At 40.3% G+C, this 57671-nt stretch carries 41 protein-coding genes (1 of these 41 running past the window's edge); 14 read left to right on the top strand and 27 right to left on the bottom strand.

The genetic code is table 11. The features are described 5' to 3' along the window. From BIZ38_RS14065 to BIZ38_RS14045, 5 genes are all read right to left on the bottom strand, one after another. A protein-coding gene (locus tag BIZ38_RS14065; protein ID WP_187490554.1) for a glycerophosphodiester phosphodiesterase family protein crosses the window boundary here: on the bottom strand, nt 1–464 show its beginning. Its footprint begins 766 nt before the window's first position; only the first 464 of its 1230 coding nucleotides appear in the window; its start codon is at nt 462–464; the stop codon falls past the left edge of the window. A gap of 35 nt (nt 465–499) precedes the next feature. Further along, entirely contained in the window at nt 500–1357 is an 858-nt protein-coding gene (locus tag BIZ38_RS14060; protein WP_054551798.1) for a carboxylate/amino acid/amine transporter, read from the bottom strand. Nucleotides 1358–1456: 99 nt separating this feature from the next. Beyond that, the gene (locus tag BIZ38_RS14055) at nt 1457–2884 is read right to left on the bottom strand and encodes an amidohydrolase family protein (protein WP_187490553.1); all 1428 of its coding nucleotides are present in this window, start codon (nt 2882–2884) and stop codon (nt 1457–1459) included. Nucleotides 2885–3031: 147 nt separating this feature from the next. Continuing rightward, nucleotides 3032–5170, bottom strand: coding sequence for a M3 family metallopeptidase (locus tag BIZ38_RS14050; RefSeq protein WP_054551797.1), 2139 nt, complete (start codon nt 5168–5170; stop codon nt 3032–3034). Between the two features lie 217 nt (nt 5171–5387). Continuing rightward, complete coding sequence (locus tag BIZ38_RS14045; RefSeq protein ID WP_138616917.1) at nt 5388–5597, bottom strand: hypothetical protein; 210 nt, start codon at nt 5595–5597, stop codon at nt 5388–5390. Nucleotides 5598–5795: 198 nt separating this feature from the next. Here BIZ38_RS14045 and BIZ38_RS14040 point away from each other — a divergent pair, with 198 nt between their 5' ends. Then, the gene (locus BIZ38_RS14040) at nt 5796–6668 is read left to right on the top strand and encodes a mechanosensitive ion channel family protein (protein WP_054551795.1); all 873 of its coding nucleotides are present in this window, start codon (nt 5796–5798) and stop codon (nt 6666–6668) included. 22 nt (nt 6669–6690) lie between these two features. On the opposite strand, the gene BIZ38_RS14035 is transcribed toward BIZ38_RS14040, so the two are convergent. After that, nucleotides 6691–7239 (bottom strand): HdeD family acid-resistance protein, encoded by a 549-nt coding sequence (locus BIZ38_RS14035; RefSeq protein WP_054551794.1) that lies wholly within the window; start codon nt 7237–7239, stop codon nt 6691–6693. Nucleotides 7240–7395: 156 nt separating this feature from the next. Here BIZ38_RS14035 and BIZ38_RS14030 point away from each other — a divergent pair, with 156 nt between their 5' ends. The 6 genes from BIZ38_RS14030 (at nt 7396) to yegD (ending at nt 15201) form a co-directional block, all read left to right on the top strand. Then, complete coding sequence (locus BIZ38_RS14030) at nt 7396–9090, top strand: mechanosensitive ion channel family protein (RefSeq protein ID WP_316247584.1); 1695 nt, start codon at nt 7396–7398, stop codon at nt 9088–9090. Nucleotides 9091–9458: 368 nt separating this feature from the next. Next, on the top strand, nt 9459–11720 hold the full coding sequence (locus BIZ38_RS14025) for a TonB-dependent receptor (RefSeq protein WP_054551792.1): 2262 nt from the start codon (nt 9459–9461) through the stop codon (nt 11718–11720). Nucleotides 11721–11829: 109 nt separating this feature from the next. After that, nucleotides 11830–12129 (top strand): hypothetical protein, encoded by a 300-nt coding sequence (locus tag BIZ38_RS14020; RefSeq protein ID WP_054561952.1) that lies wholly within the window; start codon nt 11830–11832, stop codon nt 12127–12129. A gap of 48 nt (nt 12130–12177) precedes the next feature. Beyond that, complete coding sequence (locus tag BIZ38_RS14015; RefSeq protein WP_187490552.1) at nt 12178–12834, top strand: HAD family hydrolase; 657 nt, start codon at nt 12178–12180, stop codon at nt 12832–12834. Between the two features lie 92 nt (nt 12835–12926). Next, nucleotides 12927–13766 (top strand): DNA ligase, encoded by an 840-nt coding sequence (locus BIZ38_RS14010; RefSeq protein ID WP_054551789.1) that lies wholly within the window; start codon nt 12927–12929, stop codon nt 13764–13766. A gap of 67 nt (nt 13767–13833) precedes the next feature. Further along, a complete protein-coding gene (yegD, locus tag BIZ38_RS14005) occupies nt 13834–15201 on the top strand; it encodes a molecular chaperone (RefSeq protein WP_187490551.1) in 1368 nt (455 codons plus the stop codon). Nucleotides 15202–15233: 32 nt separating this feature from the next. On the opposite strand, the gene BIZ38_RS14000 is transcribed toward yegD, so the two are convergent. The 4 genes from BIZ38_RS14000 to BIZ38_RS13985 form a co-directional block, all read right to left on the bottom strand. Then, nucleotides 15234–15698 carry a methylglyoxal synthase gene (locus tag BIZ38_RS14000; protein ID WP_063700272.1) on the bottom strand — a complete coding sequence of 155 codons (465 nt, stop codon included), beginning with the start codon at nt 15696–15698 and terminating at the stop codon, nt 15234–15236. Between the two features lie 8 nt (nt 15699–15706). Further along, nucleotides 15707–16339 (bottom strand): LysE family translocator, encoded by a 633-nt coding sequence (locus BIZ38_RS13995; RefSeq protein WP_187490550.1) that lies wholly within the window; start codon nt 16337–16339, stop codon nt 15707–15709. Nucleotides 16340–16436: 97 nt separating this feature from the next. Further along, the gene (locus BIZ38_RS13990; protein ID WP_187490549.1) at nt 16437–18278 is read right to left on the bottom strand and encodes a S8 family serine peptidase; all 1842 of its coding nucleotides are present in this window, start codon (nt 18276–18278) and stop codon (nt 16437–16439) included. A 224-nt stretch (nt 18279–18502) separates the two neighbouring features. Continuing rightward, entirely contained in the window at nt 18503–19675 is a 1173-nt protein-coding gene (locus BIZ38_RS13985) for a multidrug effflux MFS transporter (protein ID WP_187490548.1), read from the bottom strand. Between the two features lie 177 nt (nt 19676–19852). On the opposite strand from BIZ38_RS13985, the gene BIZ38_RS13980 reads away from it, so the two are divergent. After that, complete coding sequence (locus tag BIZ38_RS13980; RefSeq protein ID WP_187490547.1) at nt 19853–20329, top strand: hotdog fold domain-containing protein; 477 nt, start codon at nt 19853–19855, stop codon at nt 20327–20329. Here the strand turns inward: BIZ38_RS13980 and BIZ38_RS13975 are convergent. From BIZ38_RS13975 to BIZ38_RS13955, 5 genes are all read right to left on the bottom strand, one after another. Next, nucleotides 20326–20808, bottom strand: coding sequence for a polymer-forming cytoskeletal protein (locus tag BIZ38_RS13975; protein ID WP_138601455.1), 483 nt, complete (start codon nt 20806–20808; stop codon nt 20326–20328). The genes BIZ38_RS13980 and BIZ38_RS13975 overlap by 4 nt on opposite strands. Further along, a complete protein-coding gene (locus BIZ38_RS13970) occupies nt 20798–21949 on the bottom strand; it encodes a M23 family metallopeptidase (protein ID WP_054551782.1) in 1152 nt (383 codons plus the stop codon). Before BIZ38_RS13970 ends, BIZ38_RS13975 begins: the two co-directional genes overlap by 11 nt. A 150-nt stretch (nt 21950–22099) precedes the next feature. After that, a complete protein-coding gene (gene fahA, locus BIZ38_RS13965; RefSeq protein WP_054551781.1) occupies nt 22100–23413 on the bottom strand; it encodes a fumarylacetoacetase in 1314 nt (437 codons plus the stop codon). Between the two features lie 143 nt (nt 23414–23556). Then, nucleotides 23557–24603 (bottom strand): 4-hydroxyphenylpyruvate dioxygenase, encoded by a 1047-nt coding sequence (hppD, locus tag BIZ38_RS13960; RefSeq protein WP_187490546.1) that lies wholly within the window; start codon nt 24601–24603, stop codon nt 23557–23559. A 555-nt stretch (nt 24604–25158) separates the two neighbouring features. Then, nucleotides 25159–26589 carry a peptide MFS transporter gene (locus BIZ38_RS13955; protein ID WP_138616931.1) on the bottom strand — a complete coding sequence of 477 codons (1431 nt, stop codon included), beginning with the start codon at nt 26587–26589 and terminating at the stop codon, nt 25159–25161. Between the two features lie 501 nt (nt 26590–27090). On the opposite strand from BIZ38_RS13955, the gene tyrR reads away from it, so the two are divergent. Continuing rightward, nucleotides 27091–28647 (top strand): transcriptional regulator TyrR, encoded by a 1557-nt coding sequence (gene tyrR, locus BIZ38_RS13950; RefSeq protein ID WP_138601465.1) that lies wholly within the window; start codon nt 27091–27093, stop codon nt 28645–28647. Between the two features lie 63 nt (nt 28648–28710). On the opposite strand, the gene BIZ38_RS13945 is transcribed toward tyrR, so the two are convergent. Beyond that, nucleotides 28711–29199: a hypothetical protein gene (locus BIZ38_RS13945; RefSeq protein ID WP_187490545.1), complete on the bottom strand. Its 489-nt coding sequence runs from the start codon at nt 29197–29199 to the stop codon at nt 28711–28713. 110 nt (nt 29200–29309) lie between these two features. Between BIZ38_RS13945 and BIZ38_RS13940 the strand changes: the two genes are divergently transcribed. After that, nucleotides 29310–29840, top strand: a complete 531-nt coding sequence (locus tag BIZ38_RS13940) for a thioesterase family protein (RefSeq protein WP_187490569.1) — start codon at nt 29310–29312, stop codon at nt 29838–29840. Nucleotides 29841–29900: 60 nt separating this feature from the next. Here the strand turns inward: BIZ38_RS13940 and BIZ38_RS13935 are convergent, their stop codons facing one another. From BIZ38_RS13935 to BIZ38_RS13895, 9 genes are all read right to left on the bottom strand, one after another. Then, nucleotides 29901–31142 (bottom strand): DUF642 domain-containing protein, encoded by a 1242-nt coding sequence (locus BIZ38_RS13935; protein WP_187490544.1) that lies wholly within the window; start codon nt 31140–31142, stop codon nt 29901–29903. Nucleotides 31143–31384: 242 nt separating this feature from the next. Then, nucleotides 31385–35476, bottom strand: a complete 4092-nt coding sequence (locus BIZ38_RS13930; RefSeq protein ID WP_187490543.1) for a poly-gamma-glutamate synthase PgsB — start codon at nt 35474–35476, stop codon at nt 31385–31387. Then, nucleotides 35466–39743: a hypothetical protein gene (locus tag BIZ38_RS13925; protein WP_187490542.1), complete on the bottom strand. Its 4278-nt coding sequence runs from the start codon at nt 39741–39743 to the stop codon at nt 35466–35468. The genes BIZ38_RS13930 and BIZ38_RS13925 overlap by 11 nt, the downstream gene beginning before the upstream one ends. Beyond that, nucleotides 39728–40474 (bottom strand): hypothetical protein, encoded by a 747-nt coding sequence (locus BIZ38_RS13920; RefSeq protein WP_187490541.1) that lies wholly within the window; start codon nt 40472–40474, stop codon nt 39728–39730. Before BIZ38_RS13920 ends, BIZ38_RS13925 begins: the two co-directional genes overlap by 16 nt. Beyond that, the gene (locus BIZ38_RS13915; protein ID WP_187490540.1) at nt 40464–42728 is read right to left on the bottom strand and encodes a hypothetical protein; all 2265 of its coding nucleotides are present in this window, start codon (nt 42726–42728) and stop codon (nt 40464–40466) included. The genes BIZ38_RS13920 and BIZ38_RS13915 overlap by 11 nt, the downstream gene beginning before the upstream one ends. After that, nucleotides 42715–45828, bottom strand: coding sequence for a poly-gamma-glutamate biosynthesis protein PgsC/CapC (locus tag BIZ38_RS13910; RefSeq protein WP_187490539.1), 3114 nt, complete (start codon nt 45826–45828; stop codon nt 42715–42717). The genes BIZ38_RS13915 and BIZ38_RS13910 overlap by 14 nt, the downstream gene beginning before the upstream one ends. Then, nucleotides 45828–47738 (bottom strand): hypothetical protein, encoded by a 1911-nt coding sequence (locus tag BIZ38_RS13905; RefSeq protein ID WP_138601489.1) that lies wholly within the window; start codon nt 47736–47738, stop codon nt 45828–45830. The genes BIZ38_RS13910 and BIZ38_RS13905 overlap by 1 nt, the downstream gene beginning before the upstream one ends. Nucleotides 47739–47747: 9 nt before the next feature. Beyond that, nucleotides 47748–49961: a CapA family protein gene (locus BIZ38_RS13900; protein ID WP_138616943.1), complete on the bottom strand. Its 2214-nt coding sequence runs from the start codon at nt 49959–49961 to the stop codon at nt 47748–47750. A gap of 327 nt (nt 49962–50288) precedes the next feature. Then, nucleotides 50289–50942: an OmpW/AlkL family protein gene (locus tag BIZ38_RS13895; protein ID WP_054551769.1), complete on the bottom strand. Its 654-nt coding sequence runs from the start codon at nt 50940–50942 to the stop codon at nt 50289–50291. A gap of 233 nt (nt 50943–51175) precedes the next feature. On the opposite strand from BIZ38_RS13895, the gene BIZ38_RS13890 reads away from it, so the two are divergent. Continuing rightward, nucleotides 51176–52594 (top strand): MATE family efflux transporter, encoded by a 1419-nt coding sequence (locus tag BIZ38_RS13890; RefSeq protein WP_054551768.1) that lies wholly within the window; start codon nt 51176–51178, stop codon nt 52592–52594. A 70-nt stretch (nt 52595–52664) separates the two neighbouring features. Beyond that, nucleotides 52665–53843, top strand: coding sequence for a succinyl-diaminopimelate desuccinylase (gene dapE, locus BIZ38_RS13885; protein WP_054551767.1), 1179 nt, complete (start codon nt 52665–52667; stop codon nt 53841–53843). Between the two features lie 49 nt (nt 53844–53892). Here dapE and BIZ38_RS13880 read toward each other — a convergent pair whose 3' ends face one another. Next, complete coding sequence (locus tag BIZ38_RS13880; RefSeq protein ID WP_187490538.1) at nt 53893–55611, bottom strand: lysophospholipid acyltransferase family protein; 1719 nt, start codon at nt 55609–55611, stop codon at nt 53893–53895. A gap of 124 nt (nt 55612–55735) precedes the next feature. Here BIZ38_RS13880 and BIZ38_RS13875 point away from each other — a divergent pair, with 124 nt between their 5' ends. Further along, entirely contained in the window at nt 55736–56656 is a 921-nt protein-coding gene (locus BIZ38_RS13875; RefSeq protein ID WP_187490537.1) for a 2-hydroxyacid dehydrogenase, read from the top strand. 95 nt (nt 56657–56751) lie between these two features. Continuing rightward, complete coding sequence (locus tag BIZ38_RS21850) at nt 56752–56886, top strand: hypothetical protein (RefSeq protein WP_262387613.1); 135 nt, start codon at nt 56752–56754, stop codon at nt 56884–56886. Between the two features lie 61 nt (nt 56887–56947). Here the strand turns inward: BIZ38_RS21850 and smrA are convergent, their stop codons facing one another. After that, complete coding sequence (gene smrA / locus BIZ38_RS13870) at nt 56948–57529, bottom strand: DNA endonuclease SmrA (protein WP_054551764.1); 582 nt, start codon at nt 57527–57529, stop codon at nt 56948–56950. Between the last annotated feature and the right edge of the window lie 142 nt (nt 57530–57671).

Genomic DNA, 57671 nt, shown 5'->3' with positions numbered 1-57671 from the left:
AAAAACTCAGCTTGGGTGATATCGCTGGTACAGCATTTAGCCTGAGCTGGTTGGCCGCCTTTGGCCGGGGTAAAAGGTTGGCTGCATTTTGCAGCCAACTCAGGAATCGCTAAAATGTTGGTAGTGGTGTGTAAATCACACTGTGAATGGCGACACACGAGTTGTTTGTCTTTAGTAAAGGCGACGTCACATTCAAGTACGCCAGCGCCCATTCTTGCAGCGGCTAAATATGACTCTTTGCTGTGCTCAGGAAACTGCATGGGGGCACCGCGATGACCAATTACAAAATCAGTTTTATAGAAAGGGCCATTAGCGCATGTCGCAAGTTGCTGCTTTAAAGGTCCATCAGTCATCTTGTCGATTAAATAGTAAGGCCTAGCACCCACTTGCACTGCCTGCTCCTCAGGCAGATTCTTACAACCTTGAATAATTAAAACTAAACAACATAAAACCAGTGCGCGCATAACAGCATTCCTCTAATCTAATAGAGTTTAGCCTATCATTGCTCCATGGCAGTTTTATTAAGTTTCTGATTTATAATAAGTGCTAATAAGATAATCGCTGCGCCGATGGTAAGCTTGATGATATCGGCATCACGATTCCATATCACAATGTTAACGATGATCCCTGCTGGGATCAGTAGATTATTCATGACAGCCAAGGCACCTACATTGACGATGGTCGCGCCCTTATTCCAAGCAAAATAACCAAGCCCTGAAGCAATCGTGCCTAAGTAAATTAACACGCCCCATTGTGTCGTTGTGGTGGGTAGCTTACTGGTATCACCAAATAAACCGTAACAAATCAGCGCGACAATTAAAGCGCCAATAAAGAACCAAGCAAACACCCGAGAGTGGGGGAGCTGCTCATCTTGCATTAAACGTTTGTAGGTTACTTGCCCAGTGGCAAAGCAAATATTGGCAGCCTGCACCATTAACATACCAATAAGGTAGTTCTCATCGACGCCTTCATAGCGAATAGCAACGGCGCCTAAAATAGCCAGTAATGCGGCGAATAAAAACTTGGCATTAAAACGTTTTTCAAGCAAATCGTTTAACAAAGTGATGTAAAGTGGCGTCATTACCGTGAATAGCAGTACCTCGGGCACGCTAAGGTACAAAAACGAATGGTAATAGAAGCTGTACATCACACCAAGTTGTACTGCGCCAATTGCCATGAGCTTTAGGGCTAAGGCTTTAGGCGTTTTACGCCAGTGTAAAAAGGGCAAAAATACGCAAGTTGCCAAGCCAATACGCATTAATACACTAAACCATGCATCCACTTGGCCTGCTAAATAGACACCAATAAGACTAAACGAAAAGGCCCAAAGCAGGGTTACAGCAAATAAGTAGGTCATGTTATTCGAGTTATGTGCAAAAAGGGCAGTGTATATGAGATGGCTGAAAATTAAAATTGCCCATGACGGATAATACGCGGTCATGGGCAATGGGGGGGGTTAGGGTTGGCTGGCAACAAAGGCTTTGGCTTGTTGCTTTAAAAGCTCAAGTGCGTTGCTATCGTAAAACGTGCTGTGCGAGACAACACCCTTTAGCGTTTGTGTATTACTAATATCAATAAGCGGGTTTTTTGAAAGCAAAATGAGATCCGCTACTTTGCCTTCACTAAGGGCACCGTATTGCTGTTGTTTATTTAAAAATTTAGGCCCCGCAAGTGTCGCAGCTTGCAGCGTTTGCAGTGGTGTTAGGCCATATTCAGTAAAAATACTCAGTTCTTGGTGTAAAGAAAGCCCCGGATAAATATACGAATTTAAAAAGCCTGCATCTGTGCCTGCAATAATGCTCACACCTGCTTGTTGGGCGATAGGGAGTAACTGTGCGGTTTTAATAAAACGCTCTTTGCGCTGTTTGATTTGTGCAGGGGTGTCTTTGTTAGCTCTATCAACTCGCCATTGATAAGTCGCTTTTAAACCCTTACCTAAATAATCTAAATAGGCATCGTCCTGATGATTATCTTCATCAATGTAAGCCGTTATTTTGCCACCAATCAAGGTTGGCACCACGGCGGTGTCGTTGTTAGCAAGAACCGTAAACTTCTCAATGGCTGTTGGTTCATCAAACTGCGCGGTGATAATGGGCAGCGCAGTGCGATAGCTCAGCTCTTTTGAGGCAACCTTTGCAGAAATATCCGCTTCGTTTTTAGCCGCAGCTTTAAGCATATAGGTCATATGCTCAATAGCATCAAGCCCCGCCTTGGAGACATCAGTCACAGACAATGAAAATGGAATATGCCCCGAAATTTGGTAACCCCGTTTTTTAACCTCTTTTACTGCCTTTAGATAAAGCTCAGGCGTTAAAGCGCTGTCGGTAATTTTGATAAAATCAACGTCCATGCTGTCTAACAGATCCATTGCAGCATGCATTTCTTCAGTCGTTTCTACTTCTAAATCACCAGGCCAAATAGACCCTTTACCTTCTAATTTCGGGCCTGAGGTGAAAATAGTTGGCCCCACTAACTGACCTTGTTTTACTTGTTCTCGCCAGCTAAGTACAGATTCACTTAAATCAGCCGCAGCATCACGAACAGTCGTTACGCCGTAAGCTAAATACAGTGGCAAGAGCTGTTTATTCTCTTCAATAAGCTCATCACCACCGCCAAAATGAACATGCATATCCCATAGACCAGGCATGACATACTGACCTTTGGCATCAATCAATGTTGAGCTTTGATAGTGGCTACTTAAAGGTTTATCGCTACGTTTAATGATAATTCCATCGCGAATGGCAAGAGATTGCTGTGTTGCGATAGCCCCAGTTTGCATATCAATAATTTGGGCGTTTTCTATCACGATGTCAGCGCGCTCATCTGGGGGTGATGAACATGCAGCTAATGCTGAGCAAAGTCCTAAAAGTAAAGCGTTTTTCATGTGTGAGCTCGTGTTTTTCTTTGAGATTAGCAAAAACGAGTTAACTGACAACGACTTTGAGGTGAATAGGAATAAAAGCGGGGTGAAAATTTAATTGACACTTAAAAAGTATGAGGGTTACCCCTCATACTCTAAACAACAGTGTGATTATTCAACTAAACCACGACGCTTTAATAGTGCGTCTGTTGTTGGTTTTTGACCACGGAACTCAATGTAGCTTTGCATTAAGTCGCGGCTGTTACCTTTTGATAAAATCTCTTTACGGAAATTATCACCGTTTTCACGTGTTAAACCACCTTCTTCAGTCATGTGTGCAAACGCATCTGCTGCGAATACTTCAGTCCAAAGGTAAGCGTAATAACCCGCTGAGTAACCACCGGCAAAGGTGTGGCTGAAGTAGCAAGACTTATAACGTGGTGGTACTGGGTAGTAAGCAATACCGTGCTTGTCTAATGCATCATGTTCAAACTTTTGAACGTCTGTAACGTCAGCATCAACACCAAATGAGTGCCATTCCATATCAAGCAGTGCCGCAGCTAAATACTCAGTTGTATCAAAGCCTTGGTTGAATTTTTGTGACTCAAGTACTTTATTTAAAAGCGCTTTTGGAATTGGCTCACCTGTTTTGTAGTGCTTGGCATAGTTTGCCAGTACTGTTGGTTCAATATTCCAGTCTTCGTGTGCTTGTGAAGGGAATTCAACAAAGTCACGAGCAGTGGCTGTACCTGCTAAACTTGGGTATTTAACGTCAGAGAATAAACCGTGTGCAGCGTGACCAAACTCATGGAACATAGTCGTTACTTCAGAGAAAGTCATGAGTGTAGGTTGACCTTCAGCTGGCTTAGGAATGTTCTGTGCGTTGTAGATCACAGGCATAGTGTCTTTAAGACCGCTTTGGCTAACATAAGCACTCATCCAGGCACCACCACGTTTACCTTCACGTGCGTAAGGGTCCATGTAGAATAGGCCGATAGCGCTACCGTCTTCGTTAAATACTTCAAACACCATGACGTCTTCGTGATAAACCGGTAGGTCTTTACGCTCTTTAAAGGTAATACCGTAAAGTTTATTCATCGCAAAGAATAGACCGTCGTGGATCACTGACTGCATTTCAAAGTAAGGCTTAACTAAAGCTGGGTCTAAGTCGTACTTCTCTTGGCGAACTTTCTCCGCGTAAAACGCCCAGTCCCAAGGTTGAAGCGCAAACGTTTCACCTGACTTTTTGATTACTTGCTGGATTTGCTCTGCTTCTGCCTCTGCTTTAGCAACCGCTTTCGGTGCTAAGTCATCAAGGATGCCGTAAACATTTTCAGTTGTTTGCGCCATACGATTAGTCATTACATACGAAGCCCAATCTTTATAACCAAGTAATGCCGCTTTTTCTGCACGTAGCTTAGTTTCTTTGATGATGATAGGGCTGTTTGTTGCTTGTGCACGCGTTGAAGACGTTGTCCAAATCTTTTCACGAAGCTTGCGGTTTTCAAGGCTTTGTAAGATAGGTTGGCGAGTCGTGTTCACTAGCGTGATCATGTAACCTTCTTTACCTGCTTTTTTGGCAGCAGCTGCAAGGCTTGCAATTTCACCTTCAGATAAACCCGCTAATTCACTTTTATCTTTAACTAAAATCACATCTTCTTTGAATGACTTTAAGATGTTTTGTGAAAACTCAGTTGAAAGCTTGGCAAGCTCTGCGTTGATTTCACGCATTTTTGCTTTTTCAGCTTCAGTTAGTTTTGCACCTGCGTTAACGAACTTTTTGTAGTAGTAATCAACAAGACGTTGATCTTCAGCATTTAAAGACGCTTTGTTGTCGTAAATGCTTTGTACGCGAGCAAATAAAGCTTTGTTTAAGTAAATATCATCTGTGTGAGCTGACATAATCGGCGCCATTTTCGCGGCGATACGTTGGTACTCACTGTCAGAGATTAAACCCGATAGATTAAAAAATGCCGCAGACGTACGGTCTAATAGCTCACCAGAGTACTCCATAGCAACAAGGGTATTTTCAAATGTTGCTGGTTCTGGGTTGTTTGCAATCTTTGCAATTTCAGCTTTTTGCTGTGCGATGCCTGCTTCAAACGCTGGCTCGTAATCTTTGGTCGAAATTTTATCAAACTCAGGGGCCATGTATTGTAAAGGGCTTGGCTTGAAAAGAACGTTTTCAACATTAGCTGTTTGTGTTTCAGCGGCAGTTTCAACTTGAGTTTGAGTGTCGGCTTGTTGTGAACTACAAGCAGATAATAAAAGCACACTAGCAATCGTAGTTGCTACTAAGGTCTTACGCATGAGAGCTCCAAAAATGTGGATAAATCTTTTCTAACTTATCAAATTTTTGGCTAGAAACAATCAAGTTTGTCGTCTGAATGGGGAATTTGAACGCAAATAATGTGATGGAGGGGATAAATGTGCGTAAAAAGCCATCAATTGTGTATTAATGGCTCACTTAAGTAAAAAGTGGCACTAGCTGCCAGTTTAAATCTTGTTGGTAATAAATCACCATAGGTTAGTTGTAACCCAACACAAACTTTTTCTCTGAGCCAAAGCTTTCTGGCATAGCGTTGCCAAACTCTTTGTTAATTAAAGTCAGTGAGTGTTCTTGCTCAGCAAGTAAGTTTAAGATGCGGTTACGGTACTCTAAACTTGATTCAAATAAGTTTAGATCGACCAAGGGTTGTAAAGTGGCAAGTTTTTGTGTGAGCGTCATTTGTGACATTGTGTTCTCCTCGTGCTATTCAAAGCCTGTGAAACCTCAAGCTCTCTCTATGTATATAGCAGCTGTAGTCTAAAATAGTTAATAATTAGCGCATATTGCGCATAAAGAACTTAGTATTTACCAAGTTTTCACCTATTATGCCGTGCTAAACTTAGTCACAACTGAATCAAACTCATTTTTTACTAGGAATGTTAATTTATGACCCTTGCTGATCTGCAATCTGCACTATCGTTTGTCTTGTTCACCTACAACGATGTGCAAATTACTGTACTAAAAGTAATTCAAGTACCTTTGGTACTGTTTTTAATGTGGTTTGTGGTCACCTGGATTGGTCGATTAATTAAAAAAGCATTGCAGGCAAAAAACCTAGGCCCTGACACAGTTCACCTGTTCACGCGTATTTATCTTGTCGTTACTATTGCTGTGCTCGTGTTTACCTCGCTTGAGGTACTCAATATTCCTCTGACGGCGTTTGCATTTGTTTCTGGTGCCATTGCTATCGGTGTTGGTTTTGGTGCGCAAAACATTATTAATAACTTTATTAGTGGTTGGATATTAATGTGGGAGCGGCCAATTCGTATTGGTGACTTTTTAGAAGTAGGCACAGCAAAAGGGGTTGTCGAGACTATTAATACCCGTTCAACTCGTATCCGTCGTAACGATGGTGTGCATATGCTGGTACCTAATAGCCATTTATTAGAAAACACGGTAACTAACTGGACCTTAATTGACCGTAATGCTCGTTCGTTTGTAAATGTTGGCGTTGCTTATGGTTCAGATGTGGTATTGGTTGAAAAGCTGATGAAGCAAATTCTTAATGAGCATCCAGCCATTTTAAAAACACCTGCATCGTCAGTATTGTTTGATGACTTTGCTGATAGCTCTTTAACTTTTAGCGCTATTTTCTGGGTATGTGCTGAATCAGAAGCACCGCTTCGCCAAGTGCGCAGTGAGCTGCGTTTTAGCATCTATAAAGTATTTGCTGAAAACAACATTACTATCGCATTCCCGCAGCGCGATATTCATATTGATGGTGAAATTGCTTTAACAAGGCGTAACAGCCAAAAATAAAAAAAGCGGCTAAGCCGCTTTTTTATGCTTGTTCATTGAGTTTTTTCAGCTTCAAAGCAAGTAACACCATCATTATGCCAAACACGATTGCATAGCTTGCTACTAGCCACAGGAGGGTGATTATGCCTGCGCCTGGGTTAAATATTAGGTAGCCACCAAAGATTATTGAAATAATACCGCTACCAATTAGCAGCCACTCATTACTGATCTCTTTACGTAGTTTACTCGCAATCAATATTTCAATTACACCGATAGCAATGGCCCATGCGGCAATAAAGTAGAGCATTAAGATAGCCGTTACGTTGGGAGCAAACAGGGTTACAAGTGCAGCAGCAATTGAAATTAAACCACCCACTAATAGCATCCACCAAAGTGGGTTTTCATTTTTTGAAGCAATAGCTAACCAAGTCCTAATGGCACCATCGACAAAAAAGTAAGCGGCGAAAATAAACATCAGAATCGCTAGTGAAGCTTCTGGGGCAAACCAACCACATAAGCCAAAAACGATGGCAATGGCGCCATGGATCATCAATGACGACCAATGAGGAATGAGTGAACTTGAAATCTGCATTATCGTTTTCCTTTGCTTTAGTCTCTATATAACTAACATCTCAGCGCTTACTTGCAAAGATTTTTAATTATTTTTTGTACAGTTACACAAACCATGCTCTAATTTAATTAGCTGAATATTTCAGCGATTTAATGTTTATCGAACAAGGAATAAAGCGTGAGCCGTTGTAATACCCAGTTTTCATTACAATTTAGTAAATTATTAGTGTGTTTTTTACTGTTGTTTAACGCGCCATTATGGGCAACAACCACACCAGAAGTGACCGTTAAATCCTTAATTGATAAAGATAGCAAGGAAGAACAAGTCGAACAAAAGCCCGTCAAACAAGAATCAGAAACCAATAAACCTTCAACAGCTGAAAAAGCGCAGGAATCTCTCGAAGATGACTTGCCCTATGATGCCTTTGACCGGATAACGCCACGTAGTTCAATGCAGGGTTACTTAAAAGCGGCTCGCGCTCGCGATTTTGAACTGGCCAGCCATTATCTTGATTATCGTAATCTACCTAAAGACGTTGAAGCATTAGGAAAAATTCAACTTGCTGAAAATTTATCAGTGGTACTGGATCGTACCTTATGGGTTGATGTTGATAACTTGAGTAATAAGCCTGAAGGTAAACAAAAAGAAAGTGTGCCTAGCTATCGTGATTTGGTGGGGGAAATCAGTACATCACAAGGTAAGGTACAAATTTTATTACAACTAGTACCTGATGATAAAACAGATAATCGGATCTGGAAAATATCAAATGCAACGGTAAGTCAAATACCGTTACTCACCAAAGAGTATGGTTATAACAAAGTAGGTGAATGGCTATATGATAACCTGCCAGACATCGAATTTTTGGGGGTGATGCTTTGGCAATGGATTTATTTTGCCTTCTCATTTGTGTTGTTTTTGCTAGTCGCGATTATCATTACTCGCTTAATCACATTTATCCTAGCACATTTGAAAGTACCTGTAGAAAATGACGTTATTGGTTTTATTAATGGGCCAATTAGCCTGTTACTTGCTGTGTTTATGGCGCGTTCATTGAACGACCAATCAAATGTCACTATTGCTGTAATGGCGCTATTCCATGGCGCAACTGTGTTATTAATTGCGTGGGGTTGGATTTGTTTACGTGCTGTGGATCTTGCCAAACACAGATTAAGCCAGCGTTTTATTAAACAAGATAAGCCACAAGCGATTTTCTTATTACGACCTATAAGCAATGTAGCAAAAACTCTGATTGTCATTTCATTGCTATTTATGTGGTTTGAAAATTTAGGCTTTAATGCTACTACCTTGTTAGCTGGCTTAGGGATTGGTGGGCTTGCTATTGCCCTTGCAGCGCAAAAAACTGTTGAGAATATCATTGCTGCAATCACCCTTTATATTTCTGCGCCGGTAAAAATAGGTAATCTATGTAAATTTGGCAGTCAGTTGGGGACTGTGGAAGAAATAGGCTTAAGAGCCACGCGTATCCGAACCCTTGACCGCTCTGTCATTTATGTAGCAAATGCTAAGTTTGTTGATATGCAGCTTGAGAACGTCTCTGAACGAGAGCGAATTTCTTATCGACCTAAACTGATGCTCAGTGCCAACACCAAGCAACAAAATCTTATGTCGTTTATGCAGGCCCTAAGAGAGTTATTAGAACAACATAAGCATATCGCCTTTGAACCGTGTCGGGTTCGCTTTAAAGGCTTTACGCCTTGGGCTTTACAAGTGGATGTACTAAGCTACGTAGAGACCGTCGACTTTGCATTTTATATGGAAGTAATCGAAGAATTAAATTTAGCAGTGTTAGGCTTATTAAATGAGCATGAATGCGAATTAGCTAACCCAGAATTCGCACGAGTTACCGATTAGTTACTGAAAAAGGAGCAAATGAAAGTGGCTCTCATTTGTACATAATGTCTACACATTGTTGTAATTAGATGCACAGGACATATGTCCGCTTTATTGAAAAATAATTGCATAAAATCTTCTAAATGCGTCGATGTTGCCGCTAATTGTTGTAAAAAATTTGTATATTTCTAACTTTTAATGCAGTAAAAGTGTCATAAAGTGTTATAATCGTCAGCGTTCGTTCAGCCTCTTCACTTCGTTTTGCACTCTCGATTTAGAGGTCCGCGCAGCTTATTACAAGGCGCGAAAAATTGGCCGAGCCCGTCAAATGAATTGACGCAACATCATCACCGTTGAATAAGAGTGCATAAAAAAGGTTAAAACCCGACATGAAAGCAATGAAAAGATCTACGTTAGCAACACTTATCAATGCAACGTTGTTCTCTGCCGTAGCAGGTACTTCATTTTCAACTCTTGCTGCAGACGAAGCGCCAGCAGCAAAAAACAACCAACTAGAAGTTATTCAAATCACCGCACGTAAACGTGTAGAAAATGCTCAGGAAGTACCTGTTGCTGTATCTGCATTACAAGGTGACAACTTAGACGCTTACAGCTCAGCTGGTATGGATATTCGTTTTATGAACGCGAAGATCCCAAGCTTATCAATCGAATCTTCGTTTGGTCGTTCTTTCCCACGCTTTTATGTTCGTGGTCTAGGTAACACTGACTTTGACCTAAATGCTTCTCAACCAGTTTCGTTAGTTGTAGACGAAGTTGTTCAAGAGAACGCAATCTTAAAAGGTTTCCCTGTATTTGACGTAGCACGTGTAGAAGTTCTACGTGGCCCACAAGGTACTTTATTCGGTCGTAATACACCGGCTGGCCTTGTTAAATTTGATACAGTTAAACCATCACAAGAATTTGAAGGCTATGGTTCAGTATCTTACGGTAGCCGTGGCGCAGTTGACTTTGAAGGTGCTGTTGGCGGTGGCTTAACAGACCGTTTATCAACGCGTGTTTCCGTACTTTGGCAAGAAAAAGACGATTATATTGATAATCGTGCACCAGGTTTTGAACAAGATGACGTTTTAGGTGGTTACACTGAAAAAGCGGCACGTATTCAGTTTTTATACGAAGGTGACGATTTCACAGGTCTTTTCAACTACCACGTTCGTGATATGGACGGTAAGCCAATCGCATTCCGTGGTAACGCTATTAAAGCGGGTACAAATGACTTAGTAGATAATTTTGAGCACGATGTGGTTTACCACGATGCGGCTTCTCGTGCGACACAGCAAGTTGAATCTCAAGGCGCAAGCTTAAAGCTTGAGTGGGATATCAATGATTTAACTCTTACGTCAATCTCTGCATGGGAAAGTGCTGAAATCTATTCTCGCGCTGACATCGACGGCGGTTACGGTGCAAGCTACTTACCAGATATGGGCCCTGGTTTTATCCCATTCTACTCTGAAAGTGCTGACGGCATTCCAGATCAAGACCAATATACGCAAGAACTTCGTTTATCTAGCAACTATGCTGGCGACGTAAACTTCCAAGTAGGTGTATTCTACTTTGACGAAGCGTTAACAATCGAAAACTTCAGCTACGATACATACGGTTCAACACCGGGTGAGTTAAACGGCTATGTTATCCAGCAGCAAGATACTAAAGCATGGGCGGTATTCGGTTCATTAGATTACACAATCACAGATGATTTAAAAATCACTGCGGGCCTTCGTTACTCAGATGACGAAAAAGAATTCTCTGCAAACCGTACTTTAAGCCCAGCAGGTGGCGGTGCGTTATTCCTAACAGAAAACCCAAGTGACGACCACGTTAGCTGGGATTTATCTGCTAACTACAAGATCAACGATGACGTAAACTGGTACGCGCGTGTTGCTAACAGCTTCCGTGCACCAAGTATCCAAGGTCGTATCTTATTCGGTGATGAAGTTACTGTTGCTGAGTCTGAAACTGTGACTTCATTCGAAACAGGTATCAAATCAGACGTACTTGACGGTCAAGGTCGTGTAAACGCAACTGTGTTCTACTACACAATGGATGACCAACAATTAACAGCTGTAGGCGGTGGTGCAAACTTCAACCGTTTAGTTAATGCTGATAAGACAACTGGTTACGGTTTTGAGTTAGACACTGAGTGGGTATTAACTGACAACCTAAATGCTACATTTAACTTAAGCTACAACAACACTGAGCTTAAAGATAAAGACTTAGCTGTTGACGTATGTGCGCAGTGTACTGTAACAAACTCATTAAACAGCGCAGGTCAAGCTGTTCTTGACGGTAACAGCTTACCGCACGCACCTGAGTGGATCTCTAACCTTACATTACGTTATAGCCGCGAAGTAGCTGATGGTGAATTCTTCACTTACGCTGACGTGTCTTACCGCAGTGAAATCAACTACTTCTTATACGAGTCAGTTGAGTTTGAAGGCAAGCCTTTAACTGAAGTTGGTTTACGTGCAGGCTATGCTTGGGCACAAGGCGACAACGAATATGAAGTATCAGCATTCGTACGTAACATGTTCGATGAGCAGCAATCAATCGGTGCTATTGACTTCAATAACAACACAGCAATGGTGAACGAAGAGCGTTACATCGGTGCTGAGTTTAAAGTAAGCTTCTTCTAAGCTGAAAAATAAGTCTTATGAAAACCCGCTGTATAGCGGGTTTTTTCGTTTATAATCGCGTTGGTAACTGCTAAAGTGGCAGGATTAATTAAAGAGAAAGAGAATAGCTATGGCTGGATTTTGGAACTACCGTGTCATTTTTTGTGAAGCAACAAAAGATGAAGCGGCACAATATCAAATTCATGAAGTTGAATATAACTTAAATGGTAAAGTGACTAACTGGTCAGAAACCGGTGCCGCACCATTTGGTAATACAGTCGAAGAACTTGAAGCAGATGCAGATCGTTTAAAAACAGCGTTTTCTAAGCCGGTTTTAAAAGTGGTAAGAAAGCAACGTGGCTACGAGCTGGTTGATGTAGAAACCGGCGAGGAAGCGTTTGCTGAGCCTCCTGCGGGCTTAACAGAATAATCATATTTAAAGGTGCCTATGGCACCTTTTTACTTTGAAGGAATGAGGATGACTTTAAAAGCAGTATTGTTTGATATGGATGGCACTTTAGTGGACTCTGAAAGTGTGCATTTTAATATTTGGAATGATTTATTAGCTCCTTTTGGTGTGCAGTATGATGAAGCTACTTTTTGTAAGCGCTTCTCAGGAAGACCAACATTTGAAGCCGCAAAGGAGGTTGTTGAAAGTTATGGGCTTAGTATCAATCCAGAGCAGTTAACGGATGATAAGTACGCGGCATTTGGCCGTTTTGTTAGTACTCATTTACCCGCCTATATGCCTTGCGCTAAAGAAGTGCTAGAGCAAGTAAAAGCCAGTGGTTTAAAAATGGCTTTAGTAACAGGCAGTGCAAAAAATGAAGCCTATCCTATTTTAAAAGGCTATGGCATTTTTGATTGGTTTGATTGTGTGGTTACCAAAGATGATGTTAACAATCCTAAACCTGCTGGTGACCCTTATCAACTAGCTCTTGATACGTTAAATATTACAGCTAATGAAGCCGTAGCAGTTGAAGATACCTATACCGGTGTCACCGCTGCGAGCAATGCTGGTGTTGCTGTGTTTGCTGTGCCGAATCATTTCACGTTAGAGCATGATTTTAGTAAAGCGGCAGGCGTGTTTGCTGATTTGAACGAATTCTTCAAATGGCTACAAACTAAACTATAATTAGCTGGCAATCACAAAACAGCTATTGTTAAGTGGTTATGATTAAGCAGGAATAGCCACTTTAAAACTTACAAATTTGCAAGGAAGCAATAATGGTTAAATTCACTCGTGCGCTTTTGTGCGCAATCACGTTATTTATAGGCTTTTTAGCCGAAGCGCAACAAGCTCCTTCAGTCCTTTTAGCAAACGTCTATCAAGCCGAAAAGGTGAATGTAAGCGACTATTTAGTTAGTGAAAAATATGATGGCATTCGAGCTATTTGGACTGGGAGTCAATTAGTAACCCGAAATGGTAACCCAATTTATGCACCCAAGTGGTTTACCGCGCCGCTGCCAGATGTTTGGCTTGATGGCGAGCTTTGGACTAAGCACCAAGATTTTGCCAATGTGAGCGGGATCGTTCGAAAAGTCATACCTGTAGAATCAGAATGGCAAACCGTCAATTACATGATATTTGATATGCCGGATGCGACAACGCCATTTAGTCAACGTTATGAAAACTACACAAGGTTAGTAAACAAGCTGCAAAGTAAGCATATTAAAGCCGTTGCGCAAATGCACTTTAATGATAACAAGCAACTTAGTTTGTTTATGGATGAACTAATCGCACAAGGTGCTGAGGGCGTCATGCTGCATCTAGCAGCTGCAAAGCATAGTGCAGGGCGTAGTGATGCATTGTTAAAGTTAAAGCCTTATTTTGACGCTGAAGCGGTTGTAATCGGTTATATCGCAGGAAAGGGTAAGTATAAAAATATGCTTGGTGCACTCAAGGTGCGCAGCAGTGATGGGACCGAGTTTAAAATTGGCTCGGGGTTTACCGATCAACAAAGATCATCACCTCCAGCGATAGGAAGTACTATTACCTACAAATATCATGGCTTTACTAAAAATGGCCTACCTCGTTTTGCAAGCTTTTTGCATGAAACGCCATAGCGTCATTCAAAAACGGCTGCGACTATGGTAAATTTCGCGGCCTTTTTATTGATGTATAGGTGTTAGAATGTTTGCAGGCTTTGATTACGGTAGCTCAAATTGTGCAATCGGTGTAATGGATAATGAGCAACAAGTCTCTTTAGTGCCGCTTGAGCAGGGCAAGCAATATTTACCCTCAACACTTTATACTCATCACAGTGCATTAGTTGTCGATTTTGTGACAAAACACCTTACGGGTAGTCCGTTTGAGCACGATTTTAAAACTGAGCGACAAGCGCTTTTAAATACCATTCCTCGTATTAAATCTGACCTCGATATTCAAGCTGGTGATGAGACCTTATTTATAGGTCGCGAAGCAATTAGCGAGTATGTGCAATTTCCTGAAGAAGGTTACTTTGTAAAATCACCTAAGTCATTCTTTGGTGCAGTAGGCTTAAAGCAAGGGCAAATAAACTTCTTTGAAGACATTGCCACGGCGATGATTTTAAAAATTAAACAACGCGCCGAGCAATCTTTGCAAGACACATTAACAGAAACGGTCATTGGACGACCGGTAAACTTTCAATCAGTCGGTGGTGAAGAGTCTAATCGACAAGCGCTCGGCATATTAGAGCGAGCAGCAAAACGCGCAGGCTTTAAAGAGGTGTCGTTTTTATATGAGCCATTAGCGGCGGGGATTGATTATGAAACCTCATTGCAGCAAGACCAAAAAGTGTTGGTTGTCGATATTGGCGGAGGAACTAGCGATTGCTCATTTGTACAAATGGGGCCAAGCTTTCGTGACAAGCAATGCCGTGACAATGACTTTTTAGCTCACAGTGGTAAGCGTGTGGGTGGAAATGATTTAGATATTGCGCTGAGCTTTCATGGCTTAATGCCATTACTAGGTTTAGGCACAGAGTTTAAATCGGGTCTTCCGCTGCCGAATCAACCGTTTTGGCAAGCCTGTAAAATCAATGATGTAAATCTGCAAAGCCAGTTTTATAGCGATGCCCATCATCGTGAGTTACTGACTCAACTTCGTGAAGTCAAAGAGCCTGCGCTTTTTAAACGCTTAATTCAATTGCAGCAAAATAAGCAAGGTCATCAATTAGTGCAGCAAGGCGAGGCGGCAAAAATTGCGCTCTCGTCAGCGAATGAATTTACTACAGATTTACGCTTCTTAGATTCAGACTTAACGCAGTGCTTAACGCTAAAAGATCTCGCTTTAGCCGTTGATGATTCGATAAGCCAGATAGTAAGCCTAGCTAAACAAGCGATTCAAGAAGCAGGCACAACGCCTGATGTCATTTACTTAACGGGCGGTAGTGCACAATCACCGCTTATCAAGGCTGCGTTAAAAGCCCATTTAGGTGATATTGCAATGCTGAACGGAGATCACTTTGGTAGTGTGACTGCAGGTTTAACTAAGTGGGCGCACAAGCTTTATAGCTAATAGCCCCCACTTTGATATATCGACTTATAGAACTAAAGAGTCACTTGGCGCGTTGCGAGGTATTTTTCGTAATCTGGCAACGTGCGGCACAACTCAGTTTCCATCATAGGTGAGCTTAATAGCATATCGGCACTGACTTCATTACAAGCAACAGGAATATTCCAAACCGCAGCTAAACGCAGTAATGCTTTTACATCTGGGTCGTGTGGCTGCGATGCAAGTGGATCCCAGAAAAACACCAGCATGTGCACTTCATGTTCAGCAATTTTAGCACCGAGTTGTTGATCGCCACCCATAGGGCCGCTTAGCAGCTTAATCACTTCAAGCCCTGTTGTACGTTCGATTAAATGACCGGTTGTACCCGTACCGTACAGCGTATGCTTGCTTAAAATGGCTTGATGCTTTTCACACCACGCCTGAAGAGCTGCTTTTTTGCCATCATGGGCTACGAGGGCAATATTCTTTTTGGCTGGTAAGGCTTGTTGTTTTTGTTCCATAAGTGCTCTTATATCAATAGGTTAATTGCTAATGCAATAAACACCAGTCCCGTGATCCGATCAATCCAAATTTGGGTTTGTGGGTGCTCACGAAAATAACTGGCTATCTTATCGCCGAAATAAATATACGTGCAGTCGATCGGAAAAGCAAAAAGTGGGTAGAGTAAGCCAAAAAAAGCGAGCTGAAAGGTCGTTGAAGATAAGCTCGGATCGACGAACTGCGGAATAAACGCAATAAAGAATAAGGCGACTTTAGGATTGAGTACCTCGGTCATCATTGCTTGAAACATCACATTTTGCTTTTTACTGGTACTTACATGAGGTTTTTCGTCGCAGTCTGATTCAGGCTGTGTGAAGGTGTCCTTTAACGTCATTACGCCCAAATAGCACAGGTACGCCGCACCTAAATACTGCACCGTGGTATAAGCAACAGTCGACGCTTTTAAGATTGCTGTTAAACCCACCACCGCAAAAAAAGTATGCACCACACCACCTAAGGCAAAACCAAAGGCACTTTGCATTCCGGCTTTACGGCCATTGGCAAAGGTTTGTGCCATTAAAAATGCATTAGAAGGGCCGGGAGCTACGGCAATTAAAAAGCTGGCGCCTAAAAACGACAGTAGAAATTCTGGATTGATCATCGGCACAAAGATAAAAAGCTAGGTAGTTGATTTTAACAAGCTTCTAGAAAAAGAAAAAGCGGGCAATCAATGCCCGCTAATTTGGGTTGGGGAAGTATTAGAACGTCACAGTGCTATTGTTTGAACAAACAGTTGTGCTTTGTGCTTCACATACTTGGTAAGTGTAAGTGCCACCACCTTTTGTTGTGATAGTGTCAGTATAACTGTTAGTGTTTGCCACTGAGCCTACTTTGCTACCATTACGGTAAACATCTACAGTGCTTGTAGCAGCGCCACTCCAGCTTAAATCAATGTATTTAGTGCCTTTTGACTTATAACCTGAAGTAGAAAGACTAATATCATCACCACCTGGTGTTGTGCCACCGCCATTATCGCCACCACCTGCACAGCCATTGGCTGTTAGGTATGCATCTGCGTCAGCTGCTTTAACAATACCGTGACCGAAGTAAACATCGTGACCAGAAGCACCTTGATCTTCTGCCGTTGCTTTTAGTGCATCACGGATTTCTGTACCCGTACACTCAGGGTGATTTGACCACACTAGCGCTGCGATACCTGAAACAGCAGGCGTTGCCATTGATGTACCGCTCATGAAACCATAATCACTAGTACCAATTGCGATATCAATAGTTGTGCTTGAAAGAAGAGCTGAACGGTCTTCAAGTGCAGCGCCAACAGCAGGAATAGTTGTATCGTTAGTTTCGCCTAGTGTAGCGTATAACATGCCTGCTTCGTTATTGATGATAACAGCCCCGATACCGCCTGAGTTCTCGCAGTTATTTACCTTGTCATAGAACGAAATATTGCCGCGGTCAATCATACAAATTTTGCCCGCTGCGCCAGCATCTACGCTTTCAGCAGTACCCATGTAATACGCCGTGCCTGATGCATTACCTGAGTTTTCCATTGATGAAGTAGCAAAGCCTGTGCCATCAGCTGCTAAGCTAGCTGACGTTGCCATACCTGCAGGGTAAGTAGAAAGAGTATCAACACCACCTGCTGTTACTTCAACACAGATAGTTTCATCTGTAGTAGCGCGTTTACCGCGGCCAGTTGTACAGCTAGGGAACTGCGAGAAATCTGCAATTTGGTTGTCCGCATCATTTGCACCAACCATCATTACAGATGGATAACCTGCAGGGTATGAACGTACGCTGTTACCATCGTTACCCGCTGCAGCAACGACTAAACCGCCAGCGCTTGTGAAATTAGCAAATGCGTTAGACTCGGTGCTATTTGAACCACCGCCACCAAGGCTCATGCTGATGATATTTGCACCTGCTTGAGAACATAAATCTGCTGCGTGTGCTAAGTCTGAAGAGTAACCCCAGCCTTCAGCGTTGAATACTTTGATGATGTGCATTGCCACACCGGGTGCCATACCAACCACACCAACATTGTTGTCTGCTGCACCAATTGTGCCAGCTACGTGAGTACCATGTGGGCCACCATTGTCGTACCAGTTACCTGTGCCACTGTCATTATCACCTGTGATGTTACCCCATACAAAATCAGGGTTTGTAGCATCTAAACCAGAGTCAATTACACATACTTTCATGCCAGCATTTGCATCGAAGGTAACTTGATCAGCTTGTGATTGGTAAACTGCGTAAGGCGTTAATTGCTGCTGCATTGCATTACCAGCGTCATCGTTATAAAGCGCCATTGGTACACGCTTTTGGTCTTCTTCAACCAGTTTGATGTGAGGGTTGTTTAGTAAGCCTTTTACACTAGCAAGGTCATGACCTGTAAATTGCGCTGCAATAAAGCCATTACCATCAACTTTAATATCACCACCAAGCTTTTTAGCGAGGGCTTTAACTACGCCTTTTTTATTGTTGTCGACTTGGATGATGTAACGAGCATTTGCTGCGTTTGCAGTTCCTGCTGCACATAGTCCACTGATGATCAGTGCTAATGCTAATTTATTCTTTTTCATAATTCGTGTCCCAAACCTGTTTTTTGAGTTAACCAAATGTTAACGAGAGTAAACAATAGTTTAATGGGGCAGTAGGTACAAGAAAAATAATCCACAAAACTGGAATAAATTATTCTAGAAAGATGCTTTTTATAACGGTAGGAAATAACAGGATGTCTAAACGGGTAAATAGAATATAACGATTCTCATTTACCCGATATAACCTAAAAGTATGATAAAACTTTTTATGACAAATGCTTATGTTTGAACAATAAATAGGTAAATGGGATGAGCATTAAAAAGTGCACGCCAATTAATACTGGTGTAGTCAAATTTAACAATTGCGTTATAAACACTAATAAACTTGCGCCACTCATTTGCATTAAGCCTATAAGTGCTGAAGCCGTACCTGCTTGTTTAGGGAACAAACTTAATGCACGGCCTGCTGATGAGCCAAGTGTCAGTGCAAAACCAAACGCAGCAATAAACATCGGAAACATCAACGCAAGCGCAGTACGTTGTTGGCTAAAGGCTAACATTAAGGCTCCTGCGATTACAAGCAGCAGGAGTCCTGCTTTTAACGCGCGCTTTGGTTGACGTTTGATGTACAGTGGCATTATAAAGCTTGCAACAATGCTCAATACCGCATTACAGGTAAACCAGAAAGTAAAGTCGGTAACGCTGCCACCTAATTCAGTAATAAGCCAGCCAGGTGCTAGGGTAACGAAGACTAAAATAGCCGACATAGTTACCAAGCAAATTAAGCTATGGAATAAAAACAATGGCGTGCTGATAATTGGCATAAAACGGCGCAGGTCAAGAATATGACCACTATATACACTATCTGCAGGGCGGGTTTCTTTATACATTAACAAGGTTATGAATAAACCAATGAGTGCAAATACAGCCATGAATAAAAAGTTCATGCGCCAGCCAAACTGTACTGTGAGCCAAGCACCTAAAATTGGCGCGAGGGCAGGGATAAAGCAAACGATACCATTAAGATAAGTAATAATTTGGCCGCTGCGTTCACTACCAAATCTATCTCTTACAATGGCAAAGGCTACTACAAATGTGGCACAGGCCCCCAAACCTTGCAGTGCTCTTGCAATCATCAGGCTTGTAAAATCAGGTGCTAAATACGCGCCAAACGCCGCTAAACCATAAATTGTCACACCGGTTATTGCTACAGGCTTACGCCCAAATTTATCTGCTAATGGCCCTGCAATGAGCTGCCCAAGCCCGACGGTAAGCATAAAAATAGCGACGGTTTGCTGAATTTGCTTTTCTGAAGCACTGAATTGTTCTGCAATAGTCGGAAATGCGGGTAAGTAAATATCAATTGCTAACGGGCTAAAGATAACCAGAAGGCCAAGAATAAATAGTAAGCTGAGGTTTTTGTGCTGGCGTGACTGCATTCGCTCTCCTTTAAAACGATATTTTATGTGCCCCTAAAGGAAAAGAAAAGCGTTCACTTGGCTAAAAGTGTAATACTTACGTAATCATTAAAACTGCTTACAAAAAATTTCCATTTCGCTATCTGGTCTGATGTGTTAGTTTTTTATTTCACATCATAAAAATAATGGATCAACGTCGTGAGCTCACCATCATCATTATTAAAAATTTGGACTAAGTGTCAGTCATTGCCAAAAGGTAACTGGTTGTTTAGTAAAGCCGTGTGCTTTAAAGCCCCTTACTTTGGGTCAATAAAGCCCCTGATCACAAATTTAACTGCTGGGCAATGCAGCGCCACTGTTAAAAATCGCCGAGCAATCCATAATCACATTGGTACCATCCATGCGATTGCACAGTGTAATGTCGCTGAGTTATGCGCTGGCTTAATGGTTGATGCAACGGTACCTGCAAAAACACATCGCTGGATCCCAAAAGGCATGACAGTGAACTACTTAGCAAAAATTGACACAGATATGCGTGCAGTTGCACAGATAGACGTGCCGAGTGAGTGGCTAGAAAAGCAGGATTTGCTAGTGCCCGTTAAGGTTTACAATAGCCGCGATGAACTTGTCTTCACCGCGGATATCACTATGTATGTAACCGCCAAAAAACGTTAAGACTTATCAGCGGCTTGTTTGTTTACAAACGACAAGTCGTTGTCATCATCAGCCAATATTGAATTACTCGTTTGTTCTTCAGGCTTAATAGGCGCCACATTATCTTCTTCATGACGATGTTTTAAGCTGCCCTCAATGATAGCTCCGGCTTCAATACTTAAAGTGTCGTGAAATACATCACCATGGACTTCAGCAGTACTTTCAATTGTCACTTTGTTGGCAATGAGTGAACCAATGATTTTACCTTTTACGACCACACTGTCTGCTTCGATAACACCTTCAATCATACCTGTGTGACCAATCACTAAGTGTTTAACATGTAAGTCACCTTCGATACGACCATCAAGTTGAACCTCACCTTGGCTGGTAAGGCTACCTGTTAAGCGTACGTCTTCAGAAATAATAGAAGGAGTATGGTTGGTTCTTTTTAATGATGAGCCAGACGAACTAGCTGTTGATTGTTTTTTTTTACCGAACACGAGAAAGCGCCTTTGTTATTTTAACTGGATTGACATGTTTGCCATTCACTAAAACTTCGTAATGTAGGTGGGTACTGGTACTACGGCCAGTACTACCCATTAAACCGATGACATCATCTTTAGTTACTGTTTGGCCTTTTTTAACCTTAATTTTATTAAGGTGGCCGAAGCGAGTAACGAAGCCATTTTTGTGTTGTAGTTCGATAAAGTTGCCATAGCCGCCATTACGACCTGCACGAAGTACGGTGCCATCGGCTGGAGCAAAAATTTCGGTTTTATGCCAACCTGCTAAATCAACACCTTTATGAAAAGCACGGCGGCCATTCATTGGGTCTTTGCGTAGGCCAAAACTGCTAGAAATATAGTAGTCAGCAGCAGGGAGTGTTTGTGGTAACTCACTCAGCAAGTTTTCTAGGTTGTTTAACGCTAGTAAGTTGTCAGCAATTGCTAAAAATTCAGCAGGAATTCTTGATTCGTCAAACAAGTCTAACGGGCCACCCTGGGCTGTGTCTGAGCTTTCAAGTATTGAGGTATTGGCTAGACTACTATCAAGACCAGCCCCTTCGAGCATGGCAACAATTTCTTGATGGCGTAATTTGATTTGTTCATCTAGCACTACGAAACTACGATTATAAGCCGCATCAAGACGTGCTAAACGCTCAGTCATACTTTCTAAGTGTTTTACTTGTTTTGGTTGCTGCTCATCTTCTAAAGGAGCATGAAAATCTTCAGCATTTTCTTTAATCGGTAAAAGTAGAGGTTCAGCATCGTTTGGCAAGGTGGGTTTGTTCATCGATTCTGGTAGTGATTCAATCATGCTTTGCAATAGCGCTTGTTTTTGCTCAAGAATTGCTAGTTGCTCTAATTGTTTTTCATAGGCAGCTTGCTGTTGAAAGTGCTGCTTTTTCCACTCTTGCTGCTTGGTAACCTGTTTTTGCTCAATGCTGGTTATCTTGTCTGCTTGTGAAATGATTTGAAGTGTTGAGATACTAAGCCAAGCAATGGCTATTAAAATAACCATTAAGGTCGTCAATTGTAGCCAAGGCGCTAATACCAAGTGTTTTACTTCGCCATTTTGACGGATCAACAGCTGTCGAGCTGGAAAAAACGTGCGATAAAAAGACTTAAGTTTAACTAACATGGCGTACAAAATTTAACTAATAACCGAGTTAAGATAGCAACCTCAGTTAAAAAAGCCAGCAAAAAATTGTAACTCAGCTGAAAAAGCACAAAAAAAAGGGCAAAAAATGCCCTTAACACTTGTTCTGGAAATAAAAATAGTGAGTTACTTTTATTTAGCAGGTAGCACGGTTCCTTCAACTGAACCAAAACCAATTCGTGCAAAACCGTCTTTTTCGCACCAACCACGCATAATTACGTTGTCGCCGTCTTCTAAGAAAGCACGCTGCTCACCATTAGCAAGGGTGATCTTTTCTTTACCACCGCGAGAAAGCTCTAATAATGAACCTGCTTCTTCGTGCTCAGGGCCTGATTGCGTACCCGAACCTAACATATCGCCTGGTTGAAAGTTACAGCCATTTACAGTGTGGTGAGTCACCATTTGCGCAACTGTCCAGTAAGAGTGCTTGAAGCTTGATTTAGATACTTGTGTTGGTGCTTCGCCGGCTGCACGCATCTTTTCAGTTTCAATTTGCACATCCATTTTGATATCGAATGCACCAAACTCACGGTTATGAGCTGACTCTAAATAGTCCATTGGTTGTGGATCGTTTTCGTCACGTGTCCAGTTTGTTCTAAATGGTGCCAGTGCTTCTGTCGTAACAATCCAAGGTGATACTGTCGAAGCGAAGTTTTTCGCAAGGAATGGACCAAGCGGCTGGTATTCCCACGCTTGTAAATCACGTGCAGACCAGTCATTAAATACACAGAATCCAAATACGTGGTTTTCAGCATTTTCAATGGCAATTGCATCGCCTAATTCATTACCTTTACCAAGGTAAATACCTAACTCAAGTTCGTAGTCAAGGCGTTTACAAGGGCCGAATGATGGTACTTCTGCATCTGGCGCTTTAGTTTGACCGTTAGGGCGGTGGAACGTTTGACCAGATACATCAATTGACGATGAACGGCCGTGATAACCAATTGGTACCCATTTGTAGTTAGGTAGAAGTGGGTTATCAGGGCGGAATAGACTACCTACTGCTGTTGCGTGGTAAATAGAGGTATAAAAGTCAGTGTAATCACCAATACGGCACGGTAGTGCAAATTCGATGTCAGCTTGAGCGATAAGCGCTTCGCTTAATTGCGCTTGCTCACTGGCACCTTCACGAAGTGCTTTTGATAACGCTAGACGCAGTGCAGACCAATACTGCTGACCAAGACCCATAAATTCATTGAGTGTAGCTTGGCTTGCAGCTTTAACGGCAATCTGTGCATCACCAGAGAATAAACCAAGTTCATTTACTTTTGCTAAGTCGATAACTTGATCACCAATAGCTACAGCGCCACGGAACGCTTCATCTGAATTTTTACGACGTACTTCTGCAAAAGGAAGGTTTTGAATTGGGAAGTCACAGTTCGCTTCGTTAGCAGATGCAACCCAGCTTTTTAGATTAATATCGTGGGTTTCGTTAATTAGGCTCATACTCTTTCCTTATTGGTTCGCGCTGATTTATTAGTTATCTATATGGAGGCAATCAACGCAATTTAAACAGTTAGTTTAAAACAGAATTTAAAACGACAAAAAGCAGCGTGTTAAACGCTGCTTTTTAAGCGCAATATGGCGGTTTAGATTACACCACGACGCTCTTGATCACGTTCGATTGACTCGAAAAGGGCTTGGAAGTTACCTTCACCAAAACCGCCGTCATCTACACGTTGGATCATCTCGATGAAGATAGGACCAAATAGGTTCTTCGAGAAAATTTGCAGTAGATAACAGTTTTCGCTTTGGCTATCTACTAGGATCTGATGCTTACGGATCTTCTCTTTATCTTCTTTAACCCAAGGCACACGGTCAAAAATGGTGTCGTAGTACTCTGGGATGATATCTAGTGTCGCAATCGTTGATTGGTCAAGCTTATCAAGTGAACTTACTAGGTCATTCGTTAGGAATGCTAAATGCTGTACACCCGGACCATTGTACTCATTTAAGTACTCATCGATTTGGTTGTTGTTGTTATCTTTACCTTCATTGATTGGAATCGAGAAAGTGCCACACGGCGATTTTAGTGCGTAAGATAATAACGCTGTTTTTTGACCTTTAATGTCAAAGTAACGAACTTCAGTAAAACCAAATACATCTTTATAGAAGTTAGCCCATGTTTCCATCGTGCCTTTATAAACGTTATTGGTTAAATGGTCGATACGGATGAAGCCTTTGTCTTCAACAATGTTTTGCTCGCTTAAATCTTCAAAATCTGACTCATAGATAGAACCTTTGTCGCCAAATTGCTCGATGAAATAAATTAAGCTGTCGCCGATACCGTAAATAGCAGGGTATGGTAAGTTTTTGTGAGTTGAGTCTGTCGCAGGTTTTGCACCGCGCTCAACAGCAACCTCGAATGCTTTTTGTGCATTCTTTACACGCCAACCCATAGAACAGATTGCTGGACCGTGGCTTTTAGCAAATTCAGCAGAGAAACCTTCACGCTCATTGTTTAGTAAGAAATGAATGTCATGCTGGTTATAGTAAACGATGTCTTTACCTTTGAATTTTTTTAGCTTTGAGAAGCCAAAATCAGTAAACACTTTGTCCATGTAATCTGCATCAGGTGTTGCGTATTCAGTGAATTCAATGCCCATTAGGCCTAACGGATTATTTACTTCGCTCATTGTCATTACTCCCGCAATTATAAGCACTGCGCTAAAAAGAATTATTGTTATGTAATGAGCGGATGATTAACCAGAAATTCAATTTGGGGAAGAGCACAGCGTTATTTAGCCAAAGTCCCTTTTGTAAATTTAATGAGACAATGGTTTTAATTTCATCATGTGAAGTGAAAATAGTAAAAATAAAGATCAAAAAGAGTAAATAAAGCGCCGTTAATAAATATTTAATGAACTGATATTTATAAGCTTTTTTGTATTTTATTCATTTTGTTTTCGCCAAATAAAGTTAGAGTGAATGTATCGAATTGTTTACATTTTTATGCTGGTTGTTAAGGGCTGGTATCTCAAGTTTATGATTAAACGAAGTTCAGAAATTGAGAGTTTTTAAATAGGAGTTATGCCATTGTATGGAAGCGTTCTTGAGTTAATGTTTCAAATTAGAAAGTAATATCGGAAAGATTAATGGCAGAAAGGGGAGTGTATGTGACTTTGCTACTATTAACTAGTAGCCTATTAAGCTATAAGTATCCCCACAGCTCTAGCTGTGGGGATTGAGTTTTATTGCTTTTCAGCTGTCACTTCTAGCTCTTCAGCTAAGATGTGCTCAGTAGTTTGTGGCTCGTGTTGGCCTTCAGCACCATGCATCCAAGCTACAAGTTTGTCGCTTAGTAAGTACATGATCACAGCAGAAAGTACCGCTGTTGCGCCTAAACCAATGAAGATACCCATCGCGTTGTCTAACGCTTCTTCACCTTCACCTAGGAATGAACCTACGAAACCAGCAATCTTGTTTGCAACCGCTGTACATAGGAACCAAATACCCATAAGCATTGAAGCTAGACGAAGAGGTGCAAGTTTACTCACCATAGATAGACCAATTGGAGATAAACATAACTCACCTAGTGTGTGGAATAAGTAGAATAATACTAACCACATCATGCTAATTTGTAGGTGCTCACCTTGACCTTGTGTCATTAACGCGAAGATCATAGTGATGAAACCAAGTGCTAAGAAAATAAGTGCAATAGCAAATTTAACTGGTGAATTAGGTTCACGTTTATCAAGCTTTAACCAAATAATGGCAACTAAAGGTGCAAATACAATGATGAAAATTGAATTTAAAGATTGGAACCATGAAGCAGGCACTTCAAAACCAAGTAACATACGGTCTGTGTAATCGTTAGCGAAAAGGTTCATTAAACCACCCGCCTGTTCAAAGCCCATCCAGAAGATGATGCTAAATACACTCATAGTAAAGATAACTTTAATTCGGTCAGTTTCAACTTTCGTTAATGGCTCTTTAGTATTTGATTCAGATTGTGCTTGAGATAGCTTAGCTGAAGGCACTACACCGATTTCGCCTAAGTATTTATTACTTAGTGCAAGTTGGAGAAGAACTGAGATCACCATACCTACGCCAGCTACGATGAAACCCCATTGCCAGCCCATTGCAGCTGCAGCATAACCCGCAACTAGAGGACCTAATGCACCACCTAGGTTGATACCCATGTAGAAGATAGTGAACGCGCCATCACGACGTTGGTCACCTTCTTTGTATAGATCACCTACCATAGTTGAAATGTTTGGCTTGAATAAACCGTTACCAATGCAAAGAAGTGTTAAACCAATGTAGAAAATATTTTCTTCTTGGCCAGCTAAATAGCTGTGAGGAATACCCATAGTGAAATGGCCTGCAGCCATTAATAAACCACCAAGGATAATTGCTTTACGTTGTCCTAATACGTTATCGGCTAACCAACCACCGAATAGTGGTGTGATATATACAGCCATTGTGAAGGTACCATATAGGCTCAATGCGTCTGCATTTGACCAACCAAAACCACCTTCTTGTACAAGCGCTACTAAATATAAAACTAAAATGGCGCGCATGCCGTAGTAACCGAATCGTTCCCACATTTCTGTGCCGAACAACAGGAATAACCCTTTAGGATGCCCTAAAAAGTCACCTGCTTTAGGTAATGAACTCATATTTACTTCCTAACTCTAAGTTTTTATTTGAGGCCTTATTGTTTTTGCTTTGGTCGTTCTAAGTAATTTATTCAGTGAACGGGCGGCCATGTTTTTTGATGCAGCTAAGATAATGGTTTGTTGCTCAAGTTATGAACTTAAGGGTATAGGACACACCCTTATCCTAGCTACAAGTGCGCTACAGTATACATAGACCTCTTGGTCAGGGGAAGATCTTGCGGTAGGTACACCATTTGTTGCGTTAACTTAACCTTACCAAATACAACCAATTTAAGATTGCTTGATACTTGTCAGTAATACTTAGCAATTCATTTTAAGTTTATGTGATGAGTTATTTTTGTTTGGGTAGGTGTAATTCATTGCAATGAAAGCGGATCTTTTGGCATCTGGATAGCTGAGCAAGTACTTTAAATTGTCCAAAATTGTTTACAATAGACTATTCAGCCGCTAGTAGTTAGCGTATTATTCTCATACTATAGGTTCCCGTTTTTTGAGGATGTAATGCGTTTAGATATCCACTGTGCTGACCGAATCGGTATCGCACAAGAGATTCTCAATATCTTAGTAAGTTATCAGGTTGACTTAAAAGGTATTGAAGTAGATTCGGTTAATTGTCGTATGTATGTCAGTTTTCCTCCTATTGAATTTGAGCAATTTCAAAAGATCATGCCTTCTATTCGCTTAATTGACGGCGTGATGGATGTTCGCACAACTGCATTTCTACCTTCTGAGCGAGAGCATAATGAATTAAATACATTACTGCGAGCATTGCCAGATGGTGTAATATCTATTGATGCTAAAGGCTGGGTGCGATTATGCAATGATGCAGCTTGTCGCGATTTACAGCTATCTGAAAATGAAGTTATAGGCGCTAATATTAATAACTTGCTGAAGGGCTTTAACTTTACTCGCTGGTTAGAGGGTAAAGAGGTGCTTGGTCAAACAACGCGTGTCGAAGTTGCTGGCGAAGATTTTATTGCTGATATTCTTCCTATTTCAGTTCCACAAGGTGCTGAAGGGGATGTGTTAGCAGGCGCCGTTATTAACATTAAATCGCAAAGTCGACTTGGTCAGCAAGTGAGTGCCTTTCGTCGATATGGCCAAGAAAGTTTTGCGACAATCCATAATTTTAGCACTGCAATGCGTCGTGTTGTTCGTGAAGCTCGCAAAATGGCACAGCTTGAAGCGCCAATTTTGATAACTGGTGAAACGGGGACAGGTAAAGAACTACTTGCACGGGCTTGTCATTATGCATCTAACCGTTCAGTAAAACCCTTTATTGCTTTATCGTGTGCATCGTTACCTGATGACGTGGCTGAGTCAGAGTTATTTGGTTATGCGGGCTATGAAGAAAACGCGGCACCAAAACGTGGCGTTTTGGAGCAAGCCGATGGTGGTACGGTGTTTTTAGATGAAGTTGGTGAAATGTCGACTCAATTGCAAACTAAGTTGCTGCGATTTTTACAAGATGGCACATTTCGCAAAGTCGGTGATGAAAACGAAGTAAAAGTGAATGTACGTATTGTTGCTGCAACGCAAAAAGACTTACCGGCCATGGTGCAAGAGGGGACATTTAGAGAAGATCTTTATTACCGGATTAATGTTTTGACCTTAGAAATTGCGCCATTACGTGACAGAAAAGCTGATATTGGCCCGTTAGCAGAACATTTTATTCAAAAGTATGCCCAACAAAATGGTCATTCTGTGCCTGTGATGTCTGAAGATTGTTTACGCTTTTTACAAGATTATCCGTGGCCGGGTAACGTACGCCAATTAGAAAATGCGATTTACCGTGCGGTGTCGTTGTTAGATGATAACGAACTGCGTATTGAACATTTGCAGTTACCAACCTTTACTCATGATTTAGGTTATCTTGAGTCTGACTTTGAAGGAACTTTAGATCAAGCGGTAAAACGCTTTGAAGCGACCTTACTTCGTAAGCTCTATCCGGCTTATCCTAGCTCTCGACAGCTTGCTAAGCGATTAGGTTTGAGCCACACCGCAGTGGCAAACAAACTTCGAGATTATGGCATTAACCGTAAGACAGTGAAGGTTTAAAAGTAACCCCCCACAATAATCGTTAATTAAGCAAAAAGCTTGGGTGAAAAGCCAAGCTTTTTGCTAATGTTTGGTACCCATATCTTTGGTGACACCATCAATGGCAATATTTTTGATACCGTCATTGTCAAATTTGATAACAATACTTATGTTATTGCGGGCAAAAAAGTAATCTCGGTTATCTAGGCTTATAACATAATCGCCTTTGACTGAGTCGCTAAATTTGCGCTTTTCGAGTTTTAAGGAGTGATCTGCTATTTGCCAATTGAAGCCTTCAATAAAGCCATTATTAAACTCTTGTACCCAAACTTGTTGTTCGTCTTTACTCAGTGTAATCGCAACGGAGTATGACTCAGGCAAAGACATGTCATAGCTTTTATCACCAATAGTGAATTTTTCGGCAGTTTGTTGCCAAGCAAAACCAAATTTAAAATCTTTTTCCACACCCGTTGGGTATTTTAAAGTACCGTTACCTGGAAAGTTGAAGTCAGCATATGCTGAGCCGGTAAATAAACTTGCAGAAAATAGAGTTACCAAACTGAATAGTTTCATTAGGCTTATCTGTTTTTATAATAATATATGCACAGATTAGAGCAGAATATTCGCCTTAGCAATATGCTGTGATACACTTTGTGAATTATCAACTGGTTAGACCTTTTATTGTGAATCTATATTTTCGACTAATATTATTGTTTTTTAAAATCAAACGTAATCGTGACTATCAAGGTTTACTCGACACGATAGATATTGAATTCAGAGCACTGCCGACTGATTGCGATATTAACTTGCACCTGACTAATTCCCGTTATTTAGCAATGATGGATTTGGCGCGCACTTGGATGACAGAAAGAGTAGGGTTGTTTCAACATGTAATGAAACGTCGTTGGTTCCCGATCGTTAATGCGACTGCAATTACCTATATTCGCGATATTAAACCAATGCAAAAATACACTGTTAGTACGCGTTTAGTTGGCTGGGATCATAAATACTTTTACATTGAACAAAAGTTTCACTCTGAGCGTGGATTGCATGCGATTGCCTATGTACGAGGGGTATTTAAACGTAAGAAAGGTGTTGTGAGCGTTGAAGAAATGCTTGAAGTTGCTGGGTTTGAAGGTGTAGCTCCTATCTTGCCAACAGAAGTAATGCACTGGAAAGAAATGTTAGAGCAAAAGAAACTCACAAATAAGTGATACCCAAGATAAATAAAAAAATGCCAGCTAAGCTGGCATTTTTATGGTTTTAAACACAGTTTACTCTGCAGCGCAAACTGCTTCACTAACAAATGTTAAGTCATTAACATGCGAAGGACCATCCATTACAAACGTTGCTTCTGCAGTGTTTTGGTCAAGTGAGTAGATTTTAGCATTTTCACCACTTTCGCGGCCTGAAACATAAATTGTACCATCATCTGCAATCGCAATACCTGATGCCCAATTTACACCATGCTCACCAACAAGTGTCAATTCTAAGCTACCTTCATCTAGCGTATAAAGTGCTTTACCTGTTAACACGTAAAGTACGTTAAAGTCATTTGAGTAAGCAATATCACCATCTGAGAAAGTATCACCAGGGTAAGATAGTTTACCAAGAACTGTCTTCTCACCTGTTTCTAAATCAAAGTCGTACATATATGTCTTACTTGTTGCACGAAGAGCAAGACCATCAGCGGTGACTGTTGAGCGGTAAATAGGGAATGAAGTCGCATCAACTACTTCCGCTTGTTGGTTAGTTGCTAAATCTAAGCTGTAAATTTTAGATGCTTTGCTGCTCTTATCTAGTTGCTCCATGAAATAAAGCACACCGTCTTTACTTGCAATATTTGAAGCTGTGTTATTTAGGCCTGCAACAATAGTGACAGAGCTTGAAACTGGGTTGAAATGATAAACATAGCCCTCAGTTTCTGAACCGAAGTTATTAATACCATATAGACCTGTTTCAACTGCACAAGGTTCTGGAATTTCTGTTAGAGAAACATTATCAATAAATGCGCCTAAAGAGTCTGATTTACCAGCACCAGCAAAGCTCAATACTGAACTAGTATCGTTTGCTTCTACAGTAAAGCTATATTTAGTCCAGCCTTTTGTGCTGCTATTAATGGTCGCTAATTCATTACCATTCCATAAAACTTTGGCAGCGTTTGTTGTCGCATTACCTTCAACACGAGCAGAGTAATAAAAAGTAAGTTCGTACTTTTTACCTGCTGAAGTAGCTACGCTCTGTGAAATTGAATAGTTAGCAGTTGAGTCTAGTTCCAGAAGTTGATTACCATCTTGAGCTGGAACAATACCTAATTTGTTAGTTTGTAACTCAAATTTAGCATTGTTACTACGGCTCCAGTTATCGATATTACTGAATAACTGCCATTGTCCACCATGGCCAGTTACTGTGTTATTTTCAAATGACCCGTTTTCAACTAGGTTTGTGCTTGCCATTGCCATACCAGATGCGATAGCTAAAGGTAACACTGCTAATTTAGAAACTAAGCTTTTCATGACAGTCTCCGAAGTTGTTAACATAAAATTAATATTTGATAGTATCATTTTACTGTTTTTTGCTGGTGTTTATCAAATAGGGAATAGATCTAAATTTATACTTTTTTAATTTTTTATATTAATCATTTGATTTTTAATAAGAATTTAGTTTGTAGGAAAATTCTGATTTTTCGATGGGAAAATAATAAAAAACGCAAAGCAATCCTTTTGGATTACCTTGCGTTTTTATGCTAGGTTAAAAGTTAATTGGGTTTAGATTTGTTAGCAAACCAACCTGATTTTTGATTGCGGCTTAATTTGCCTAATATTTTTATCGCCTTTTCTAAGGTAATTCGCTGATCAGCTATATCTTTATAAATTTGATTTGCTCTTTTCTTACGTTTAACAGCTGCTCCTGCATCAAGAAATGACTCAACCACTTGATTTAAATATTGAATAGGCAATGCTTGCTGTTTCTCAATGTTATCTTCAGAACTATATGCCTCAAGTTTTTCAAGTAGATTAGTGATTTCTGCTTGGCAGAACTCATTCTGCGCCAAGTGCATTTTTTTCAATGTGCTCAAATGTTGTTTTAATGTGGCCACTTCTAACCTATTAAAGGAAACAATCATGTTGAGGTTTGTTAGTGCTGTTCTGAACTCCTTAGCTGTACATTGTTGGTCAAATAGATGTTCAAGAGTATGGTTTATTCGCTGCCACTGCTGCCAAGCGTAAACATAGTTCAAGCCAGCGCCTTTAATGTTTTGCATACCAACAATAACTTGATGGTTATTTACTAAACCTAATTGGGCAATTGACCGCGTTAGTTCATCAGCAGATAAACTACTGTTTTCATGTAACACAACGTTAGATTTTATTGTATTTACAATAACCTCTTTTAGCTTTTCGCTATTGTTAACGATATCTTGCTTAAGCAACTCTAATGTTTGACGTTGTTGATAAACAAATAGATTTTGTAAAATAGCCGATGCTTCGGCCTCATTTGAGTTACCGGTAGCATCTTTCAAAAGAGCGTTAATATTAGATTTCTTAAGCGAGTCGCCGTTTAATTTTATGAGCTTATTAGCAAGAGTTAGATCGTATGCGTCGCTCAACCGAGCAATTAATTGTTCTTCAGTTAAAAAGTTGAACTGAGATAAAAGTTTATTAAATTCTTCTAGATCATTATTTGCAATAATTTTATCTAATCGCTCAATGAGTGCGTTAATAAAGTAGCTATAAAACCCATCAACGTTTGTACCAATTACAACTATTTTATCGAAACGCAAATCGTGACTTAAAATATCTGCAAACACTTTTGAGCGAGCCACACGGTCATTTCGGTTATTGATTAAAGCAATAACCTGTTTTTTGGGGTTGTCATTTAAATCATAGATCCCTAACCGTTGCCAATTCTCTAACGTTGCTAAACGTTCATTTGCTGACATGCTATTAATAAATGATTGTTCTACTTTACCCACTTTAGCTTTTTCAAAATGTTGTAAAACACCAATATCGGGAATGATTCTGGCCGATGTTTCTTTGTAAACATAGTCTTTACTTAAGCCAATATGCTGTGCCATTTTACAAACTAGCGCAATATTAGCTGGATGTTCTTGGTACGGGTATAAAGAACGTATATCGTCTGTAATTTGCAAGCCATCGGCCCAATGCACCTGGATCAAACTTGAGTTCTTCTGCTTGGCATTGACGTCTAAAATAGGAGCCATATTTTGTTCGCTGGTAAATACTAAGCTATTCTCGCCAATAAAGTGACTGGTTTCGTTTGCAACATCGATACCTGTTGGACCGAGTATATCTTCATGGTCTGGGTAGGCATTTGTTATGGTTGAGAAATTGTCTTTCATCCAGTTGCGAAGAATACGCACATAACGTGGTGTGAGCCCCATACATTCCCACAAAAATACGTCTGCTTTTACATTCTTAGCAAAGTGCAAAACATCTCCTTGCTCCCAAATACTGGCTTTATCGAATGGACGAAATAAGGGGATTTCAAACTGCTCACCACTTGCCCTTGCATAAATCATCGTAGCTTCACAGCCCGTTGTTTTACTTACTACTTTTAGACTTAAGCTGCTAAAAAGGGCCGCTTTAAGGCGTTCTGTTCCGGATTTCCCACGTGTTCCCCAGCCGCCAATTGATACAGGAATAAGTGCTCTGTCAGATTGAATCTGACGGCTGATTTTTATATGTCTCGCCCAAAAGTAAGCGATAAAGCTAATGACAAAAAATATTAGCTGACCAATGCTGTTTTGGTAAATTGAATACGCATACTCTTTAAAGCTTGACCCAATGTTAAAAATAAAGGGTGTAATTGCGAGCTTTTTATAAAGGTTAGCAATACCTGATTCGACAGGAAACGCTACATCAAACAACATTCCATATGGTTGGAAGTCTAGCGTAAAGCCCTTACTGCGAATGTTCTCTAGGTAGTGTTGTTGTTCTACTTCAGTACCATTTCGTAACTCATTCAATTTTTCGTAGTTCAATGAAATCCAACAGTATGCATATAAACGCTTAAATAAACTTGTTGGTGGTGAAGCTATCAAAATGCCATCAGGGGTATAGGATTTAGCTGGCGCTTTTAAATTATCTTGAGACAAGGTACTTAATAAGAAATCAAGTAATGGCAAGTGTGGTCGTGAGCTAAATTGATGCTCATCAAAACGAGGCTCACCGGGTACTTCTGTCTGGCTTATCTCTGCAACAGTACAACTTGGTACATGCATAAATGCACTAGGCTTTCTGGCCTGTAAATGGTTATAGCTTTGTCTTTTTCCGGTACTAGGGTTCTTAAATTCATGCCATAAGCGCCAGATTCTAAAGCCACGCTTATAACCCAATTGCACCTGCCATGACTTTTTCTTTAGGTTAACATTGAACGCTTCATAATGCTGAGCTTGTTTACTTAGTAGTCGACCAAGCAAATCTTCATCTACTTCTTTACAGTCAATGGATGTGTCTGAACTTAAGCTCACCTCTAATTGTGCAACTTGTTGCTGATGCATAAAACTGACTAACTGCTCTCGAACACGGCTAATAATACGTTTTACTGCAAGGTTAGTTTTTTCTTCAAGTTGTCGGTTTAATACATTTATAAACGCTTTAAATATATCTTGAGTGTAGTCATGATTATCATTATCAACTTGAAGGTTAAACATGATCCTCGGAGTGAGTTCAAGTAATAGACGTTGTTCTGCAAAGTTATCAGTTTCCTCAAGGAGTTGTTGCCATAACTTAAAGCCTAATTGCTGTTCACTAAAGCGCGGGTCTGATAACTGTTTAATTAATGTTAGTCTTACAGCTGGGCTGTTTTCAAGTTGCATTCGCTCATTGAGTAAATCGGTTACACATGACCAAGGCAAAACGGAACATTGCTCTATAACACTTTGACGAACACGAGGGTAAGCATGTTTAGCAAGTAAAAAAATCAGTTTACGGTTTGCCTCATTTAAGGAAAACTGTTTGCTGATGATTTTGGCAAATGAAGTAATTAAAAATAACTGCTGGCGATCTACTTTGCCGTTTTTATCAACGTCCAGATCAATATGAGAGCGCATAAAGTAGCGAGTAAAAGTGGGCCTAAGATTAATTAGTATTTCTAAAATATCGACTTTTGCTGCGTGTGGTGTTGTTGGCTTCTCTAATGACTGTAGTAAGTTTTCAACTAAATCTGCATTAAACTCAGGATCTTCGACATATTCATTAAGCAAATTTACCTGATTAGCTAACGCTCTAAATAATGAGTTTCGTGTTGCTTCATTGTCTGTTTTTTCTAGTAGGTTTAAAAAGAAGCCTTCTAAATCGAGCCTTAACCATGACTGAGCCATGTCATTTTGGTGATTACGTAAATAACGGTTTGTTAAATCACCGAGCTTTCCTATCAAAAACTTTAATGATTGCTCAAGTTCAGAGGTTTTATCTTGGTAACGATTAATCATTGCCCCTTCATCAAACCAACGCTGAAAAGCATCTTGATCCTTTTGCAGTTGCAACTCACTTGCCCCTAATGTTTTTGCATAATCAAGGATATGAAATTGCCTCTCGGCTTTTAATTCCGCATGACTCAAACGCTCAACAAAGCGACGATGATCGCCATCAAGTTTGGTTAATTGGTTTTGCAGCTTATCAATTTTGTGAGTTAAAAAAGCAATAGCTTGAAGTAACAACCAATCATCTTCGTCATTATCATCTGGCTGGTTCTTTATAAGCTCCCACTCACTTAATTCGTTAACGAGTTGCTTATACTTTTGGCGATAAAGGTCTAACCAAAAATTGGCTATATCGGCAAATAGTAGAGACTCAAGGCGCTCTTTTAAAACTTTACTGCTCATAGTCACTCAGCTCTAACAAATGGTTAAGTTGAAGTGTTGGAAAAATAATTTCATCGTGTGCATAGGGAGCAAAGCCCGTATGCAAGTTATTGCCAGATGAAAACTCAACACTAATATTGTGGTTATTCCAAACCCAATCTTGTTGCCAGCTTACTTTAAGCCAGCCTTGTGAGAAGCCCCCTAAGTCAATCTGCTTTTGCCATGCAAAGCGAGAGATATATTGCCATGTGGCAGTAGCACGATGTTCATCAGCGAAGCGGTAATAACTATCTAGCCCCAGCTGGAAAATATGGCCTTCATAATATTGATTCCAACTAGAGTTAAAACGTAAATAATCCAAGCTGCTCCAATCATCATTAGAACCGGAAGAAACACCAAAATTAAGGTAGTTATCGACCCAGGGTTGATATCTATATTGGTAGAGCCCTAACCAACCAGATGAATGATTTTCTCTGTAAAAATTAAAAATACCTGAGTTAAGCTTATCATCAGCGAGGTAGTCAGCTAAATCAGCGCTGCTATAGCGAACATAAGGAGTTATTTGCCATTGATGGCGATGCACTGAGTCTTGTCGCCATATTTGGCCAATACTAATGCTGGCATCAATCGCGTATTGACTATCAAATTGCTCTCGGCTCATTTGCCAGCGACTATTAATTTGGCTATCAATATACCAAGGCGTTGTTTCATCCTCCCAAGAGTAATATCCATTTAAATTAATAATATCAGTTTGCGTATCAATGAATGAGTAATATCCCTCTAACTGATACCATTGATTATCATCATTTATCCGAATTCTAGCGCCAATATCAGTTTCTTCGCGGGTGGGAATATCTTCAGCGCTTTGAAAAATTTGCTGTTGATCATAACGAGCAAAAACTTGCCAGTTGAGTTCATCTGCGTGTAGTTCTGTTTGCTCCTTAACGATTTCTACTTTTTCAGGCGCTTGATAGGTGATCAACTCTGGCAGGGCAGCTTTAGTCTGCGAGTAAGCAGAAATTTTATTGTTATGTTCGCTTAACTGCCAACTGTATAGGCGGACATATTCCAACTTTTCAGCTTTAACTTCGATTTTTCCTGCAGGATGAAAAAAGCGACGTTCTGTTCGTCTTTGTTCGTCGATTTCTTCCAACTTGATTAGCCTGTCGGCCGATAAAGTTGCTATTAGCGGTGTGTCCGGTATTACCGTGTAGAATAATAACTTGGTTGGTAGCTCTAAGTGCTGCCATTTTCCGGCTAGATATTGTTCTGCTTCTATTGTTAAGTATTGTGATAGGTAAGGGTTGAGCCATCTAATACTGATTATGTTGTTATCGAGCTCTTGCTTAGTAAAAGTAAATGGCACACTTTGTTGTTGTGAAACTGACCGGGTTTTCAGTTCATTAGCTAGGCGAAGTGAAACATTTGCGACATTGTCTCGTGCTAACTCTGCAGTAGAGAAGTGAAATTTAAAACGGATTTGTTGTCCAGCAGTTTGAGCTAGATCAATATGCAAAGTATGGAATGGTCGTAACTGTAACCCTTGCTCTGACGCAGACTGGGTGTTAAGCAAGGTAAAACGATCAGCAAAGCTACTTTGTGCAGGAGCTTGCATTTTAAATAGTCGAGTTCCAGCATAATCTAGCATGCTTTCAATAGGTTGCCACTGACCAAAACTTTCAATTCTATTCTGAATGAAGGTCGATCTAGCTGTTGCTGGTAAGGTCTCTAGACGTTGCAGTAGCTGAGTGTATTGATTGTCGTTTAAACGCCTTTTGCTTAATTGGTATAAGCCATTAATTAATAAGTCATACTGTGATGCGGTAGGTGAATAAACTAATGACATAAAGTCTATTGCAGTCAGGTTATTGGCAGCATCAGACTGGTAGTCAAATTGTGAAACTAAATCATTAGGGAGCAGGCTTACATCAAGATATGTCATATGATCAGCGCTCAAAGTCAGAGTTTCTCCGACTTGCAAGCTTATAATTAAGGTTGCCGATATAGATGCTAGTTGCTGATTATCTACAAACTGAATATTTGCTGGAATATCACTAAAAATTGGCATCAATTTATGCTGATATTGGCTATCGGCTTTTAGCCAAGCCGTTTGATATTCACCATTTTGTTTCGCAGCTACCCGAGCTTTGATCGCTAAATGAATAGGGTGCGTAGCAGTAAATTTCCACGGTTTCTTATCACTTAGCACGGTATTTTGTATTTTGCCTTGTCCATCAATAAGTCCAGCTTGCTCTGCTGTTACTAAGTGGTATAAAGGGTCATTTTGTTTAGTATTTGAAACCAAACTTTGAAAATTTAGTGCTGCGAAACTTGGTTCTGCGATGTTTTGCTGATCAGACTGATGAGCTAGCCACGTCGCTAAACGATTTTTCTGCTGTTTAACAGCAAGCCTGATCAAGATTTTTCTACAATTGGAAATTGACGATAAATTACCAGCGCACAAGGCAAATAGTTTGTAGTCTTGATGCTGCTCTTGGTAAATTTTAATCAACTCTAAACTTGCAAAATGCTGCAGTTGAGCCTGTTTTGCACTTTTGTATAAACCTTCTAAATAGCTGCTTGCTAAATGGAATTGTTTTTGCTGCCTCAAAATATCAATTCTTGCTTGCCATGCTTTTTCCGCAACTTGATGGTTACTATGCTGGCTTAGCTTTTTCAAAAAGCGAAGGGCATCCAATGGCGCAGATTCTGCTAAATCATTAGCAGTCATTAGCAGCTGTTCCCAATCTGTTATGTTTAATTGCTGCTGTGCGGGTGTATAAGGTTCAATTGATGCTAAATAGTCCGCATGCTGCTTGTGCAAGTAGTTTTTAATAATCAGCTCTGTGGTAGGGCTCTTTGCACTTAACTTGTTCGGCTGCTGGTAGAGTACTTCATCCATGGGGATATCAGCTAGAGTTCTTGCGTATAGTGCAAAATCAATATGTTCCGTTGTGTTTTTAACTGCTTGTATAGAAAGTGATTTTTCTTTTAAAGGCACAGAGAGTGTTAATGTTTGAAAGTGTTCTGTCGCTTTCAGGTTAACTAGCCAGCTTTGCTCACCTGCGGTGAATTTTAATTGTGTGTCATTGTTACTTTTTGCAATTAAGGTAAGCCAAGGCGTAGCTCGTTCTTTTACCGTTAAGTCAAACACTTGTGCAGATTGAGACAGAGCTGTTAAAAGTCTAGTCTGATGATTGATACGAGGGTAAAAATGGTGATCGACTAAACGCAGCTCAGCAAGCTCGGTGATGGTTTCACTTTTACTTTCTATAGGCAATTGGTTTCGATAGCTGCCAACAAGTTGTGAATCGATGCTCATCATCGAAAGCAAATTATAGTATCGCTTTACGTTAAGCGGGTCATTTTCAGAAAAAACAGTGTTACTTAACGACCCCAACGAGTGCTCTTGGTAAATTGATTTTAAATGATCATTGGCAGTATTTAGCCAATATGGCATTAGTTGCTTTTCTTGTTCTTTTGCGGCTGCACCATCATCATAAATTGCGCGGTGGCTTTGCTCTATTTTAACCAGTGAATTTGTTGCGCTTTTAATGGTTAGGTATTGGCCTGCGTCGATAGCCAAATAATCTGAGTTAACTAAACCAACATTCTTATCTGAATATTCAACAGCGAGACTATTAATCGTATTCACTTTTGCTGTTAAAACGTTATCAACATAGGCGTACACAACACCGTTTCGATCAGGAAGTTGCATATTCTGCCTAACAGATAGCTTTAATTTTTTTGCTGCAGGAAAAAACAGCGTAACTTCTTCATCTTTATGCAGTTGATAATAACGCTCATTGCCTTGCTGTGTGGTCAATAAAACAGATGGTTTTGCTAGTTTGAGTGCACGTCGAAAACTATCTCTTTTTGCTTGATAGTGACCGACAAGAGCCCTAAAACTAGCGCTTTCGTCAAGGTGATTCTGAATGGCAATTATACGATTATGGCCTGTTGCCGGAAGCTGGCATCGTTTCGAATTACAAAGTAGATCTCGATGAACTTGTAAACGCTGCTGAATGTATTGTGTATTTCCGGCGCTGATAATAAATTGATTTAATAAATCGGGATTTATCTCAAGCCAATGGCCTTCTGGTAGCCATAAATACTGATGCTGCTTGGCATCAAATTGCAACTCTTGAGTAGACGTTAAAGGGGCCAGTTTTGGCGTTGTTTGTAACCAAAGAGGGGGCTCAAGAACCGCATGCTCAGGCTTAGCAGCATACACCATGTTGATGCTGAATAATGTAAAAGTGACTAAGGCTATTATGATATAAGGCATTGGCTAAACTGCTTTAAAAGTTGGCTATTAGTTATTAAACGCTCACGCATTTGACGGCTTAACTCGATATGAAAAAACTGGCTATTAACAGGCGCCATGTCGGTAAGTATATTTTTTGTCCCTCCGAGCTCAAAAACATCACGACCAAATAGCATAACATTAGAGCCTACTTGATTATTTAAACATTCAGATATTTTTACAGTTGCTTTTGACGGTGTTTTAGAGCCATTGCTAACAATGATATCTGCATTACGCCCTTGTAAAGTTTTTCGCTTTTCCTTTGCAAACCCATGTACCTGATAAATAGAAAAAGACTCTACAGTCTTAGCATAGGCAAGAATAAATGCATTCGCACTACTAACTTTATATTTGCCAAAATCGAGTTTATTATTACTTTGATCAAGGGTATTTCTATGTTTTGAATTTGTGAGTAACACCTGACATTCAGCAAACACTGCCTTGGCTATTTTTAGCGTGTGTTTATCAAAATAGCGATGAGGTGCATATGCAATACAGTTATTACCAGTCTTCTTATAATGAATCTCGCCACCGGAGGTAACTGTATTTTTTGCTTTAAAAACACCATCCTTGTAATTGAAGTGTGTTAGTTCAGTGTTCGGCTTTAATAGCCAAGCATGAAAATCTTCTGTTAAATCATGCAAGCTAGTTTCCTCGGCACTGCATGCCGCCATAAAAGTGCAAAAAACCAGTAACATAGCATTAATTTTCATTATTCCACCACCTTACTTTTTGCTCTTGAGCAGGGTATTCATCGAGAATAGACAGCCAGATTGTTTCTGATGACTCGATTGTTATTGAGTGTAAAGTATCTATATCACTTGATACTAAGTGCGTGACACTTGGGTAGCTATTCAGTCGGCTATTCTTTGGGTGAATCAAAAAAGCATTAATTAGTTCAGATGGATAAAGCTGATATTTTTGCTTTTTAATACTGTATTCGCTCGTGAGTCCTGACTTGTATTTTGCTCTTTGTTTGACACTAAGTTCAACGGGAGCCTTATTATTTGATTTAGCAACTTTGAAAACAAGACTAATAGGGCGCTGATACTTATCTAATCTGAGTGTTAGAGGAGTCTTTTTATTTAGTTGGTACAGGCGTTGTTTAACCCAAGGCCGATTACCATACCAATTTTGATACATTGAGCGAGAACTGTCTTGGATTTGCTGTAGTTGTGAAACAGATAAATCCGCCATATTAGCTTCTTTAGCACTATTCCCCTTTAAACGATAAATTAGGCTGTTATCTTCAGAGTTAATATACGGCGTATAATTATTCTTATTATAAATACCGTAGTTAAAAACCTGAGCGGGTTGTTTAGGTAAATAGTACTTATTGGGGCTTAGTGTCAGTGCTACATTTGAAATTGGTAGCTGATCAAATAGTTCCCTAGATTGATAGTATGTGACTTGTGGATCTAACTCTGCTGGTGGCGTGAAAGTCCGAATATTCGAAAAGTGCCCCATCAATGTAAGTTCATAATGATTATTGGCGCGCTGTTCATACCACGCAGCGATATCATGAAAGTTTGTAGGTGATTCTGTCACCAAGCCGTGAGTTAAGGTTCTTTGGTAGTTAAAATCAGCAAAGCGGGATTTCAGACGAACATAGACATCTTTATCTGCCTTGACTTCGACTCGCCTTGCATTCTTTGGCGAGCGCAAATAGTAAGTTACTAACATTCCAACATCTTGACGTTGCGTGTTTTCGGCAATCAAACGATCAAACTCTGAAGCTTGTCCTTTCAATGTCACAGAATAGCTCTCGATTTGCTCGTTACTTTCATCAAACAAGGTGACATTTAGATGGCTTGTCTCAAGAGCTCGAACTTCAATATTTAAATGGCTTTGCGATTCAATATCAAAATTGACAGAGGATTGGCTGTTAGCCAAGTAACTGCCTGAGTAACTAGTTAAGATTGCATTACCAGATAAAGTTCGCCATTGCGTTAATAAATTATCTTCACTGCAGATTGTGACTAAGCCCGGATTAAGAGGCTCAGTTTGATAACTATTAGCTTCGTCTATTGCACTAAAGTTTACGGGTAAAGGAGGGGAAAACTGTAGTTTGTCATACCAAATTAACGAAGGAAGCAGCCCTTGTTTGTCTGTTTTGAATATCAGGCTATCGGTTTCCTCTAAGCGAATACTCGCGCAAAGACCCGGTTTCGTGAAATAAGAGCCTAGATCATGTTGCTGTTCACTAAAGTCATATGTGACTACATTGTAGGGTAAACTTTCATACAATATGTCTGATTTAAAATCTATGTCAGGAATTCCCTGGGGTGCAATCTTTTGCCACCAAAAGGCCATCGCATTTCTAATCTCTCCATCAGTTAAAGTATTTTCTCCCATAGTAAGGTAATCAGTTGCGCGTCTGCGTCTTTCTAAAGGACGCTTTAGCCAGCTGTTAAGCGGATCAATACTTTGCTCAGGAGTTTTAGCGTGGACCCTAACAACCACACCCTGTAGGTTAGTTTGTTCAGGGATAAGCGTTAGATCGAGACTCGCAGCATTAGGGTAATCTTTAATAGGTAAATAAAAAGATTGACCAGATGCGACGTTCAATGATTGTTTGTTTTCAATTATTTGTTTTACTTGTTGCTCTTGCGAGTTTGTAACCAATTTAGATGCATGATGGTAAACCTTGTCTAAAATGACATCTCCTTCTTGATCATATAGCACGTATTTAATTGCATAATTAACCGGTTGATCTAGTATGACCGACTGATCAAACACGGCATTTGATAAAATGCGCAGTGAGTGAGTACGTTGATTTGAAAATGTAAACTGTAGTGGCTTTTGACTACTAAGCCACTGTACATTTGAACGTGTTTCTTGACTAGTACGCGCATCAATGGGTTCAGCTGACTCAATCCATACCATTATGTTTCGTGAGAAATAAAAAAGTGCCACTAAAGCAATTGTGATTGCTAAAATAGCAAGTAGGCGTTTAATTAAGTACATATGCGCCTCCAGCCATAATGCTATTAAATAAGCTCAGATCAATAAGCTGGTTATTGGTTGGATTGTAGATTGCCACAATATCGTTATTGTACTTAATCATAAGCGCGTACTTGTCTGCATTTTCCAGCTTAATGGTGTGTAAAGAGCAATCTTTAATTTGCTCGCAGAAACCGCTTAATGATGTTAAACGCTGATGAGCTATATAGTTTTTAACGAGAGTTTGAATTCGTTGCTTTTCTTTAGTCGAGATTGCTTGCCAGTTTAGTGGCGACAAGGTAGCCAGATTTATAGTTTTTACCTTTGTATTGGTAGATATTGCCAATAATCGTTGCAATACGCTGTTTTGGTCGATTGAAAATTGTTCTTTAAAGTCTGATGCCAGCCATAATGTTGCCAGCTCACTATTGCTATTAAATTGTTGGTATCCTGATTGAGGTGAGCTGCCTATTTCAAGACCTCGCGTTGATTTTTGTCCTGATACTACTTGATATTCAACCCCTAAGTTATTCAGTTTTCCGTCGATTTGTTTCATTAGTGGCGAGGCCACATCGCTGATGCGCGTAGCTGAGAATGCAATTGCATTTGGGCGTACCCATGACGGCGCGCTATGGCTGCGGATTTGAATGTGTAAACTAGGCTGATTAGCTGTAAAGCGCAAATAGCTTTGATGAATAACATTAAATAAAGAGTCAATATTATCAGCCCCAAGTACATTAGCTTTAGGGTGCGCATAAGGGTGAGCCCCCGCAATTAATAAATTGGCAGTGTTTGCCTCGGAGAATAATTCAGCTGCAAAACTCAGCGTATTACTTTCAAATAAAGGCCTTGGTACACTGAGTGTGATAGCTTCATGAGCAGTCAATTTAAAAGCGTAAAGCCCTTGTCCTTGTGAGCGTGCTTCATTATTTTTAAGTGGGCTTAACAATAGATATCGACCACTGCTATTGTTGATTAGTTGCAATTGATAGTTAAGTAGTTCGGTTGTGCCATTGATTTGCTTTAACTGATTAAGCTTGTCTTCTGTCAGTGGGGCATTACCTATCTGTGTAATTAATTTATAGAGTGGCTTTAAAACTTCATACTCCCACAGCGCTATTTGGCTTTCTGATAGAGGTTGATACTCAAAACTACCTTTTTTACTAATTTGATAAGCAAACTCGTCAACAATAGTATTTATTTCTTCATTGATAACGTTAATTTGGGGGGTATTGTACTTATAGTTATCGCGATAAATGTTAGCCAAAATATTAGTATAGTTAGCACTATCTAAAAATAGTTCAAGCATAGAGCCCGAGTAATTCGCTGTTGGCAAACTGCTTTGTGTTGCTGCACCAAAATAAGTTGCCTCACTGCCTATAAATTGGTGAATGTCTCTTTGGCTAATTGAAGTTGGTAGTTGGTTATATATCCAATATTGGCTGTCGAATTTATTAGAAGGCTTTTCAACTAGTGCTGCTGTGAAGCGATTAGCCTCTCGAATTTGTAAGATTTCGTCACTTTGTAGTGCGTCAATGAAAGCTTGATAATAAAAGCTTTGTTGATCTTCCGTTGCAATCGTTTTTTGTGGCGTTTTAGCAGTGCCAAATAACATTGCTTTATTATTCATATGTTGAAAAATCAAGCTTGCAGAGTCACTCGCTAGACTTTCTGTAATTGGATAGGGAATAGTTATCAACAAAGGAGATTTTGGCGTTTTATTAAAAATAAATAGCCCTCTTTGCTGACTTTCGTAGGTATCTACCAAGTAAACATATTGCTCATCACTTTCAAGCGAAAAACCCAGCTCGCTAAATAAATAACCAAACTTTGCTATGGGTTGCTTGTTCTCAAGTGCTTGATTTAAATGGTAAACAGCATACTTAAAATCATTGATTGCTTGATTAGCTTTATAACTACTGACTGTTACTTTATCTGTCCGAGTTGTGTATAAGTAGCTCTTATATTGGCTTACTTGTTGATTTAAGGTGATGACATGTGGATTGTCGATATCTGAATGTACATCCTGATTAGACAGCAAAGAGGGCACTAACATCACTAAGAAACCTACAGTAATAGCGAAAATGCCGCCAATTACCGAAGTTTGAAATGTTGCTCTGATTACTAATCCAAGCGCGTTCTTTTGATATATTTTTAGTGCCAGTAGAGTTGCAAGCATGTAGCCAAATGCAAATGTGTCTGTCACTTTGAGCGTAGGGAAATACCAAACAACGACATAATTCAGTATTAACTTATAGACAAAGCCTATAGTGAAGAAGAACATTAATAGTCTGGCACCCTCAATGTTCGCATGTCTTAGCCGAGTAAAATGCACCAATGAGCTACCAATTATTAAAATAACGGCCGTTTCTATAAAAGAAGTTAAAAGCTTTGAAGGCTGAGTTAATTGCAGTGCAAGTAATGCCGGTAGCATTATTCCATTGAACTCCCAGCCGTACTTTATATTTGCTCTAGAAGCAATAAATGCAGTGATGACTAGTATGATATATGCTTTTGGTGCCGCGATGATTGAAGCGGCAACGGCTTCGTACATAATACCCAAATTAGCAATACTAAAATTAGTAAAAGGCATTAAGACAAAACGAACTAGCAAGAAAGTGATAAGTAATTGAATGAAAGTTACTTTAAGCCCGTACTTAAACCCTCCGTTCCACATCACGTTCGCTGTTAGTGCGATAATAATAAGGCCTAAAGAATAAAGCTGAGATGCATAATCAAAAGTAATATCCCATTGGCTTAACTGAGCGGCAATTAAAGGCCAAAACAATGTGTCCATGCAGACACGCACAAGAATACTAAGCAAGATTATGGCGAAAAAGCGATCCCGCCCAAACATTTCTCCATAGCCAAACTTTTCCATCATATAATGAGCACTAAAGCGCATTAATGCATAAACAACGATTGCCTCGATAATAATAACCGCAGCTGAGGTTGGGCTAATAATCAGTAAAGGGACTAGGTAGCCTGGTACAACAAGCCCCGTCAGAGGGAAACCAAAACGCAAATTTAACAAGCAGACGACCGCAGTACCTACCCATACGGTAGTAATAACAGACTGGCCTAAGCCTGTGCCTGCAGGAAAAAGCGCGAGTACAAAGTCCATTAACTTTGGTCCTCTTTAGTGGCTTCTTGCTCGTCTATGACAGCATGGTTATCAATAAATTCAAATAAGATACCTGATACTTGAAATGGTTCGCCTGAGGCAGTTTGCGAACTGTCGGTGTTCAGTGCTTTAATACTTAGCGTATAGTTTCGGTTATTAAGTTTGGCAGGTAAACTTATCTCAGCTTTGTTTAACGTCACATAACGAAGTTTGCCCTTGGCAACCTCAGTATCCAGTTTGCAACAGCGGCATAATAGATCTAATGCAGTCATCTCAAAGACTGCAATTTGATGTTGTTTTGCAAATTGCTCTAATGCGGCATTCGTCTGAATAACTTGGCCAAATAAGTTAAACAAAATATTAGCAGAACGAGTGTGGCTGAATACCATTTCTAAAGTTGTCATTTTTTGCTCCATTTCATCAATAGAGCGCTTAACTCGCTGGCTCGTAGGCTCATGCAGTCTCAAGTTAAGTAGTTGGTTAATTAGAGTTTTATTTTTTCTCTCAGTGGCTTTAAAAATATGGTAATGGAATAGCAATTCAGCGACTTGAGCAGCAAATCTATTAACATTCTTTTCAAAGGCTTGTTGATTGAACTGCGTATTTGGGATCACTGAAAGTGCCCAGAAACCGCGTACATCACCGGCATAAACAAGCGGTACCATAAATTCAATTTCATTCGCACTAACATGCTTAAAAAAAGGTCGAGTTATTTGCACTATCCCCAATGACTTTAACGCATTACTGTAGGGCGTTCGTTGATAATCTCTGCGCATTTCTTGTATGTCATCTAAATTACAATTCATTGCACGAATTTCTACAACTCGGTGATCATCTTCTTTGCGAGCAAGGAAAATTGATTTCTCTAAGTCTAATTGTTGACTAATTAACTGAATAATAGGGTCCCAAGGCGAAGCTTGATCTATAAAGCTTTGTGGTATGAAGCGTCCCATCATCTTTTGTTGGATATTATTTACCACAACATTAAGCTCTGCATCCTCTGTTACTTTGCGGACAACTAGGATCCAGAGAAGGGTGATAAAGGTAAGTATAATGTACTGGCCTATTGGGATATAAATCTGCATTGATTCAACGAAAAAATAACCAATTGTGCACCAGACAAAAATACTCATGAAGGCAATGAAAAATGAGTAAAAGAGTGATAGTTTCTGAAAGCTAAAAAGCAGAACCACCACTAAAATTAATTCAATAACAATAGAGTAGGTTGGTTTTAGCAGTGTTACTACAGTGTTCTTATCAATACTGTCAGCCATGTAAGCCGTGAGTAATAGTGGGTCATGTAAGCCGTTAAGTTTTGGCGCGTGTATTTGCACGTTAAATGAGGAAGCTTTTTGACCCACAATGATGACTTTATTTTCTAATTGTTCACTCATAACATCAAAGTTAAGCACTCTTTGAGCACTAAATTTTGGTAAAGCGGCCACGGCGAGCTTAAAGTCAATCAAGGCTATTTGGTTATTTTCATAATCAAATATTTCTTGCCAAATACTTATGCAATTCAAACCCTCTTGAGAAGGAATTTGAATCTGATAGGTTGCCCAAGCAATTACATGAGGGACACAATAGCTTTTGTTTGAGTACGGATAGAATACATTGTCTATCGGTAAGGGCTGCAAAGGTTCATCGGCTAAGACAATAATCGCTTTTGGTTTATAATCATGAAGTTTACTTACCAGCTGCTGGTGATTATTGCTCAAATTATCACTGTTGACTAATACGATATTAGTTTGCTGTGTTTGACCTAATGGCTCAAGTGCTTGGTATAAAAAAGCATTACTTGCCTGAAATAGGTTCAGTAAATTGCTGAACATTACAATCGCAAATAAGCTAACTGTTAACCAAAACGCACGTTGGTGCCTCAATCGTAACAATTGTTGAAATACAGCCACTGCTCCTCCTTAGTCAAGTAAAGTGAAAGTGAGCTTTATACTCGTATCATTACTTGCAGAGACTTTTAAAAAGTCAAATCCATGCATTTTACTGGTTTGCCATTGCTTATTTTCAAGACTGATTGGGTTTTGCCAAGTGATCATCGCGATATTGTCTAAGCGCGTTATTGCTTCGCCATTACTTGGCGCATATTGTCTAAATTGAAGCTTAATACCACGAGGCGGTAAGTTTTTTGGGCCAAGGGTAAAGTCGTCAGAAGGTAAGCTGAAATCATGGCTAAATACTTGCCACGAGTTATCACCTCCGTTGCTGATAACAACTTCATTTTCCGAAAAAGTAAGATCATCAATTTCGGTTGTATAAGTTAACAAGCTTTCTAGCTTGCCACCATTCTCAGATTGTAAGTAGCCATATAATGAGAAATCTTTACTCAATAATGGCGCCCCATTTTCGTCAATCAATTCCATCACTCGCATAGTGTGTCTAAAAGGAATGATTGAAGGGGTATTGTCAAACTCATCGCGGCTAGAGCAAAGAGCTTGAATCCCAGCGTAGGGTTTATCGGTGCAAGGAAAAACGCTATCACTAGTATGATCCCAGCGACTTACCTCAAAAGCTTCTGAGTCGTTATCCCAGTCTTCGAAATCGCCGAATACCATGATGTCTCGGCCTAAAATACTATTGCTAAGCTCACCACTAGTCACTTCAATATTAGACAAGTATGCAGCGGATGATGGTGCATATTGACGTAAGTCAATTATGTCACTGCTACTATCGAGTGTAACGGTCACTTGTGAAGTACGCTTTGTTGCTTGGTCTTTAGAGAAATATACTTCAGCATAATTGTCACGCGGTATTAACGTTACCGAGTCATCTGAGAACTCTGCTAGACGGCGCACTAAATAGTTACTTAAAAAGCCAGTGGTAAAACGAGGCTTGTAGTCTTCAATGTAAATAGGATAAGCAAAGGCACGATTTACTGTTTGTGTGTCTGCGTTTAGGTCAATCATCACCGCAACACCTAATAGAGTGTCTAATCTAGGTTGATCAAACACAAAGTTACCTAAGCCGAGTACTGCAGGAATATCATTATAAACAGCAAAACCCTGAGCAACGTGAGGGTGATGAGCTATTAATAAATCAGTATTTTGCGAAGAAAGAGCTTGGAACCGACCGTCTATATAACTTGTTGGCGAGTAACTATATTCATCACCGCCATGCATTTGTGCAATTATAAAATTATTAGTATCAAGCGCTTGTAGAGTATCATTTACTGCATTTGCATTGGTAAGATCTGCCGCTCCTCCTTTACTCTGCTCTGCAACATAATTAAATTCATGCTCATCTCCAGTGATAGAGGTTGCAGCAAAAAGTGTTAAGTTAATGTCCCCAAGACTAGCATTCACGGGTGCAAGAGCGTCAGTGTCATTTATTCCAGCACCACTGTGTAAGAACCCCGCATTTGCAACTTCTATAAGTGTGTCTTCAAGACCCGATTGTAAATAGTCATACACATGGTTATTACCGAGCCCCAAATAATCAACGCCTATGGCTGAAAGTCCTTGGAGTGAATCAGGTAAAGAAAAAAAGCTAAACTCTTTTGTTGGATGAACGGTACTAGGGTTGCTTGTTACTGGTGATTCAAAGTTAACGGAAGCAAAGTCTGCATTTAAAAATAGCTCAGCAACATCGGCAGTAATTGCAACACTATCTGCCCCAGCTGTTTCAGGGCGAATAAGTGCATTTTTAACATCGGGGATGTTTGTTCCCATAGTCGATAAGCTTGGATCTAAATAACGGCGTCCAAACATAGTATCTCCAGCAAAAATCAGGCTTTTACTGTTTTGAGCTTTTGTTTCTAATTGTACTTGAGAAGTTGCATAATTTGGTTGATTAACGATAACCCCTGCTTTTGCAAAGTAACCGTTTTGTTGCACCATTAAGGCATGGTTACCATAAGGCAAATCGCTAATGTTAACTTTGCCATTGGCATCTGATGTGTAGCTTTGTCCTGCGACTTTTATGACAACATTGCTTAAATTGGCTTTACTCTCATCCACCACTGATAGGGATAAATCAGCCTTACCAGCAAGTAAAGTTTCTCTAGCACTGATGGAATCTTGCTTTTGCTCTTGCGGCTTATCTTCATCAGGGTCTTTCACTTTACATGCTGTTAAGGTTAAACATGAAATTATAAGTAAATAGTTGATAATCTTTTTCAAAAGGCAAGCCTCGTTATCATTTTTTTTACATTGTATAGGTCAATATTATTATTGCTATATTGTATCTTTGTTGGTTATCGGGAACAATAACCGCTGGCTCTGAAAATTCAGATATTTCTTAGTCCGTTGAAATTTAGCAAAATAAATACGTCTTAAATTGAAGTTTAGCTCAAAAAAATGTTTTTTTTCAAAAATATAATTTGTTTACTAGGGTTTAACAAATATGATGCCAGAGTTAAAGAATAAATTTGTAATCGACTAAATGAAGATGAAAAAAAAGGCCATTAAATGGCCTTTTTGTGCGTATGGGCTTTCACAAAATGAAAGTTAGAATTTGTATTTAACACCGAACATAGCAACAACTGGGTCAATTTCTACCGTCGAAGTTAATGCCTTTGCGCCGTCAGCATAAACTGTTGCGTCTGTATCGATGTCGATTAGTGAAACCATGCCATGTAGGCCCCAGTTTTCACTCATCATGTAGTTAAAACCAGCTTGAGCTGCAAAGCCAAATGAATCATCTAGTTTCACTTCTACATCGTCAGTACCTAATGTTGCTTTTAAAGCCGCAGAAGGTTTCTCATCAAAGAAGGTTGTATAGTTAATACCTACACCCACAAAAGGACGGAACTTATAAGTTGAGTCTAAGAAGTGGTACTGGGCGATTAGTGATGGTGGTAATTGCTTAATATCGGCAATTTTATTGCCCGCTAAGCCACCAGTTCCTTGAACATCATGGCTAAATGGTGTCGCTGCAACTAATTCAAGAACCCAGTTGTCATTAAAAGAGTAATCAATCGTAATACCTAATTGGGTATTGTCATCGCCACGAAGTCCTAACGTTGGCGCTTCATTGATTTTTGAGCTGTCGTTATCAGGGTTTACATTAATTGCACCTACATTCACGCTTAAGTTTGCGTTTGCAACAGGAGAGAGTGCTAATAGTGAAGTAAGTAATGCAATGCTTAATTTAGTTTTCATGTTGTTCTCCGCGAACTACTTGTCTTATTTGGTTGAGGCTATTATTACTAAGTTGCAGCGGACAAAACCTGTTCTAGATCAAAGTTTCAAAAATGTTTGAACTAAGTGAAGCCATTTTTTGATTTAGATTAAGTTTTTAAATGGGAAGATCAAAAAAAGATTGACTTTTATTGACTCTACATTCAGTTGCGGCTGGTAAACTAACGGTGTTATTTGCTTATTAGGTGTTTTGCATGGCTGATCCTCAGCACTTATTTCTTCATGGCTCGATTTCAAAAGCGCTACTTAAATTAGGTATCCCGATCATCTTAATCAATATTTTGCAGTCGGCTTATCAACTGACCGATGCATTTTGGGTAGGCCGCTTAGGGGCAGAGCAAGTAGCTGCCGTTTCTGTCAGTATGCCAGTCACTTTTTTAGTGATTGCTATTGGCTCTGGGTTGGCAATGGCGGGCGCTATTTTATCCGCTCAATACATGGGAGCGGGTCAGCAAGATAAGGTTAATCACGTTGCTGCCCAAACTATGTTAATGGTGACAATTACCGCAACCATACTTGGCTTAATAGGCTATATGCTTTCACCATATTTTTTGACTTTATTAGGTGTTGAAGATCAAGTGTTTGGTGATGCCCTTAAATTTATGCATGTATCTTTTATCGGCGTTGTGTTTGTATTTATTTATGCCATGTTTCAAGCCTTAATGCGTGGTATCGGGCAAACCAAGGTGCCGCTCTATATTGTAAGCGGTACTGTGTTACTCAATTTTGTGCTTGACCCCTTACTGATTTTTGGTTTTGGTGACTTTTCGGGTTTTGGCGTAATGGGCGCTGCACTAGCCACACTTATCACGCAAAGCTTAGCGGCTGCAATCGGGGTATGGGTGTTTTTGCGAGGGCGTCACGGCATTCAACTTAAACTCTCTAGTTTTAAACCAGACTGGCAGTATATGAAGCAAGCCTTCTTTTTAGGAGCGCCTGGCTCGGTTGAACTCTCTGCGCGAGCCTTTGGTTTAATTATTATGTCGTTTTTGGTAGCTAGCTTTGGTACGCACACGATTGCCTCTTATGGTGTTGGATCTAATATTTTACAAATGGTGATGATCCCGGCAATGGGTCTTTCAATGGCTGTTTCGACTTTGGTTGGTCAAAACATGGGGGCGGGAAATCCACAGCGTGCAGCACAAATAACTCGATTAGCCTCACTTTGGGGACTGCTGGGCCTGACAATAGTGGGTGTTGTTGCTTATCTGTTTGCTGAATACTTGGTGGCCTTTTTCATTCCTGATGATGAGTCTGTGATAGCGGGTGGTGCAGAGTTCATTCGGGTTATGTGCTTAACTTGGGGCGGAATAGGCGTGCAGCTTTGTGTAGTCGCTGCATTTAGGGCTTCAGGCAACATGCTAAATGCGATGGTTGTGTCACTGCTTTCACAATGTGTTATTCAATTTCCTGCCGCGTATATTTTGTCTAAGCATACTTCACTGGGACCACAGGGCATATGGTATTCCTTTGCTATCACCAATGTACTTGTGGCAATCATTACTTATCTTTGGTTCGCAGCTGGTCGTTGGCAACGAACACAATTAACCAAAGAAGACAAAGACATTGCCAAGGTAACTCAAGAAACCCTTATTGAAGAAGGAAATCATTAATTTAAGTTTCACACTGCGGTCATAATCTCTCGTTGTAATAACCTAAGCTTTCTAACTGATTAGGGTTATTATGAGTTTGATATCAAATGCAGAGTTAGTAACGCACCAGTCGGTGCAATCTGAGGTGGTTGAAACATTACAAACCTTGCTCCGATTTAAATCGGTAACGCCCGCTCAAGCTGGTGCAATTGATTGGCTTGAAGGTAACTTAAGCCAGCTCGGCTTTGATTGTGAGGTATTTAGCTTTAATCATGTTACTAATTTAATTGCTAAAATCACCTTTGGTGAAGGCCCTATCGTTGCTTTTTCTGGCCATATTGATGTGGTCCCTGCTGCAGAAGGTGATTGGCGAGTTGATCCTTTTAGTGGCGAGATAGTCGATGGCAGTGTCTATGGCCGTGGCGCAGCAGATATGAAAGGCGGTGTTGCTGCGATGCTTTGCGCAACAAAACGTTTTTTAGCGCAAAATAGCAATAAAGGCGGCACATTTTACTGGTTAATAACCTCAGATGAAGAGGGCGAAGCTGAATACGGATCCTTGTTAATTGCTGAGCGTCTAGCCAAACAAGGTGTTGTGCTTGATGGTTGCCTAGTTGGCGAGCCGACGAGTCATCAGCATGTGGGTGATACCATTAAAAATGGCAGGCGAGGCGCGTTGTCTGCTCGATTATCTATTCAAGGTAAAGCAGGGCATGTTGCCTACCCTGAAAACACCATAAACGCTGCACATTTAAGTGCAGAGGTCGTAAAGCGCTTAACGGCAATTAGCTGGCACAAAGATGAAACAAGCTCGGCAACAACACTGCAAGTGACCGGCATTAATATAGCCAATGTGGTCGATAATCTTGTGCCTGCTCAATGTGAGATCACGTTTAACGTACGTTATAGTCATGGCTACAAAAGTAAAGACGTTAAAGAAGAAATTCAGTTTGCATTGGCAGATTTAGCATTGCGGCTAACGCTTGTTTGGGAGCGTCCGTGCGAATCATTTTATACCTTGCATCAGGCGAGCAATTGCTTGTTGCAGCAGCTTGAACAAGCCGTGCATGAAGTAACAGGCAGCTTCCCTATGCTTAGTACCAGTGGTGGCACATCAGATGGGCGATTTTTTGCCAATGAGCACACGCAAGTGATTGAATGTGGTGTGCGAAACCATACCATTCATCAAGTTAATGAGCATGTTCCTATCGCAGATTTAAAAACTATTGAGCAAATATACTTAGCTGCGCTTAGAAATATCTTTAATTAAAAAGAAAAAGTCGGCGAATATGCCGACTTTTTTAAGCTATTTTTAACGACTATTCGCGTGGCTGCCCTAAGTATCGTTTGGCTTTACTCGCTTTTACTTTATCTAAGTCGACAAGCACTAATCCATCAATGCAATTATTGAACTCAGGGTCGATGCTAAAACTTAAAAACTGTACGCCTCCTGGCTCGCAAAGCTCTGTGTATTGTTTGAATAAGGTTGGGACTTGCGCACCAATATTGGCAAGCACATGCTTAAGTTCAACAAAATCTTCTTTAATATCATCCCCAGCAAATAACTGAGCACATTGTTCTTTTTGTGATTCGGTATGGCGATATTCATTATTGGGGATAGCTAACACTTTTTTAGCACCATAATAATGCTGGTAATAGTGAACCAATAGCGATTTAGCTTGCTCGGGGAGCGCGTTAGATACGCTAACTGCGCCAAACAAATAGCGGTATTGCGGGTACCAGTTCACAAATGCGCCAATGCCAAACCACAAATAGTCTAGGCTCTTTCTACCCCAGTATTTGGGTTGCACAAAGCTGCGACCGAGCTCAATGCCCTTTTCAAAATACGGCGCCATATCATCGCTGTAGCTAAATAGGCTGTCAGTATATAAACCTTTGCGGCCATGTTTTTCTATAATGTCTTGTGCGCAGGCAAGTCGGTATGCGCCGACTAGTTCAAGTTGCTTAGCATCCCACAGAACGAGGTGTTGATAATCCATGTCGTATTTATCTATATCACGGCGTTTACCACTGCCTTCACCGACTGCCCGAAACGCAATTTCACGAAGTCGTCCTAGTTCACGGAAAATCGGTGAGCTACCACAGTATTGATATAAATAAATTTTCATACCATCAGAGGTTTCACCTAATAGCTCACACTCTTCAATGGCTTTTTTAAGGTCTTTCGTTGCTTCAGGACTGGCAATGGGGGTTTGCGTTTTTAACGGCAGAGGTTTTTTTGTGATAAGTCGATACAGTTGTTTTCTTATCAACTGAGCTATTTCTTTATCTTTTAAATTTTCGATTAAATATGACTCAGGTGGGATGGACGCGCCAATTTCAAACTCTAATGATTTTTGTCGTTGTTTGAACATCTCTTTGACTAATAACAAACTGGCTAAGGGTTTGTAGATCATTGAGGTGCCGTAGAATAACGGGCTGTTTTTCGCTTTGATGTAAATAGGCAAAATAGGTGCGTTGGCTTTTTTTGCCATACGTAAAAAACCGCTGTTCCACTTACAGTCTTTAATGCCCGTTGGACTTAAGCGCGATACCTCACCTGCAGGAAAGATTAATAATGCACCGTCTGATTTTAAGTGTTGCTGGATATTAGCGAGTTCTTTCTTTTTACTCGTACCAGAGAGGTTATCAACGGGAAGGAGTAACGAGTGCATCGGAGTGATTGACATCAGCATGCGGTTTGCAACGACTTTTAAGTCGGGGCGTACACTTGATAAGACTTTTATCAGCGCTAATGCATCAAGAGAGCCGATAGGGTGGTTAGCGACAATAACGACATTACCTTCACTTGGTATATGTTCCATTTGTTTTGGCTTGTAGCGCGTGTCAAAGTCAAGCTCATCAAGCACTTGCTCTACAAATTCAAGCCCCTGTAAGTGTGGGTATGCATCACCAAAGGCAACAAACTCTTGCTCATGTAATAAATAACCTAGGCCTTTCTTTACTAAACCTTTTACTTTTGGCGAATTTTCTAATTGTGGTAAATTTGCTTCTATTACTTTATCAACACTGATCATACAAACCTCAAACATAAACGCATTTAGCGATGAGGTTAGGGTAAGAGTTCGCTGTGACAGTTAGGTTGCAGTTGTGTGACTTTTTAAAGAGCGCTTCGTGTTCGAGGCTAAAATGGAGAAGACAATGATTTTACTTGTAGCTGTAACAGGCCGAGATTGCAGCCAATTAATTGCCCGATTACAAGCGTTATTACCAGAGATTGACGTACAGTTTTGGTCTGAGTGCACAGACTACGAAGCCGTAGAGTTTGTACTGGCCTGGAATGCGCCCGCTGATTTATGGCCTAAGCTGGTAAATTTAAAAGCAGTTTCTTCATTTGGTGCAGGCGTTGATAGCATCGACTTAACAAAGATAGCAGCGCATGTTCCTGTTGTTAGAATTGTTGATGATAACCTTGCTAATGATATGGCAGAGTATGTATTGGGTCATGTATTGGCGCACAAGCTGAGACTCAAAGAATATTATTTAAAACAATCAGCGGGTACTTGGAAGCCAAAGCGAGCGTATTCACATCAACATGTGGGTATCTTAGGTTACGGTGAACTAGGTAAAGCCTGTGCAAAGCGTTTACTCGCAAATGGTTTTCAAGTGAGTGCTTGGTCTAATAGTGAAAAACACGACGTTGAAGTAAGCACCTATTACTCACAGCAGGGGTTAGATGACATGCTTGGTCAAATTGATTATCTCGTGTGCTTACTACCACTTAACCAACACACTCAGGGCATTATCAATAAATCACTGCTGGGTAAACTACAAAGCCATGCGGTGCTAATTAATGTTGCCAGAGGCAAACATGTTGTCGATGAAGATTTACTCGAGGCACTTAATAGTGAGCAATTACGTGGCGCCACCCTTGATGTATTCAGCGAAGAGCCTTTACCTCAGGCGCACCCTTACTGGTCTCATCAAAAGGTGACCTTAACGCCTCACTGTGCTGCAATTTCAGATTTAGAGTCTGTCTCGTTGCAAATTGCAGGTAATGCTAAGAGATTAACTGAAGGTAAAGAACTAATAAATCAGGTTGATAGAACAAAAGGTTATTGACACATTGTAAATTTGTTTAATAAACGTCTTGTTAACATCTGTAATTTTGCTATTCTGGAGTTGCTCAATAAAAAAACAATAATAAAAGAGGCGTTATGAAATCTAATCAAAGTGGAGCTAAATTTAGTCTGGTCGTCGTGTCAGTTATCGTTTTAGGTGTGTCAGCATGGTTTAACCAAGCTAATGCATCGGAGCAACCAGTTCAGGACATTGAAGTTAGTCAATCATAACCACACAGCATGCTCATCGAGTGCAGCACGTTTAGATGCTGCACTTTAATCGCTTATTCAACTAACTTCTTTTTGAGTGGATTTCTCTGTTCTCGTGTTTCTTCTCGTCAGATTTTTTAATCATCACATACGTTGCACCACTACCACCATGATGCTTAAGAGCACTGTGAAAGGCTAAAACCGCTGGAATTTCTTGCAGCCACTTATTGGTATAGCTCTTTAAAATACCTGGCTGTGATTTATTTTTGATACCAATCCCATGGCGAATAAGTACGACACGAATATTTCGTTTATGACAGTCATCGATAAAATTAAATAACGTACTACGTGCACGTTGAAGAGGCTGACCATGCAAATCAAGCGTGGCATCGAGTTGATATTTAGCTAAACGTAAGTTTTTATATACTTGGCCTTGTACGCCATCTTTTTTAAATGCCAATATGGCATGAGGATCTAACAGCTCGACGAACTCGCTGCGCAAATAGTTTTCATCAATTGCTAAATCACACTCAGCTGCTTTACGTTTTTCTTGTTGCGCTAAAGAAGGGCCTTGCTTGGTGGAATCAAATTGAACAGTGTCATGCTTAAGAGGTTTTACGTCTTCCATAGATGAGAGAAATAAGTCGAAGTCGTTTAATGACATAAGGTACCTCCAAATTAATTATACCCAAACCACCTCAAGGTGCGAGTTTCAGTTGGAATTAAAAGCGATTTAGGCAAGGCATTGATTGCAAATAATAGTGGTTCTATTGTTAAAATCAATAACGCAGTATAAATCGCTTTTA

Source organism: Pseudoalteromonas sp. BZK2 (genome assembly GCF_014349195.1).
GTDB lineage: Bacteria > Pseudomonadota > Gammaproteobacteria > Enterobacterales > Alteromonadaceae > Pseudoalteromonas > Pseudoalteromonas simplex.
Note: the sequence above shows the minus strand (reverse complement) of the source record. Positions and strands in the feature narration are given on the sequence as shown.

Excerpts from the sequence above, each read along its gene's own strand:
- BIZ38_RS13970 (WP_054551782.1), bottom strand. The coding sequence starts at position 21,949 with ATGTTAGTTAAACTTAAGTCTTTTTATCGCACGTTTTTTCCAGCTCGA.
- BIZ38_RS13935 (WP_187490544.1), bottom strand. The coding sequence starts at position 31,142 with ATGAAAAGCTTAGTTTCTAAATTAGCAGTGTTACCTTTAGCTATCGCA.
- BIZ38_RS13985 (WP_187490548.1), bottom strand. The coding sequence starts at position 19,675 with ATGCAGTCACGCCAGCACAAAAACCTCAGCTTACTATTTATTCTTGGC.
- fahA (WP_054551781.1), bottom strand. The coding sequence starts at position 23,413 with ATGAGCCTAATTAACGAAACCCACGATATTAATCTAAAAAGCTGGGTT.
- BIZ38_RS14060 (WP_054551798.1), bottom strand. The coding sequence starts at position 1,357 with ATGACCTACTTATTTGCTGTAACCCTGCTTTGGGCCTTTTCGTTTAGT.
- hppD (WP_187490546.1), bottom strand. The coding sequence starts at position 24,603 with ATGAGCGAAGTAAATAATCCGTTAGGCCTAATGGGCATTGAATTCACT.
- BIZ38_RS13925 (WP_187490542.1), bottom strand. The coding sequence starts at position 39,743 with ATGCCTTATATCATAATAGCCTTAGTCACTTTTACATTATTCAGCATC.
- BIZ38_RS13930 (WP_187490543.1), bottom strand. The coding sequence starts at position 35,476 with ATGAGCAGTAAAGTTTTAAAAGAGCGCCTTGAGTCTCTACTATTTGCC.
- yegD (WP_187490551.1), top strand. The coding sequence starts at position 13,834 with ATGTTTGCAGGCTTTGATTACGGTAGCTCAAATTGTGCAATCGGTGTA.
- BIZ38_RS13890 (WP_054551768.1), top strand. The coding sequence starts at position 51,176 with ATGGCTGATCCTCAGCACTTATTTCTTCATGGCTCGATTTCAAAAGCG.
- BIZ38_RS13880 (WP_187490538.1), bottom strand. The coding sequence starts at position 55,611 with ATGATCAGTGTTGATAAAGTAATAGAAGCAAATTTACCACAATTAGAA.
- BIZ38_RS13990 (WP_187490549.1), bottom strand. The coding sequence starts at position 18,278 with ATGAAAAAGAATAAATTAGCATTAGCACTGATCATCAGTGGACTATGT.
- BIZ38_RS14035 (WP_054551794.1), bottom strand. The coding sequence starts at position 7,239 with ATGCAGATTTCAAGTTCACTCATTCCTCATTGGTCGTCATTGATGATC.
- BIZ38_RS14000 (WP_063700272.1), bottom strand. The coding sequence starts at position 15,698 with ATGGAACAAAAACAACAAGCCTTACCAGCCAAAAAGAATATTGCCCTC.
- BIZ38_RS13875 (WP_187490537.1), top strand. The coding sequence starts at position 55,736 with ATGATTTTACTTGTAGCTGTAACAGGCCGAGATTGCAGCCAATTAATT.
- BIZ38_RS14040 (WP_054551795.1), top strand. The coding sequence starts at position 5,796 with ATGACCCTTGCTGATCTGCAATCTGCACTATCGTTTGTCTTGTTCACC.
- BIZ38_RS13920 (WP_187490541.1), bottom strand. The coding sequence starts at position 40,474 with ATGAAAATTAATGCTATGTTACTGGTTTTTTGCACTTTTATGGCGGCA.
- BIZ38_RS13955 (WP_138616931.1), bottom strand. The coding sequence starts at position 26,589 with ATGAGTTCATTACCTAAAGCAGGTGACTTTTTAGGGCATCCTAAAGGG.
- smrA (WP_054551764.1), bottom strand. The coding sequence starts at position 57,529 with ATGTCATTAAACGACTTCGACTTATTTCTCTCATCTATGGAAGACGTA.
- BIZ38_RS14025 (WP_054551792.1), top strand. The coding sequence starts at position 9,459 with ATGAAAGCAATGAAAAGATCTACGTTAGCAACACTTATCAATGCAACG.
- BIZ38_RS14050 (WP_054551797.1), bottom strand. The coding sequence starts at position 5,170 with ATGCGTAAGACCTTAGTAGCAACTACGATTGCTAGTGTGCTTTTATTA.
- BIZ38_RS14010 (WP_054551789.1), top strand. The coding sequence starts at position 12,927 with ATGGTTAAATTCACTCGTGCGCTTTTGTGCGCAATCACGTTATTTATA.
- BIZ38_RS13915 (WP_187490540.1), bottom strand. The coding sequence starts at position 42,728 with ATGTACTTAATTAAACGCCTACTTGCTATTTTAGCAATCACAATTGCT.
- dapE (WP_054551767.1), top strand. The coding sequence starts at position 52,665 with ATGAGTTTGATATCAAATGCAGAGTTAGTAACGCACCAGTCGGTGCAA.
- BIZ38_RS21850 (WP_262387613.1), top strand. The coding sequence starts at position 56,752 with ATGAAATCTAATCAAAGTGGAGCTAAATTTAGTCTGGTCGTCGTGTCA.
- BIZ38_RS13945 (WP_187490545.1), bottom strand. The coding sequence starts at position 29,199 with ATGAAACTATTCAGTTTGGTAACTCTATTTTCTGCAAGTTTATTTACC.
- BIZ38_RS14015 (WP_187490552.1), top strand. The coding sequence starts at position 12,178 with ATGACTTTAAAAGCAGTATTGTTTGATATGGATGGCACTTTAGTGGAC.
- BIZ38_RS13895 (WP_054551769.1), bottom strand. The coding sequence starts at position 50,942 with ATGAAAACTAAATTAAGCATTGCATTACTTACTTCACTATTAGCACTC.
- BIZ38_RS14045 (WP_138616917.1), bottom strand. The coding sequence starts at position 5,597 with ATGTCACAAATGACGCTCACACAAAAACTTGCCACTTTACAACCCTTG.
- BIZ38_RS14055 (WP_187490553.1), bottom strand. The coding sequence starts at position 2,884 with ATGAAAAACGCTTTACTTTTAGGACTTTGCTCAGCATTAGCTGCATGT.
- BIZ38_RS14020 (WP_054561952.1), top strand. The coding sequence starts at position 11,830 with ATGGCTGGATTTTGGAACTACCGTGTCATTTTTTGTGAAGCAACAAAA.
- BIZ38_RS13910 (WP_187490539.1), bottom strand. The coding sequence starts at position 45,828 with ATGGACTTTGTACTCGCGCTTTTTCCTGCAGGCACAGGCTTAGGCCAG.
- BIZ38_RS13995 (WP_187490550.1), bottom strand. The coding sequence starts at position 16,339 with ATGATCAATCCAGAATTTCTACTGTCGTTTTTAGGCGCCAGCTTTTTA.
- tyrR (WP_138601465.1), top strand. The coding sequence starts at position 27,091 with ATGCGTTTAGATATCCACTGTGCTGACCGAATCGGTATCGCACAAGAG.